This window comes from Stenotrophomonas sp. STEN021, assembly GCF_056760175.1.
On sequence record NZ_JBRREH010000030.1, the window covers coordinates 1 to 49,652 of the forward strand.

Below are 49,652 nucleotides of genomic sequence, written 5' to 3' on the forward strand. Positions count from 1 at the left end.
GCGGGCGCCCCGCCGGGCGGTTGCGTGTTTGGTGCGCGGGGGGGCGGGCGCCCGCCGCGCGCCCCGGCCCCGCACTAGCCTTCCGGTCTCGCCTGGTGTGCGGCCCCGCCCCCCCCGGCCCCCACAAAATGAAACAGGACTTCATAAAGCAAAAGGCCGACGCTTGCGTCGGCCTTTTCGTTACCCTCAGCGACCGCTGCGGGTCTTGCTTCCGGTGCCGCTCGGCGGCGGATCGGTCGGCTTGCTGGTGCCTGCCGGCGGCCGGGTGCCACCAAAACCAGCGCCCATGTTGCGCTGGAATTCCTGCCACAGCTCCAGGTTGCGTTCGGTGAGCTGGTTCATCATCGCCCACGGCGTCTGCCCGAGCAGGTTGCCCATCTGCTGGCGGAACTGCTGCTGCTGGTCCAGGAACACCTGCATGCTGCGCTCCAGGTAATTGCCCATGAAGCCCTGCAACGAGTCACCGTAGAACCGGATCAACTGGCTCAACAGCTGGGTGGACAGCATCGGCTCGCCGTCCTGCTCCTTGTCCGCAATGATCTGCAGCAGCACCGAACGGGTCAGGTCGTCGCCACTCTTGGCGTCGCGGACCTCGAAGTCCTCACCGTCCAGGATCAACTGGCGGACGTCTTCGATGGTGATGTAGCTGGAAATCTCGGTGTCGTAGAGCCGGCGATTCGGATACTTCTTGATGATGCGGGTCGCAGCCATTAAGCAGTCACTCGTCACGGTAGGTGCGCAGCATGGCGCAGTGCAGCAGGGCTTGCAACCGCCAAAAGTACAGGTTGCAAGCGTCGGGGAACTCCAGGTTTGTTGCGCAACATGAATCGCCATGTTGTGCAACATGGCGTGGGCGGTCAGCAACTGGCTGTCACCAGCCCATGTGGTGGCCACCGTTGATGTCCAGATTCGAGCCGGTGATCCAGCTGGCTTCCTCGGCAACCAGGAAGGCGACCGCGTAGGCGATCTCCTCCGGCTTGCCCAGGCGCCCGGTGGGGATGTCGGCAATGATCTTTGCCCGCACTTCCTCGGGTACGGCCATCACCATGTCGGTGGCCACATAGCCCGGCGAGATGGTGTTGACGGTAATGCCGAAGCCGGCGTTCTCGCGCGCCAGGGAGATGGTGAAGCCATGCATGCCGGCCTTGGCGGCAGCGTAGTTGGCCTGGCCGTACTGGCCCTTGAGGCCGTTGATCGAGCTGATCTGGATGACCCGGCCCCAGCCACGCTTGCGCATGCCTTCGATCACCGGGCGGGTCACGTTGAACACCGAGTTGAGGTTGGTGTTGATCACCTCATGCCACTGTTCCGGGCTCATCCGGTGGAACGTGGTGTCGCGGGTGATGCCGGCGTTGTTGACCAGGATTTCCACCGGCCCAAGTTCGGCTTCGGTGGCCTGGATCAGGGCACGGCCGCTGTCCGGGTTGGATACATCGCCCTCGAACAATGCGATGTCATAGCCCTTGCTGCGCATCGTCTGCTGCCACTGCTGCGCCTTTTCGGCGTTGCGGTAGTTGGTGGCGACGCGGTGCCCTTGATCGACCAGGCGTTGGCAGATGGCGGTACCAATGCCGCCGGTACCACCGGTGACCAGTGCGACGCGCGATGTCATGGGCTCAACTCCAGGGCAGATGTGCAGGGCAGTCCCCGATTCTAATGAAACTGCGCTCAGCCCGGGGGCTGCATCGGGGCGCGAAGTGAGGTTTTTTGCAGCCGGGCTGGGTCAAAGGCGGCTGCGGCATGCTGCAGTACCTCGGCTACGCTTGCTGCAGCATCCAATGCGCCGGGTTGCTGGCCCAGTGCCGCCCATAGCCAACGCAGTACCGGTACCGGCTGAGCGCTGTCCACTGGGATGGCAGCCTGCGACTTGGACAGCTTCTGCCCAGCGCTGTCCAGCAACAATGGCAGATGCAGGTAGTGCGGGGTGGGCAGGCACAGCGCCCGCTGCAGCAGGATCTGCCGGGCAGTGGAGTCGATCAGGTCAGCGCCACGTACCACGTGGGTGATGCCCTGCTCGGCATCGTCAACCACCACGGCCAGTTGATAAGCCCAATAGCCATCGGCGCGCAGCAGCACCACGTCGCCGACCTCCCGGTCCACATCCTGCTGCTGCCGGCCCTGCAGGGCGTCGTCGAAGCTGATATCGCTGCCGTCGGCCACGCGTAGACGGATGGCCGGTTGCGGACGCTGTTGGCTGGCGACGCAGTGGCGGTGGATGCCGCCTTGGCTGGCCAGGTCGGCGCGACTGCAGTGGCATGCAAACGCCTTGCCCTGGTCCAGCAACTGGTTGATGGCCGCCTTGTAGAGGGCGTTGCGCCGGCTCTGGTATTGCACCGGCAGGTCAGAGTGCAGGCCGAACGTGGCCAGCGTGGCCAGCTGTGAATCGACTGCGCCGGGGACTTCGCGAGGGGGGTCAACGTCTTCCACGCGCACCAGCCATTGGCCGCCGGCATGGCGGGCCAGCAACCAGCTGCCGAAGGCAGCCAGCATTGAGCCCAGGTGCAGGGAGCCGGTCGGGGAGGGCGCAAAGCGACCGCGGTAAGGAATGGCTGGCATCGAAACTGAATCGTCGGTCAGATTAATGCTTGAATTCAAGCTGTCTGCGCCGCAAATTGGCTCTATCTCCAATCCTTATGGATATGTTTCCCATGTTTACCCGTATCGGGCTGTTTCTTCTGACCAACGTTGCTGTGCTGATCCTGGCCAGCGTCGTCATGTCCATCCTGGGCGTGAACTCCTCGCAGATGAGCGGCTTGCTGGTCATGGCGGCCATCTTTGGCTTCGGTGGCTCGATCATCTCGCTGTTGCTGTCCAAGTTCATGGCCAAGCGCGGCACCGGCGCGGTGGTCATCACCGAGCCGCGCAACCAGACCGAGCGCTGGTTGCTGGACACCGTGGCCCGCCAGGCCAAGGCCGCCGGCATCGGCATGCCGGAAGTGGCGGTGTACGACGCCCCTGAGATCAATGCCTTTGCGACCGGCGCCAACCGCAACAACGCGCTGGTGGCGGTATCCACCGGTCTGCTGCACAACATGAGCGAGGATGAAGCCGAAGCCGTGCTGGGCCATGAAATCGCCCACGTTGCCAATGGCGACATGATCACCATGGCGCTGCTGCAGGGTGTGTTGAATACCTTCGTGATCGTGCTGGCGCGTGTGGTCGGCGGCATCATCGACAGTGCGCTGTCGGGCAACCGCGAAGGTGGCGGCCGTGGCTTTGCGTACTACATCATCGTGTTTGTGCTGGAGATGGTATTCGGCCTGTTTGCGACGATGATCGCGATGTGGTTCTCGCGCCATCGTGAGTTCCGCGCCGATCAGGGCGGTGCCTCGCTGGCCGGTCGACAGAAGATGATCGCCGCACTGGAGCGCTTGAAGCTCAACCACGGCCAGAGCACTTTGCCGACCCAGATCGCCGCTTTTGGTATTGCCGGCTCGGCTGCAAAGAAGCTGTTCCTGAGCCACCCGCCGCTGGAAGAGCGGATTGCCGCGCTGCGTTCCTCGACCGTCGCCTGAGGGCAGCTCCGGTGTGATCCGTACGATGCGGACGCTGGTGCAACCGGCAATTGATTGAAGACAGCGCCCCGCAAGGGGCGTTGTCTGTTTTTGTGTTGCTGCTGGTTCCAGGCGTGTTGTCTGCGGGAGCAGCGTCAGCCGCGAAGCTGGTGTTGCTGGAGCGCAGGCAATCTGCGTCATTGATGATTCTCTTGCTTCGCGGCTGACGCCGCTCCTGCAAAAGCACCCGCAAAAGCTGTGCCCGCAAAAAAACCGATGCCAAGGGTTTGGCATCGGTTTCGAGGTGGCTTGCAGCTTATGCCAGCTGGATCAGAACTTGGGATCGAACTCGGCGGCGTAGCCGGTGTTGACGATGACCTTCTGCAGGGCTTCGCACACCTTGATGTTGCCGGCCACGACCTGCTGGGTCTCCGGGCCGCGCGAATCCATGCGGTCCAGCGGGGCACCGCGGTAGTTGCAGACCTTGCCGCCTGCTTCGCGGACCAGCAGCACGCCGGCAGCGATGTCCCATGCCTTCACGCCTGCTTCGAAGTAGGCGTCGGCGCGGCCGCAGGCCACATAAGCCAGGTCCAGCGCGGCGGAGCCGGTGCGGCGCACGTCTTCCGCCTGCACCAGCAGGGTGTCGACGGTCTTGAGCTGGCTGCTGGCGCGGCTGCGTTCGCGCGGGGCGAAGCCGGTGTGGATCATCGTGCCTTCCAGGTCCTTGCGGTCAGACACGCGCAGGCGGCGGTCGTTGAGCACGGCACCATTGCCCTTGGAGGCGGTGAACAGTTCGTTGCGCAGCGGGTCGAAGATCACCGCGTCGGTCGGCTCGCCGTTTTCAACCAGGGCGATGGAGACGCAGTAGTGCGGGAAGCCGCGCAGGTAGTTGCTGGTGCCATCCAGCGGGTCGATCACCCACATCATGCGGTTGACGCCCTGCAGGCCGCCTTCTTCGGCATAGATGCCGTATTCCGGATAGGCGCGCTTGAGTTCCTTGACGATTACTTTCTCAGCGTCGGCATCGACTTCGCTGGCGTAATCCATCCGACCCTTCTGTACCACATTGAGGGCTTCAAGCTTGTTGATGTTGCGGAGCAGGACGTTGCCGGCGAGGCGAGCGGCCTTGACCATGACGGTTACGGCGGGTTTCTGCATGGCTAAAGGCTCCCGTGAGGGCAGAGATCGGATTGGCGGGGGAAAAGAGCAGGTCCGGCGCAAAGGCCGGCCGCGCAGTTTACCATCTACAGCTGTCTCGCTCCTGATTTTTTAACGCCATGTCTGTTTCCGCTCATATTCGATTCGTTCTTGTTGGCACACAGCACCCCGGCAACATCGGCGCGGCGGCCCGTGCGATGAAGACCATGGGGCTGGCGCGGCTGGTGCTGGTGGCCCCGGAAAAGCCCTTGGACGAGGACGCTTTCCGGCGCTCGGCCGGCGCCGAGGACGTGCTTGGCGATGCGCCGGTATATGCAACGCTGGCCGAGGCGGTGGCTGATTGCCGCCTGGTAATGGGCTGCACCGCGCGCGCGCGGCGGGTGCAGTTGGAAGAGCTGCTGCCGGAAGTTGCGGGTCAGCGCGCTGTGGCCAAAGCCGGCGAGCCTGCCGAGGTGGCCTTTGTGTTCGGTCGCGAGCGCACCGGTTTGACCAACGAGGAACTGCAGCTCTGCCACGCGGCGGTGCACATCCCCTCCGACCCCGAATTCAGCTCGCTGAATCTGGCAGCCGCGGTACAGGTCCTTGCTTACGAAGTGCGCATGGCGGCGTTGGAGTCGCAGCCCGGCAAGGCGGCGCCGGTACCGGTGGAGGCTGGTCAGGACGAGGCACCGGCCAGCCATGCCCAGTTGGAGGGGATGTTTGGCCAGTTGGGCGACACCTTGGAGCAGATTGATTTTCACAAGGGGCGCGCCCCGGAATCGGCCATGCGCAAGCTGCGTCGCCTGTTCATGAAGGCCGAGCTGTCCGAACAGGAAGTGCGCTTGATGCGCGGCATTCTGTCGGACGCCCAGCGCATGGCGCGATTGGCGGGCGAACACGGAAAGTGAGTTGTTCGTCACATTAATGTAAAAGCCGGTAATCTGTGGGGATGGATTAGGGGGGGTGTGTTTTGGGTGTCTTGCGCTGGCTTGGGGGAGCCGTACTGGCACTGGCTGCGTTGCAGCCTGTGTCAGTCTGGGCGGTTGATCGTTCAGTTCTGGTATTGGGGCGGATCAGTGATGATCCGAAGGCGCATTACGACCAGCTCAAACCGCTGCTGGACTACGTGGTGCCGCGAATGCGCGACGTCGGGATCGTCGAAGGGCGAATCCTGATGGCCAAGGATGCGCAGCAGATGGGCAGCTATCTGCGGCGCGGCCGGGTCGACTGGGTTACCGAAACAGCCGGGACGGCGATGGCGCTGGGCCAGCGCGCGGCTGCCAAGCCGCTGCTGCTGACCGAGCGCAACGGCGTCGGCAGCTATCACAGTGTGTTTTTTGTGCGTCGCGACAGCCCGGTGATCACATTGGAGGGCCTGCGCGGGCGCACCTTGGCGCTGCAGAGTGCGTTGTCCACCAGCGCCTACCTGGTGCCAGCAATGGAGCTGCTCGACCACGACCTGCAGCCGGAGATCCTGCTGGATCCACGCGACACGCCCGCCCAGGACTCGGTGGGTTATGTGTTCGCGCGTTCGGAATTGAATATCTCTACCTATGTGCACAAGCGGGTGGTGGATGCCGGGGTGATCAGCAGCATTGACTGGAGCGACAACCAGGCCATGCCGCCCGCGTTCCGTCAGGACATGCGGGTGCTGTATCGCAGCGAGCCGATCCCGCGCGCGGTGGAAATGGTGCGCGCTGATCTGGACCCAGTTGTGCGTGATCGCCTGCGGCAGGTGTTGCTGCAGGCCAGCAGCGACCCTGTGGCCGGTCCGGCGCTGGCCAAATTCTTCGGCACCACCGGTTTTCACCCGGTGGACGCGGCCAACCTGCGCGCGCTTGAGCGGTTGCGGCGTGGCCTGGTGCGCATCCGGATGGAGGTGGAATGAGCAGGCCTCGGTTTGGATTGCAGGCGCGCTTCGTACTGGCCAGCGGAATGGCGTTGCTGGTGGTGCTGGTGATCGTAGGCCTGATGATGGTGCGGCAGGCGGCAGCACAACGTGAGGCGCTGCGTAACAGCGGTGAAGTGCTGAGCCAGGTGTTTGATCAGGGCGTGCGTGAACGTGGGGCGGCGTTGGCGGATGCCCTGGCCGATACGCTGGTCAATCCCTTGTACTACTCGGATCTATCCGCCATCGGCAGCCTGGTGCGCAACACCGCCCGGCAGAAATCGGTCAGCTATGTATTGGTGTACGACCCGGAAGGCCGCCTGATCCATGATGGCTCCTTTGATGTTGCTGGCTATGGGCAGCCCATGCAGGACCCGTTGGCGGCGGCGGCGGTGGCCACCGGCAAGCCGCTGGTGCAGGAGTCGCCGTCGATCCTGGAAGTGGATGTGCCGTTGTCTATCGGCAAGCAGCGCTTGGGTGGTCTGCGTGTGGGCATGAACCTGGCCCCGGTGCGGGCACAGGAGGCTGAATCCATGCGGGCGCTGGAGCAGCGCATGCAGGAAGCCCAGCGACGTGAGCTGCTCTGGGCAATGGGCTTGATGGTGTTGTTGATAGGCTTTGCCAGCGTGATGGCGTTCTACGTGCAATACACGCTGGTGCGGCCCATCCGCTGGCTGGGTGCGGCGGCGCGACGCATCGAGCGCGGGGATTATCTCATCGAGGCGCAGTCGACCCGGCGCGGCGATGAAATCGGTGAGCTGCTGCGCACCTTTGACCGCATGAGCCAGAGCATTGCCCGGCATGACCGTGACGTACGGCAGATGGCCTATACCGATGCGCTGACCGGCCTGACCAATCGGCTGGCCTTCCGCGAGGCATTGGATCACCGCTTGTTGGAGGCACAGGCGGCCGGGCGTGGACTGGCGCTGTTGTTCATCGATATCGACGAGTTCAAGCGGGTCAACGATACGTTGGGGCATGAGGCCGGTGACGATGCTTTGCTGCAGTTCGCGCAGCACATCGCAACGGCGGTCGAGCAGATCGGTGGGGATGATGCCCTGCTGGCCCGTTTTGGTGGCGATGAGTTCGTCATCCTGATTGGCCAGGGTTCGCGCAGCGCCGCTGAAGTTGCCAAGCAGCTGGCGGATAGACTGGTGATCGACCTTGCCAAGCCGCTGCGGGTACAGCAGCGCGAGATCTTCCTGGGCAGCTCGATTGGCATCACCTTGTTCCCGGAAGACGCAATGGATGCCACGGCCTTGCTGAAGAATGGCGACATCGCGATGTACCAGGCCAAGCTGGCCGGGAAGAACTGTTTCCGCTACTACAGCCGGGCCATGGACCATGCGGTGGAGCGGCGTCTGCATCTGGAGCAGGAGTTGCGCGGCGCCTGGGAGCGCAATGAGCTGCGTCTGGTGTACCAGCCGATTTTCCGTACCCGTGACCGCATGCTGTGCGGCGCGGAGGTGTTGCTGCGCTGGGACCACCCGGTGCTGGGGGCGATTCCGCCTTCGTTGTTCATCGACGTGGCCGAGCAGAGTGGCCTGATCCAGGTGCTTGGGCCCAAGGTTCTGCGGACTGCCTGCGAACAGGCCAGGCAATGGCCGCGCAATTCAATTGGTGAGGAGCTGTTCATTTCGGTCAACGTCTCACCCAAGCAGCTGCGCAATGGCAATCTGCTGCAGGAGGTTGAGACCAGCCTGCTTGGGTCCGGTCTTGCCGCTTCGCGGCTGCACCTGGAGCTGACGGAGACCGCGGTGATCGGTGATGAAATGCTGGCGGTGTCACTGCTGGAGAAGTTGCATCGGGCCGGGGTAAAGGTCTGGCTGGACGACTTCGGCACTGGCTTCTCCGGGCTCAGCCATCTGCGCCAGGTGCCAGTGGACGGGGTCAAGATCGATCGCAGCTTCGTAGCCGACATGGAGCGTGATGCCGACGATCTGGCGCTGACCACCGCGATCATCGCGATGGCGCACGCTTTGGGAATAACGGTTGTAGCCGAAGGGGTGGAGCAGGAGGCGCAGTTCGAGTTGCTCAGCCAGCGCGGATGTGACCTGGTCCAGGGGTATTGGCTGGGCCGCCCCCTGGATGCGCCCGGATTGGTGGGCCTGCTGGAGCAGGGGGCGATGGCGGCGTTGCGTTGACCTGGTCGCCCAGGCGTCGCCGGGCAGATCAAGCCGCCGGCACCCGGGCCCTCTGTTCTAGAGCGGTCGCTTGCTGGTGTCGCCGGCAATCTCGCGCACGAGCTTGGGTACCAGGTAGCCAGACAGCCGGGCCATCAGCCCGGCATGCAGGGCCAGTGCCTGCTCGTCGCTGACCTCGAAATGGGCCGCACCCTGCACCTTGTCCAGCTGATATAGGTAATAAGGCATCACCCCGGCGGCAAAACTGCGTTCACTCAAGGCCGCCAGCGCATCGAGCTCGTCGTTGACGCCGCGTAGCAATACCGCCTGGTTGAGCAGTTGTGCGCCGGTGGCGCGAATGCGGGCCAGGGCGGCATCCACCTGGGCGTCGAATTCATTGGCATGGTTGGCATGCAGCACGAAGGCCACCGGCCAGGGCAGGCTGGCCAACCACTGCACCAGGCCGTCGTCCACGCGCTCGGGCAGGACCACCGGCAGGCGGCTGTGGATGCGCAGACGCTTGATATGGCCGATGGTGGCCAGGGCATCGGTGAGCTCGGCGAGTTTGGAGGTGTTCAGCGACAGCGGGTCGCCTCCGGACAGGATGACCTCGTCGATGTCCGGGTCAGCCGCGATCGCCGCCACCGCCTCCTGCCAGCCACCCTTGGCTGCGTTCTCGCCGGCATAGTCGAAGTGGCGGCGGAAGCAGTAGCGGCAGTTGATCGCGCAGCTGCCGGTGGCTACCAGCAGGGCGCGGCCGCGGTACTTCTGGATCACGCCGGTGGCCTTCTTGGCCGCGCCGTCGCCGACGGCGTCGAAACTGAACCCGGGCACGATCCGCATCTCGTCGGTGATCGGCAATACCTGCCGCAGCAGCGGGTCGGCCGGGTCGCCATGGCGCATGCGTGCAACGAAACCGCGCGGTACCCGCAGCGCGAACTGCGCCAGCGCTGCGGTGGAGACGCCCACCGCGTGGGCATCCAGACCCAGTACTGCCAGCAGCTCGGCCGGGTCGCGGATGGCTTGGCGCCAGTGCGCCTGCCAACGGTCGTCAGGCAGGGGCAGGATGGCTTTTTCTGGAGTGAGGGCGGGGGCTGCGGTTATCATTGGCGGTCAGAAAAACAGATGGCCCACCAGACGGCGGGCGTTCCATTCTAATCCGGCCGCCCGCACCACGCGGCGGTTTTGCCAATTCAGGAGTTTCAGCATGGCCAGTTACGGCATGAACGACGTAAAGAACGGGATGAAAATCCTGGTCAACAACCAACCGGCTGTCATCATCGACACCGAGTACGTCAAGCCGGGCAAGGGCCAGGCGTTCACCCGCGTGAAGTACCGCCTGATCAAGGACGGCCGCACCCAGGAAGTGACCATGAAGTCGACCGATTCGCTGGATGCAGCGGACGTGGTCGATACCGACATGAACTTCATGTACAGCGATGGCGAGTACTGGCACTTCATGGACCCGGAAACCTTCGAGCAGGTGCAGGCTGACAAGGCCGGCATGAACGGTGCCGAGAAGTGGCTCAAGGGCGAAGAGTCCTGCGTGGTTACCCTCTGGAACGGCACCCCGATCGACGTGACCCCGCCGAACTTCGTCGAACTGAAGATCGTCGAGACCGATCCGGGCGTGCGCGGTGACACCTCCGGCGGCGGCGGCAAGCCGGCCACCCTGGAGTCGGGCGCCGTGGTCCGCGTCCCGCTGTTCGTCAACCAGGATGAAATCATCCGCGTTGACACCCGTTCGGGCGAATACTCGGCGCGCGTCAAGTAAGCCATGCCAGAACCGGCCAGCGTCAAGCAGGCAGTCGAGGAGCCGGTCCGTGAGGACCGGTTTCCGCATGACCGGGTGGTTTTCTTCTGTGATGCGGTGTTTGCCATCGTCATCACCTTGCTGGCCATCGAGCTGCGGCTGCCCGGGCGAGAGCTGATCGAGCGGCTCGGTGCCGACGTCGCCTATGGCGAGTTCGTCACACTGTTTGTGTCGTATTTCGTCAGCTTCTTTGTCACCGGGCTGTTCTGGTCGGGTCATATGTTGACCTGGAAGTACGTGACCCGGGTCAATGGACGCTTGGTCTGGTTGGCCCTGCTGCAATTGTTCTTCGTCGCGCTGATGCCATTTGCGACACGCGAGTATTCGGTATCGGTGTCCGAGCAGCGGCCTGAACGCTTCGTGTTTTACGCGGTGGTGCTGACCGGCATGTCGTTGTTTTCATGGCTGGTGCGGCGACGGGTAGTTGTGCAGGAAGGCCTGGCGGCCAAGCTTGGCCGCGCGCAGACGCGCTGGTTGTTGGTGCGTGGCCTGATTCCGTTGATTGTTTTTGCCTGCACCATCCCGCTGGGCTTTTTTCTGCCGGCGGGGGTGGGGGCGTATGTGTTCGGGTTGATCCTCCCGTTCTCGTTCATCGCCAAGCGTTGGATCTTTGCCAAGGGTGACTGAGGCAGGTGCGCGCAAGGCCCCGTAGTGGCAGGAAGTAATGCAATGACGACAAGCCAGACCGCACCTGAAGCGTGTGATGTTTTGATCGAAGCCGGCTACGTGGTGCCGGTGGAACCGCATGCGGTGGTGCTTGAAGACCACGCGGTGGCGATCACTGAGGGTGTGATCGTGGCGCTGTTGCCACGTGCCGAGGCGCGCGCGCGCTTTGCCGCCAAGCAGGTTGTATCACGTCCGGAAGCGGCGCTGATCCCTGGCCTGGTCAATGCCCACACCCACAACCCGATGACGCTGCTACGCGGCATCGCCGATGACCTGCCGCTGATGACCTGGCTGCGCGAGCACATCTGGCCGGTGGAAGCGGCGGTGATCGGGCCGGAGTTCGTTGCTGACGGCACCACCCTGGCCATCGCCGAGATGCTGCGCGGCGGTACCACCTGCGCCAATGAAAACTATTTCTTCGCCGATGTGCAGGCTGCCGTCTACAAGAAGCATGGTTTCCGCGCGCTGGTGGGCTCGGTGATCATCGACTTTCCCAGCGCCTGGGCCAAGACCGATGACGAATACTTCGCCCGCGCCACCGAGCTGCACGATACCTGGCGCGATGATGCGCTGATCGGCACCGCCTTCGCGCCGCATGCGCCGTATACGGTGAGCGACGCCAATTTCGAGCGGGTGCGGATGCTGTCCGACCAGCTCGACAGCCGCGTACACCTGCACACGCATGAAACCGCACAGGAAATCACCGATTCCATCGCCCTGCACGGGCAGCGCCCGCTGGCACGCCTGGATCGTCTGGGCCTGGTCAACGAGCGCCTGATCGCGGTGCACATGACCCAGCTCACCGAGGCGGAAATCCACCTGTGCGGCGAGCGCGGCGTCAGCGTGGTGCATTGCCCGGAGTCGAACCTGAAACTGGCCTCGGGCTTCTGCCCGGCCTGCGCACTGGTCAAGGCCGGCGTGAATCTGGCGATCGGCACCGACGGCTGCGCCAGCAACAACGACCTGGACATGTTCAGCGAGAACCGCACAGCGGCCATCCTCGCCAAGGCCGTGGCCAATGACGCCACCGCACTGGACGCAGCCACCACGCTGCGCGCCTCCACGCTGGGCGGCGCCCGCGCGCTGGGCTTCGGCGACCGCATCGGCTCGATCGAAGTCGGCAAACAGGCTGATCTGGCCTGCGTGGACCTGTCCGCGCTGGAAACCCAGCCGCTGCATCATGTGCTGTCACAGCTGGTGTATGCCGCTGGCCGTCACCAGGTCAGTGACGTGTGGATCGCCGGCAAGCCCAAGCTGGTGCAGCGCCAGCTGGTCGACATGGACATTGCCGCGATCACCGCCAATGCGCGCCAGTGGCGCGACCGCATCCGTACCATCCGCGCCTGACCGCGCAACCGGCCGCCCCACGCGGCCGCACGAGGAAACCGATATGAGCGCAGCTTCCACTTCCACCAATTTCGATCAGGCCGAACTGGACAAGTTCGCCGCGTTGGCCACCCGCTGGTGGGACGCCGACGGCCCGCAGAAGCCGTTGCACGCCCTCAATCCGGTGCGCCTGAAGTACGTGGCCGACCGCGCCAGCCTGCGCGGTGCCAAGGTGCTCGACATCGGCTGCGGTGGCGGCCTGCTCAGTGAAGCGCTGGCCAAGGAAGGCGCGCAGGTTACCGCCATCGATCTGGCTCCTGAGCTGGTCAAGGTTGCCCGCCTGCACGGTCTGGAGTCCGGCGTCACGGTCGATTACCGGGTGCAGGCAGCCGAGGATCTGGCCGCCGAGCAGCCGGGCAGTTTTGATGTGGTGACCTGCATGGAAATGCTGGAGCACGTGCCGGACCCGGGCGCGATCATTGCCGCCTGCCATCGCCTGCTGCGCCCGGGTGGCAAGCTGTTCCTGTCCACCATCAACCGCACCCCGGCCGCGTTCGCGGTGGCCATTGTCGGCGCCGAGTACATCGCCCGGCTGCTGCCCAAGGGCACGCATCACTATCAGGAATTCATCAAGCCGGCCGAGCTGGGCGCATGGCTGCGCGCGGCTGACTTCTCGCTGCAGGACGTCAGTGGCATGGCGTACGAGCCGTGGCGCAATCGCGCCCGCCTGAGCAGCCGCACCGACATCAACTACCTGGCCTACGCGGTCAAGCCGGAACAGGCATGAGCCGGAACTCGTTCCCGGCAGCGGCGCTGTTCGACCTGGACGGCACCTTGCTGGACAGCGCACCGGACTTCGTCGTCACTGCCAACCGCATGCTGCAGGCACGCGGCATGGATGAAGTGACGCTGGAACAACTGCGGCCTGCGGTGTCCAAAGGCTCGCGGGCGATGCTATCGATAGCCTTCCCGCATATGGGCGAGGCCGAGCGGCATGGGTTGATTCCGGAGTTTCTGGATATCTACGAGTCGCTGATCGGCCAGTACGCGACGCTGTTCGATGGCATCGAAACCATGCTGCAGGCGCTGGAGCAGAACGGCACCACCTGGGGCATCGTCACCAACAAGCCGGAGTATCTGGCACGGCTGATCCTGCCGCAGCTGGGCTGGGAACAGCGCTGCGCGGTGCTGATCGGTGGCGACACCCTGGCCGAGCGCAAGCCCCATCCGCTGCCGCTGCAGGTGGCCGCACAGCAGATCAAGACTGCCGCCAGTGCCTGCGTGTATGTGGGCGATGACGAGCGCGACATCATTGCCGCGCGCGCTGCCGGCATGCCGTCGGTGGCGGTGTTGTGGGGCTACCGGCTGCATGGCGATGATCCGCAGGCCTGGCAGGCCGACAGCATTTGTGAGCAACCGCAACAACTTTGGCAGCCCGCCGCATGGCCAGCTACCCAACCGGCTTCGGCCTGATTGAACAACGAGGTTTGATGTGAGCAGTGCGCTGGACAGCTTCCTGGACAAGTGGCGTGAGCGTTGGCCGGAATGGGCCTTCGTGGAGCGCTTTGTCGACGAGGCCGATCGTGAGCGCAGCGTGGCCTGGTTCGCGCTGCTGCAGGAATTCGATGACATGCTCAATGCCAGCGGCGACACCACGCCGCAGGATGCCAAGCTGGCCTGGTGGGGCGAGGAGCTGCGCAGTTGGGACAGCCAGCGCTCCCGGCATCCGTTGGGTCGCCTGCTGGAGCCGGTGCGGGCGCCGTGGTCGCAGTTGGCTGACGCATTGCCGGACCTGATCCTGGCACGCGAACGCCCGGCCGACGCCGCGCAGGCGCACAGCATGTTGGCGCGCTACGCCGCAGCCGTGGCGGCGGTGGAAGCGGCCATGTTCAACAGCAAGGCCTCGCCTGGCGCGGCCGAGGCGTTTGCCACGCAGACGCTGGCGCTGCGCGTACAGGAGCAGGCAGCGGCGGTGCCGCAGGCCTTCTCCAACGAAATGGAATGGGACAAGGCCTTGCAGGCGTCCTGGCCATCGCGCGTTGCCGGCCCGCGCCCGCGGCGTATCTATGCGGTGCTGGCACGCGGCCGCCAGCAGGCGCGCATCCATGGTGGCGAATACCAGCCGAGCCCGGCCAGTTTGCTGTGGCGTAGCTGGTGGGCGGCGCGGGGCTGAGCCAAGCGGTGCCCTCTGATCGCTGGCACTGGCGAACCATCCCTTCTCCCGTTTACGGGAGAAGGTGCCCAACGGGCGGATGAGGGCGCTTTTGACATGTTGATCTACAAGCTTCGCGACTTACGCCGCTCCCACAAGCGCTGTTGGGATACGAGGAAGTCTTCCCGGTGCATATCGAGCAGGCCGTGACTATGAAGCCTGTTTTGTGGATGGTGCATCCGTGTCTGTGCCTGCGGATCCCTGTGGCGCCTGGGAAGTGGAACCTCTGACCAACGGCCAGCCAAGGCGGATCAGTACGATGACGGCGCCTATATAACTGACAAGAATCATCAGGCCAAAATTGTTCGGGTCACTGGGCCGGATCTTCGGGATCAGCGACACGGTGTCGAAGAAGAACACGAACAGTGCCAGTGCCAGAATCGGGGCGAACAGAAGCAGTGACGGCCATCGTGCTGGGAACCGTGGCCACCTGCGTCGAACCAAGTGCAGGAGCATCGCGACTGCAACGGATATCACCAACAGCGGAAGCATTATGAGCAGCGTTGCAACGCCGGTGTAATCCGAGGCCATTGCCGGGCCGGGAACGGCGGTCAGCACGGTGATGAACGGAACGTAGCAATGTCGCTTCATGCGCTCAGGCTCCGGTTGCAGGACGGGTCGCTAGTCATTTACCTGGGATTTGGGCATGGCCCGGGCAGCTCTTATTTGCCGCGCTCCAGCACCAGCAGCGGGTCGATGCGGGTGTCGAACCAGTTCATGCCCCAGTGCAGGTGCGGGCCGGTTGCGCGGCCGGTTGCGCCAACTGCGGCGATGTTCTGTCCCTGCTCGATCCTGTCACCGACCTTCACGTCGATCCGCGACAGGTGCAGGAAGTTGGAGCTGATGCCGAAGCCGTGGTCCAACACCAAGGTGCCGCCAGTCAGGTACAGATCCGGGCCCACAAATGTCACCACGCCAGCCGCTGGTGCCTTCACCGGTGTACCGGTCGGTACCGCGATATCCATACCGGAATGACCGCTGCCCGGCTGCCCGTTGTAGACGCGGGCATTGCCGAAGCGGCCGCTGATGCGGCCCTGCACCGGCCAGATGAAGGTCTGGGTGAAGTCGGTACGGTCGTCGTCGCGCTTGCGCGATTCGGTCACCAGTGCCTGTTCGCGGGCAATGCGCTCGGCGATGGCGGGCGGAGGATTGACGGTTTTTGGTGGCACCCCGTTGACCCGTTCCACCGGCCAGTCGCGCGCGGTCACCGCAATGGATACGGTCTCGCTGCCACCGTCCGGGCGCTGCACCTGCACCTGCAATGGGCCTTTCTCATCACGGCCAATGCCGAACACCACGCTACCATAGCTGCTGACCCGCAGCTGCCGGCCCGCATAGCGGACCGTGCTGCCGGCCGGCACCTTGCCGATCACCATCGCGCCCTGCGAGGCACTGGCCGGGAACACGACCCGGTTATCGAGCAGGTTGCCGATGCCATCCTGGGCCTGCGTGGGCAGGGCGGGAAACAGGGGCGCTGCCAGCAGCAGCGCGCCCATCATCAGGGCCGAACGCATCAACGGTCGTAGGTCATGCGCTGGCCGGCCGGCGCGCCCACCAGCTTGCTGCCGTCCCACACCTGCTGGCCATTGACCCAGGTGGAAGCGATCCGCGAGCGGAAGGTGGTGCCCTCGAACGGCGACCAACCGCACTTGGACAGCACGTCCTCGCGCTTGACCGTGAACGGCACGTCTTCCACCAGCACCAGGTCGGCGAAGTAACCCTCGCGCAGGAAGCCACGTTCTTCGACGTCGAACAACTGCGCCGGGGCATGGGCGAACTTCTGCACCACCTGTTCGCGGGTCAGTTTGCCTTCGTGCACGCGCTCCAGCGCGGCAACCAGCGCGTACTGCACCAGCGGCAGGCCGGACGGCGCCTGCGCGTAGGGCTTTTGCTTCTCTTCCCAGGTGTGCGGGGCATGGTCGGTGGCCAGTACGTCGAGCACGTCATCGGCCAGCGCGGCGGTGATCGCCTCGCGGTCGGACACTTCCTTGATCGCCGGGTTGCACTTGATCAGGTTGCCCTTGGTGGCATAGTCCGGGCGCGCGAAATGCAGGAAATGCACGCAGGTTTCGGCGGTGATCTGCTTGCGGCTGCCGTCGGCGCGGATCAGTGGACCCTTCTCGAACAGCGCCAGCTCATCGGCGGTGGAGATATGCAGCACGTGCAGGCGGGTGCCGTGCTTGCGTGCCAGCGACATCGCCAGCCGGGTGGACTTGATGCAGGCCTCGCGCGAGCGGATATCCGGGTGCATGTCAGGGGTCAATGCGTCGCCGTATTTCTCCTGGAACGCCTTCATGTTGGCGTCGATCATCGGCGTGTCTTCGCAGTGCGTGATGATCGGGGTCGGGCATTCGCGGAAGATCGCGTCCAGGGTTTCCGGGTTGTCGACCAGCATGTTGCCGGTGGACGCGCCCATGAACACCTTCACACCCGGCGCCTTCTTCGGGTCGAGCACGCGGATTGCTTCCAGGTTGTCGTTGCTGGCGCCGTGGTAGAAACCGTAGTTGGCCCAGGCGCGGCCCTTGGCCAGTTCATACTTGGCTTCCAGGATGGTGGAGTCCAGGGTTGGCGGGTTGGTGTTGGGCATGTCCATGAAGCTGGTCAGGCCACCGGCCACGGCAGCGGCTGATTCGCTGGCGATGTCACCCTTGTGGGTCAGGCCGGGTTCGCGGAAGTGCACCTGGTCATCGATCATCCCGGGCAGCAGCCAGCGCCCGCCTGCGTCCACCACCTGCTCGCCATCGCGCGGGGTCAGGCCGCTGCCGATCTGCGCGATACGGTCGTTCTCGATGCGCAGGTCGCCGTCGAAGGTACGGCCTTCGTTGACCATGCGGGCATTGCGGATAAGCGTGGAGGACATGTCAGTGTTTTCCTGTGCAGCGGCAAGAGGGGGAATCGGCGCGCTCCGGGACCGGATCCAGTCCGCCCGGGTGGAACGGATGGCAGCGCCCCAGCCGGCGCAGGGTAAGCCAACACCCCCGTAGCGGACCGTGTATACGGATCGCGTCCATGGAGTATTCCGAGCAACTGGGATAGAAACGGCAGCGCGGCCCAAGCAGGGGGCTGATGAAGCGCTTGTAGGAGCGCAGTACGGCAATGAGGAGTCGGCCGATCACGCTTGAATGATAAGCCACTTGGCAAGCGAGCAGGATTTGTCGCAGGATGCGGGATGGCGCCGGTAAACACTACGTGCTTTCCGCTGCCAGCCAGGGGCGATGGCGCGCCTGGTTACGTTCCGAACTGCGCGAAACGGTCCGGTGACGCCACCGGACCTGTACTGCACGGGTCGGGCATCCGTTCACATACGGTGCCCGGCGCGGTTGCTGCTGCTGGTCGGGTAGGCTATAAAGGCCCGCTTTCCCGGGCCCCGGGGGAAACAAGGAAGAGCGTTTCGTGGCTGCTAAAAAACCTGCAAAAAAGGCCGTCAAGGTCGCCAAGAAAACCGCCAAACCTGTAGTCAAGAAGGCGGTGTCCAAGCCGGTTGCAAGCAAGCCGGTGGCCAAGGCTGCCAAGCCGGCCGCGAAGAAAGCACCCGCCACCAAGGCAGTTGCCAAGAAAACGCCGGTCAAGCCAGCAGCTCCTGCCAGCAAGCCCGCCGCCAAGAAGGCTGCGGTTAAGACGGCAGTCGCTAAAAAGGCGGCCCCTGCGAAGAAGGCGGCGGTCAAGAAGGTGAGCAAGCCGGTTGCCGCGCCAGTTGCCAAGAAAGCAGCTGCGCCGGTTGCCAAGGCCACCAAGCCCGTCGCCAAACCCGTAGTCAAGAAGGTGGCCGAACCAGTGGCTGCCAAACCGCTCAAGACTCCTGTCAAACCCGTGGTCAAGTCCGTACCGAAGCCAGCTGCAAAGCCGGCGGCGGCCAAGTCTGTCCCGGTCGAAGTCGCCAAGACGGCCCCAGCTCCGGCACCTGTGCCGGTCGCTGCCAAGCCGGCTCCAGCGGCCAAGGCCCCGCAATCCAAGAATCCCGTGCCTGTTTCGAAATCCAACGTCAAAACTCCCGTCAAATCCACCGCTCCTGTTGCCGTCCGTCCGGTCGGCAAGGTTGCAGTCGCTGTCACCGCGCGTTCGACCGCTCCGGCACCGCGCAGCAAGTACAAGGTTGTCGAATACAACATCGACGAGGCCACTGGTCGTCCGATCCTGCCGGCTGGCTACAAGCCCAGCGCAGATGAGGAGTACATGAGCACGCTGCAGCAGGAGTATTTCCGTCAGCGCCTGCTCAACTGGCGTGCGGACCTGGTCGAGGAGTCGAAGCAGACCATCGAGAACCTGCGCGAGGAAGTACGTGACATCGGCGATGAAGCCGAGCGTGCTACCCGTGAAACGGAAAATTCGCTGGAACTGCGTACCCGCGACCGCTACCGCAAGCTGATCGGCAAGATCGACAGCACGCTGAAGCGTCTGGAAGCGGGTGACTATGGTTTCTGCGTCGATACCGGCGAAGACATTGGTCTGGATCGCCTGGAAGCCCGCCTCACCGCCGAGCGCACGATCGATGCGCAGGAGCGTTGGGAGCACCTGCAGAAGCAGCAGGGCGACTGATCCTGGCGTAGCCACTGCTACACGAAGACCCCGCCGCGGCGGGGTTTTCCTTTTCTGGAGCTCTGATATGTCCACACAAGAAAACTTCATGCGTCGTGCTGTTGCGCTGGCACGGGCCAATATTGCCGATGGTGGGCGTCCGTTCGGTGCCGTGCTGGTCAAGGATGGCCAGGTGCTGGCAGAGGCGGCCAACAGCATCCATGCAAGCCACGACCCTACCGATCACGCGGAGATGCGTGTCATCCGCCAGGCCAGCGCGCTGCTCGCCACGCCGCGCCTGCAGGGCTGTGTGGTCTATGCCAGCGGCCATCCCTGTCCGATGTGCCTGGCTGCGATGTATCTGTGTGGCATCGAGCAGGCATGGTTTGCCTATTCCAATGACGAAGGTGAGCCGGTTGGGTTGTCAACGGCGGCGATCTACGCACGTATGGCAATGGGACCGCAGTCAGCTGCTTCCGGTCTGCAGCCATTGCGACCGGAAGGCGAGCAGGGCCTGTATGCCGAGTGGGCTGCTGCGCGTTGAGGCCAGCGTGCGCAGCTTGGCAACTCAGCCGATCTGTAGGGCCTGTTGCAGGCGCTGCAGATAGGCTTCGAAGTAGCTGCCCAGCGCCACCTTGCCTGGGTGGCGCAGCCATAGCAGCTGCAGGCCATCCATCATTGCAATCAGTTCCGCGGCGACCTGGTCCGGGTCGATGGCGGCATTCAGTTCGCCGCTTGCCTGGCCATGGCGCAGGCTGTTGGCTATGTATTGCAGCATCCATTCCGAGCGGTGATGAAACCAGTTCTGGGCGGGATGGCCCTGGCTGAGGCTCTCGGCGTTGAGCAGCGAGAACGCCTTGATCACGCCGGGAATGTCGGCATTGGCTCGATTGACCAGACGCAGCTGATCAAGCAGCTGCGGCCACGGAAGCGGCGGTCCTGCTGCGGCCTCCTCAAGCGTGCAGTCCTGTGGGTAGTCCGGTAAACGTGGGCTGCGTTGATCACGGATTTCCAGTACCGCCAGCAACATGTGGGTCTTGCTGGGGAAGTGATGCAGCAGGCCGGGCAGGGTGAGGCCGACATCGGCCGCGACCTCGGCGATGGAGGCATTGCTGTAGCCATCGCGCGCGAATATCCGCATTGCTGCCTCAAGAATCTGCTGGCGTCGCTTCTCACCCTTGGCTGAGCGGCGGTGAGGGCGGGGCATGGGCGAGATAAGCGTCGAGGTGGGCAAAGCGTCGTCCGGCCATGGTGTGAGTGCGCAGTGTATCCGCGTCTTGCGCATGCGCCATTCGTATCGGAACTGTACCCATGTCACAGTTTTTGACAAACCTACCTGTAGGTAGGTTTACTGCCGCGGCGTCGGCGTAGCAGTCAATGCTGGTATCGCCGCAACAACATCCCGGAGGGGGATTGCACGCAGCTGGAGTACGCCGCTGCAGCGGTTGCTGTGGCGGCGGCATCGCCAACCCCGCCTTGATGAAGCGCGCGCCGAGAGGCCGACGTCGGAACGTTCCGCTTGGACCACAACACGTCCTCCCGGTGCAGGCCGAGCTGCTGTGTTTGCGCGAGCGGTCGAGGTTGTGGTGCGGGCTGCGCTTCATCAATCCGGGAGAGAGATGCAATGAACACGTACTGTTGTACCGGGAGGGCGATCATTTTCTTCAGGATGATGTTGGCCGCCTGCCTGTGTATGGCCACGTCGATGGCTTGTGCGTTGCCCAGCACCGAATCTGCTGCCGCAGCGGTGCCCGGCAAACCGTCGGAAAGCCAAGCGCAGATCGACGCGTCAGCAGCCCCGGCGACCACGAGCTGTCACGACTACGATGCCTTCGTCAGCCGCGGGTCGGAATCGCCGATCATCACCACCTGTGAAACCCTGTCGCCGGAATTGATGGGCCTGCGGCCAAAGCTGTATGACAGCGGCTGGATGTTCATGGGCTACTACAGCGCCAGCGAGACCTATGATCTGCGCGGCCAGGAGGCACGCCCGCAGACTTACAACGGGCAGCGGCCCAGCTTCAGCGGCACGCTGGCGACCATCACCACCTACGACCTTTCGCGATTGGGGTGGTGGGGCAAGAAGGCCCAGCTTACTTTTGAAGTCAATAGTTGGCGTACCGTATACCGCGACGCAGGACTGAATGACGATGCTGCGGTCAGCCAGCTGTCGGTTGAACAGGAGTTTGCCGGCGGCCGCGTCCGCGTCCAATACGGCTACTACGGGATGTTGGGGCAGTTTGTTGGCCTGTTTCTTGGGGCAAGCACCGCATCTTCGGCGTTGGGACCCACCAGCATCATTCCCAATCTTGCCGGCATGGCGGCCTTCAAGCCGGTGCCTGGCGCGGATATTCGCCTGTACTCCAAGAGTGGCCGTTTCTACGACCACTTTGGTGTAGCGCGTTCGCAGAGCCCTGATGGTTTTCTGGCTGACAGCGAAGCAAATCCCACCGGGCTGAAGTGGAGCGTGGCCGGCACCAAGCCGATCTACGTCAATGAAATCGGCTATCGAGTTGCATCCAGCGCCGATAGCCGCATGACCTGGATACGCCAAGGAACGGTCTACAACCGCACGCTCTATCTGGATTACCGCGATCCGCAGCGCAAGGGAAGCAATCGCGCCTTTTATCTGGTGGCGGACCATCAGTTTACCCAGCCAGATGTATCTGTTCCCTATCGCGGTTGGTATTTCAACCTGAAAGCCAACCACGCCCCGGCCGAGCACAATATTTTCAGCTCCGATTACGCGCTGACGCTCTACAGCCTGGCGCCTTTCGCCAAGCGGCCGGGAGACATGGTGTCGCTGGGCTATACCCGCACCGAGGTAAGTGACGATGCGCACCGCTCCTTTGCTGCATTGGGCATGGAGCCGGTGCGTTTCAGTTCCACTGCGTCGGCGTCGTATGCCTTGCGCGCTTTCCGGGGCATCTACTGGGTCAATACCTTGAGTTACACGCGTAACCCGGTGGTGGCAATGCTGCACCCGGATGCGATGAACCTGCAGAGCCAGCTCACGTTTTCGTTCTGAGCAGGCTCCGGTGACACGCCTTGGACAGGTTTTCGTGTCGCAGCAGCACAAGCGTCGCCAAGGATGCGGATGTGCGCACGGTGAAGTGCGGCCCATGGCTTTACCGAGATGACGATCACGCGCTGGCTGGACGCGAGCGCTTCCTTTCAAACATGCAGCGTCCAGCGCGGTTGTGCGGGCGCAGAGCGGAGCAAGCAAGATGGTAAAGATGCAGAAAGTGGTTGGGCCAACGCCCGTATTGATCAGTGCGCTGGCAATTGTGATGACGACGCATCCAGCCCGGGCTGAAGAGCTCCCGCAGTTGGGCAAGGCGCCACTGGCAGAGGTGGTGGCGGCACTGACCATGCAGGAAAAAGTCGAGCTGGTCACCGGCCAGGGCATGAACCTGCCCGGCCTGCCGGACGATATGCAGGCGCCAGTGGTGGGCGCCATTGAAGACAAGGTGGCCGGTGCGGCCGGGGCAACCGTGGCGGTTCCACGGCTGGGCATCCCATCATTGGTATTGGCCGATGGCCCGGCTGGTGTGCGTATCGCGCCGACCCGCGCTGACGCGCCCGGCAAAACCTTCTATGCGACGGCATTCCCGATTGGCAGCGCCCTGGCCAGCTCCTGGGACCTTGCTCTGGTACAAAAAGTGGGTGCAGCCATCGGCGATGAAGCTGCTGCCTATGGCATCGACGTGATGCTGACACCGGCACAGAACATCCATCGCTATCCCTTGGGGGGGCGCAATTTCGAGTACTACTCCGAAGATCCAGTGGTCAGTGGCGAAATGGCTGCAGCATTGGTAACTGGGTTGCAGGGTCGCGGTGTCGGCGCATCCGTCAAGCACTTCGCAGTCAACAACCACGAATGGAACCGCAACACCATCAATGTAAAAGTAGACGAGCGGGCGTTGCGGGAGATCTACCTGAAGGGTTTCGAGATCTCAATGCGCAAAGGCCAGCCGTGGACGGTGATGTCCAGCTACAACAAGCTCAACGGCAGCTATACCTCGGAGAGTAACTGGCTGCTGACGGATGTGCTGAGGGCCCAATGGGGTTACCAGGGGGCGGTGATGACAGATTGGTTCGGCGGGGCCGATGCGGTCGCGCAGATGAAGGCGGGCAACGAGATGCTGATGCCAGGTACCGGGAAACAGCGTGCCGCGATCCTTGCTGCGGTGAGTAGCGGCGCGCTGGACGAGGCGGTGCTGGATCGCAATGTGCAGCGCGTGCTGGAGCTGGTGTTGCGCAGTCGTGCCTTCAAACAACTGCTGCACTCGGAACAGCCGGATTTGCGGGGTAACGCAGGGATTTCCCGGAATGCGGCCACGCAAGGCATGGTGTTGCTGAAGAACAATGCGGCGGCGCTGCCGCTTTCCGCCAAAGCCCGGCTGGCCTTGCTGGGCCAGGGTAGCTATGAAGTGAACATCGGCGGGACCGGCAGCGGTGACGTCAACGAAGCCTATGCCATCACGCTTGCACGTGGATTGGAGAACGCAGGCTTCAGCAATGCTGGTGGGCTGGAGCAGGACTACACGCGTTACATCGATGAAGCGGTGTCGAAGCTTCCAAAGACCGAGTGGTACCTGAGCAAGCCGCGTATCGCAGAAAGGCAGGTGAGTGACGATGAGCTGCAGGCACTGGCGCGGCAGCAGGATGTGGCAGTGGTGACCATCGGCCGTGGCTCGGGCGAGTTCACTGATCGCAAGGCGGAGGGTGATTTCAATCTGACCGCTGTCGAGTACGCACTGCTGGAGCGCACTTCCAGGGCGTTCCATGCGCAAGGCAAGAAGCTGGTGGTAGTGCTGAACATCGGTGGTGTGATCGAAACAGCCAGCTGGAGCCACTTCGCAGATGCCATCCTGTTGGCGTGGCAGCCCGGCCAGGAGGCAGGCAATGCCATTGCCGATGTGCTGTCCGGTGCGGTGAACCCGTCGGGTAAGCTTGTCGACACATTTGCGATGAAGCTGGGTGACTATCCGGCCGGCAAAGGGTTTCCGGGCAAGGAATTGCTGGGCCCGGATCCGAACGCGGGTTCAATCTTCGGCCAGATCGCACGTGCGGCCGAAGTGGAATACAACGACGGCATCTGGGTGGGCTATCGCCACTTCGATACGCGCCAGGTGGAGGTGGCCTATCCGTTTGGCTTCGGGCTGTCGTACACGACGTTTGACTACAGCGACCTGAAAGTGGAAGCCAGTGATACCGGCCCGGTGCGGGCCAGCGTGAGAGTGACCAACACCGGCAAGGTGGCAGGCAGTGAAGTGGCGCAGGTTTATGTCGGTTCGCCGCAGACCGGCCTCGAGAAGCCCAGCCAGGAGCTTCGCGCATTCGGCAAGACGGGTCTATTGCAACCGGGTCAGTCGCAGGTGCTGCGGTTCGAGATCGATGGCAAGGATCTGGCCTCGTTCGATAGCAGCCGTGGGCGCTGGGTTGCAGAGAGGGGCAGCTACAGCCTGCGCGTGGGGGCGTCCTCGCGGGATATCCGCCTGCAGCAGGCGTTCGAGAAGGAGCAGGCGAGCGAATACGCGCCGTGACGTGTTTGCGGATGTGATGAAGTCGCGCCGGGGCATCGCCGCCCCGGCGCTTTGGTGTTTACAGGTCCTGCAGGTTGTCCAGCCTGCGCAGCTGCGGTGCCTTCCATGCAGTGATGGCGGCTACGCCGAGCACCGCGCAACCGCCGATCACTACAGCTGTCACCAGCCCCAGCAGGCGCGCCATGCTGCCGCCGTAGAACGCGCCCAGCTCGTTGGATGAGCTGATGAAAATGCCGTTGATCGACGACACCCGGCCGCGCATGTCATCGGGTGTGACCAGCTGCATGATGGTCGAGCGCACCACCACCGAGACGCCGTCGCAGGCGCCGTAGAACACCAGGATGGCCGCCGAGAGCCAGAAGCTGCGCGACAGCCCGAAGGCGATCACGCACAGACCGAAGCCGGCCACGGCGAACAACAGCACGCGCCCGGCGTTGCGGCGCAGCGGATGCCGGGCCAGCCACAGGCCGACCGCAATCGAGCCCAGGGCTGGAGCCGCGCGCAGGATGCCAAGCCCTTCCGGGCCGTAATGCAGGATGTCCTGGATGAAGGCTGGCAGCATCGCCACCACGCCGCCGAGCAGTACCGAGAACATGTCCAGCGCCATCGCGCCCAGCATGATCTGGTTGGACAGCACGAAGCGTGCACCCTCGGCGATGCTGGCAAAGATCGGCGCGCGGGTCTGCGGGGGTGCCGGTTCGCTGACCCTGAGCGAGGCCAGGGCGACCAGTGCAAGCACCGCCATTGCTGCGGCCACACCGTAGGACAGCCCTTTGCCGCCTATGGCCACCAGCACGCCGCCCAACGCGGGGCCGAGCACCATGCCGGCCTGGAACACCACCGTGCCAAAGCCGGCACCGCGCGCGAACTGCTCGCGACGCAGCACGCGTGCGAACAAGGCGTTGTAGACCGGCGACAGGAAGGCGCGGACCATGCCGGTCAGTGCCACCGCCAGGTAGATCGGCCATACGCCTTTGACTGGCAGCCAGCCGGTAGCGACGGCGACCAGCATCATGGCGGTGGCGATCAGGCCAAGACAGGCGGTCATGCCCAGCTTGCGGCGTGGCAGGTGATCGACCAGGTAGCCGGCGAACGGCGCCACGCAGAAGTAGGGCAGCACCTCGGCCAGGCCGATCAGGCCCAGCGAGAACGGATTACGGGTGACTTCATAGATATGCCAGCCGACCGTGACCGCGACGATCTGGTAGGACAGCATGCCAGCGATGCGGTACAGCAGCAGCTGGGGGTAGCCGGGCTGGCGCAGTAATTCGGAGATGGAGCCGGTATTGCTCACTGCTTGGCTAGTGCGGTGTCGCGGATGAAGGCCAGCATCGCGGCCAGGCCGTTGCTGCGGGTCGGCGAAAGGTGCTTGGCCAGGCCGATGGCGGACACGTAGTCCGGTTCGGTGGCGAGGATTTCAGCCGCTGAACGGCCCGAGTACACGCGCAGCGCCAGGTAGATCAGACCGGAGACGATGGCTGAATCGCTGATCGCATGGAAGACCAGCTTGTCGGCATCGCCTTCGGGCACGATCCAGACCATGGACTGGCAGCCGAGCAGGCGGTGCTCCTCGGTCTTCCATTCTTCCGGGAAGGTGGGCAGCTTACGGCCGAGGTCGATCAGGTACTGGTAGCGCTCGGACCAGTCACCGAAGAAGGAAAACTCCTCGGCAATGGCGGCCTGGGCTTCGGCGGGGGTGGGTTCGAGCGGGAAGGGGGAGTTGGTCATTGTGGGTCCTGTGCTTGGCCGCTCGCCTTGCGGGTGAGGGGCTTGGAATGGGTAGAGGCGCTGTTGCCGCCTCTCCCCAGCCCCTCTCCCGCGAGGGGAGAGGGGCTCAGTGCGCCGCGAGCCGACGCTATATGTGCAATTGCAGCTTTCGCCTTAGCCCCTCTCCCACCGGGAGAGGGGTTGGGGTGAGGGTGCGGTGAAAGGAAGTGTCAGCCCCGCTTCCAGCGCACACCCTGCGGCGTGTCTTCCAGCACGATGTTCTCCGCAGCCAACTGGTCACGGATGGCATCGGCCCGGCCGAAATCGCGTGCCTGCTTGGCGGCGATGCGTTCGTCGATCAGCGCTTGGATGCGTGCGTCGTCGCCGGCTTCAGCACCACGCCCGAACCAGTCGGACGGCGCCTGCTGCAACAGGCCCAGGGCCAGGCCTGCACCGAGCAGCTCGCGCTTCAGGCGCAGCTTGTCCTCGTCGGACTCGGCCTTGCGTGCTTCGCTGGCAATACGGGCCACTTCGGCCAACGCCAGTGGCGTGTTGAGGTCATCGTCCAGTGCCGCCTCGACGCCAGCCGGAATCGCGCCGTCAACACTGACCTCCGCCAGGTCACGCAGGGTGCCGTACAAACGGTCCAGGGTGCGCACCGACTGCTCGATCAGCGCATCGGACCATTCCAGCGGCTGCCGGTAGTGGGCCGACAGCAGCGCATAGCGCAGCGCTTCCGGTGGGTGCTGGCGTACCAGGTCATGCACCCGCTCGATATTGCCGATCGACTTGCTCATCTTGGTGCCGCCGAAGTTGAGCATGCCGTTGTGCAGCCAGAAACGGGCAAAGGTCTGCCCGCCATGGGCGCAGACGCTTTGTGCGATCTCGTTCTCGTGGTGCGGGAACTGCAGGTCAACACCGCCGGCATGGATGTCGATGGTCGGGCCCAGGTGCGCGGCAGCCATCGCCGAGCACTCGATATGCCAGCCCGGGCGGCCACGGCCCCAGGGCGAGTCCCAGCCCGGCAGGTCGTCGCTGGAGGGCTTCCACAGCACGAAGTCGCCGGCATCACGCTTGTACGGGGCGACCTCGACGCGGGCGCCGGCCAGCATTTCCTCCGGATCGCGGCGCGAGAGCTTGCCGTAATCGGCGAAGCTGCCGACCGAGAACAGCACATGACCCTCGGCGGCATAGGCATGATCGGTGCTGATCAGCTGCTCGATCATGGCGATGATCTGTGGGATGTGCGCGGTGGCCTCCGGCTCGATATCCGGCGGCACTACGCCAAGCGCGGCCATGTCCTCGCGGTAGGCGGCGGCGAAACGGTCGGTGATGGCCGAGATCGGCACGCCCTGATCCTTGGCCGCGGCGTTGATCTTGTCGTCAACGTCGGTGATGTTGCGCGCGTAGCGCAATTTGCCGTACCGGCGGCGCAGCAGGTCGGCCAGCACGCCGAACACCACCGGGCCGCGCGCATTGCCGATATGTACATAGTTGTAGACCGTGGGGCCGCACACATACAGGGTGGGGGCGGCGGGGTCGAGCGGAGCAAACGGCTCCAGCTGCCGCGTCAGGTTGTTGTGCAGGCGCAGGGTCATGGCAATCCGGGGGTAAACGAACCTGTCAATTCTAGCTGGCCGGGCCGGGTCGGGCATCCCCGGGCTGGGCAATACGTGTGCGGATGGGTAATGTTCAGGCCCGGGGCAGCTGTGCTGCCTACACTAGTACCCGTCACTCGCGCCCAGCTCCTGCCGATATCTTGATGAAACCTGCTCCATTGCTGTCGACGATATGCCTGTTGGCTGGTGCCGCCGTGCCCGCGCTTGCGCAGGAACCGGAGCAGCGCAATCGCGTGGTGATCATGGAAAACGTGCGCTACGACTACGCGCAGGTGCTCAATGCCGAGCCGGTGTTCCAGACACTGCGCGCCAGTCGCACCGAGGAACACTGCGAGCCGGTATCCACCCGTACGCTGGCGCCGGTGCAGGTCAAGGGCGAGGAAGACAAGGGCGGGTTCCGCCGCTTCTGGGACTCCGTGCGTGGCATGTTCAGCCATCAGGAAGGACAGGCGGCCCAGGAAGAAGAAATGGCGCTTGCCCCCCAGGGCGCTGGCGGCTCTTCCGCATTGCTGACGCCGGAGTGCAAGATTGTCGAGGTTGGGCGTGAATTCCGCCGGCCTATCGCCTATGACGTGGACTACGTCTACAAGGGCATCAAATTCCGCTCACGGCTGCCGGAAGACCCCGGTAACCGGCTCAAGCTGCGGGTGTCGATCACCCCGGACATCGGCCAGGCGCCGCCGGCCGCCAACAGCGGTCCTTGATGTTGCACCGCGACACTTGCGCCGGCCTGACCCGCGTGCGAGTATGCTCGACGATGAAAGCCACCAGCTTCCAGCACGAATCCAGCACCGCCCGGATGGCCTCCGGCATGACGTCCCGTGCCCGCCGACCGGAATCCCACATATTCGCTGGGTGACCGGAGCTTCGTGCTGTCTGTTCGGAAAACCCAGCCCAGGCTGGGTTTTTTCGTTTCTGGTTCGGCAAAAGTTACAAACGCAATGAGCCGCGCGTATGCGCATCCGCCCACCGGTGACGGTGGATCTCCGCAATAAAGGATGGATCGATGTCTCTGAAGCACTTTTTGAACACCCAGGACTGGAGCCGCGCCGAACTTGATGCGCTGCTCACCCAGGCAGCCTTGTTCAAGCAGAACAAGCTGGGTGACGACCTGAAGGGCAAGTCGATCGCCCTGGTGTTCTTCAACCCGTCCATGCGTACCCGCACCAGCTTCGAGCTGGGCGCGTTCCAGTTGGGCGGTCATGCGGTGGTACTGCAGCCGGGCAAGGACGCATGGCCGATTGAGTTCAACCTCGGCACGGTGATGGACGGCGATACCGAAGAGCACATTGCCGAAGTGGCCAAGGTGCTGGGCCGTTACGTTGATCTGATCGGCGTGCGTGCCTTCCCGAAGTTCGTGGACTGGAGCAAGGATCGCGAGGACCAGGTGCTCAAGAGTTTCGCCAAGTACTCGCCGGTGCCGGTCATCAACATGGAGACCATCACCCATCCCTGCCAGGAGCTGGCGCACATCCTGGCGCTGCAGGAGCACTTCGGCACCAGCGACCTGCGCGGCAAGAAGTACGTGCTGACCTGGACCTACCATCCCAAGCCGCTGAACACCGCCGTGGCCAACTCGGCGCTGACCATCGCCACCCGCATGGGCATGGACGTGACCCTGCTGTGCCCGACCCCGGACTACATCCTGGACGAGCGCTACATGGGCTGGGCCGAGCAGAACGTGGCCGAAAGCGGCGGCTCGCTGCAGGTCAGCCACGACATCCAGAGCGCCTATGCCGGCGCCGATGTCGTCTACGCCAAGAGCTGGGGCGCGCTGCCGTTCTTCGGCAACTGGGAACCGGAAAAGCCGATCCGCGACCAGTACAAGCACTTCATCGTCGACGAAGCCAAGATGGCGCTGACCAACAATGGCGTGTTCAGCCACTGCCTGCCGCTGCGCCGTAACGTCAAGGCGACTGACGGCGTGATGGATTCGCCGCAATGTATTGCAATCAACGAAGCCGAGAATCGCCTGCATGTGCAGAAAGCGATCATGGCGGCAGTGATCGGCAAGTAATGCTTTAGCTCCTCTCCCAATGGGAGAGGGATTGGGGTGAGGGTAAAGCTCCTCACTCCAGATGCATCCTCGTATACGCCTACCCCCTCCCCAACCCCTCCCCCGGCGGGGGAGGGGCTCAAGAACCACAGCAGAGATTCCTTCCCCATGAGCAAAGACATCGTCCTCGCCTTCTCCGGCGGCCTCGACACCAGCTTCTGCGTGCCTTACCTGCAGGAGCGCGGCTACAACGTGCACACCGTGTTTGCCGACACCGGCGGCGTGGATGCCGACGAGCGTGACTTCATCGAAAAGCGTGCGGCCGAGCTGGGCGTCACCAGCCACGTCACCGTCGATGGCGGCCCGGCCATCTGGAATGGCTTCGTCAAGCCGTTCGTGTGGGCAGGCGAGGGCTACCAGGGCCAGTACCCGCTGCTGGTCTCCGACCGTTACCTGATCGTCGATGCCGCGCTCAAGCGCGCCGCCGAACTGGGCACCAACATCATCGCCCACGGCTGCACCGGCATGGGCAACGACCAGGTGCGTTTCGACCTGGCGGTGAAGGCCCAGGGCGACTACCAGATCGTCGCGCCGATCCGTGAAATCCAGAAGGAACACACCCAGACCCGCGCCTACGAGCAGAAGTACCTGGAAGCGCGTGGCTTCGGCGTGCGCGCCAAGCAGCAGGCCTACACCATCAACGAGAACCTGCTGGGCTTGACCATGTCCGGCGGCGAGATCGACAAGTGGGAAGCTCCGGGCGAGGGCGCCCGTGGCTGGTGCGCACCGCGCAGCGCATGGCCGGTGGAGCCACTGACCGTGACCCTGAAGTTCGTCGAGGGCGAAGCAGTTGCACTGGACGGCAAGGAACTGCCGGGTGAGCAGATCCTGGCCAAGCTCAACAAGCTGTTCGCGCAGTACGGCGTGGGCCGTGGCGTCTACACCGGCGACACCGTGATCGGCCTGAAGGGTCGCATCGTGTTTGAAGCCCCGGGCCTTGTCTCGCTGCTGGCCGCGCACCGCGCGCTGGAAGACACCGTGCTGACCAAGCAGCAGAACCGCTTCAAGCCCGAAGTCGCGCGCAAGTGGGTGGAGCTGGTGTACGAAGGCTTCTACCACGACCCGCTGAAGGCCGACATCGAAGCCTTCCTGAAGTCCTCGCAGTCCAAGGTGACCGGCGAAGTGGTGCTGGAAACCCGCGGCGGCCGCGTTGATGCGGTGGCCGTGCGTTCGGAGCACATCCTCAACGCCAAGGGCGCGACTTATGCGCAGTCGGCGGACTGGGGCGTGGAAGAAGCCGAAGGCTTCATCAAGCTGTTTGGCATGAGCTCCACGCTGTACGCGCAGGTCAACCGCTAAGCGCTGTCAGCTCAAAGCCCCTCTCCCACCGGGAGAGGGGTTGGGGGTGAGGGTAGGGGCGCAGCCACACACCGCTTTGGTGCGGCCTTACCCTCATCCGCCCCTTCGGGGCACCTTCTCCCGCCGGGAGAAGGGAGCTTTCGTCCGCCTTCGCTACGAATTGAAACCATGACCAAGCTGCTCCAATCCACCCTCGATCACCTGGAAAAGCTGGTGTTCTACGACACCCGCAATCCGCCGCGTGCCATCACCACCGGTGGCATCTTTGATTACCTGCGCGACAACCTGCCGGGCTTCAATGTCGAAGTGATCGACCACGGCGCCGGTGCGGTCAGCTTCTACGCGGTGCGTGGCACCCCCAAGTACCTGTTCAACGTGCATCTGGATACCGTGCCGGATTCGCCGCACTGGTCGGCCGATCCGCACGTGATGCGTCGCCTGGACGACCGCGTGGTCGGCCTCGGCGTCTGCGACATCAAGGGCGCCGCTGCGGCGCTGGTGGCAGCCGCCAACCTGAGCGACGGCGACGCCGCGTTCCTGTTCTCCAGTGACGAAGAAGCCAACGATCCGCGTTGCATCGCTGCCTTCCTGGCGCGTGGCATTCCGTACGAAGCGGTGATCGTCGCCGAGCCGACCATGAGCGAGGCGGTACTCGCGCACCGTGGCATCAGTTCGGTACTGATGAAGTTCCAGGGCCGTGCCGGCCACGCCTCGGGCAAGCAGGACCCCTCCGCCAGTGCCTTGCACCAGGCGATGCGCTGGGGTGGCAAGGCACTGGAGCACGTCGAGTCGCTGGCGCATGCGCGCTTTGGTGGCCTGACCGGCCTGCGCTTCAACATCGGCCGCGTCGAAGGCGGCATCAAGGCCAACATGATTGCGCCCGAGGCCGAGCTGCGTTTTGGCTTCCGGCCGCTGCCGTCGATGGATATCGATGCACTGTTGGGGACTTTCGCGGGCTTTGCCGAGCCGCAGGCCGCGCATTTTGAAGAAACCTTCCGCGGCCCGAGCCTGCCCTCCGGTGATATCGCCCGCGCCGAGGAACGTCGTCTGGCCGCGCGTGATATCGCTGACGAGCTGGGCCTGCCAATCGGCAACGCCGTGGATTTCTGGACCGAGGCCTCGCTGTTCTCGGCTGGTGGTTACACAACCATGGTGTACGGTCCCGGCGATATCGCCCAGGCCCACACCGCCGATGAATTCGTGACGCTGGAGCAACTGCAGCGCTACGCCGAATCGGTGCTGCAGATCCTGCAACGCGGCGCCTGAGCCGCACGTGGCCCGGCGGCCTGCCGCCGGCTCCTTCCCGCGACCTTCAACGTCGCCATGTAGATACAAGTAATGTCCCCAGCCATGCAGCCGCACCGCCAGACCCGCCAGACCATCGTCCGCCTGCTTTCGAGCATGGCCAGTGCGAAGGAAATCAGCCAGTACCTCAAGCGCTTTTCGCAGCTTGATGCCAAGCGCTTTGCCGTGGTCAAGGTCGGCGGCGCAGTTCTGCGCGATGATCTGGAAGCGCTGACCTCGTCGCTGTCCTTCCTGCAGGAAGTGGGCCTGACCCCGATCGTGCTGCACGGCGCCGGCCCGCAGCTGGATGCCGAGCTGTCTGCCGCTGGCATCGAGAAGAAGACCATTGATGGCCTGCGCGTGACCTCGCCGGAAGCATTGGCGATCGTGCGCAAGGTGTTCCAGCAGTCCAACCTCAAGCTGGTCGAAGCGCTGCAGCAGAACGGTGCGCGTGCTACTTCGATCACCGGTGGTGTGTTCGAGGCCGAGTATCTGGACCTGGATACCTACGGTCTGGTCGGCGAGGTGAAAAAGGTCAATCTGGCACCGATCGAGGCCAGCCTGCGCGCCGGATCGATCCCGGTGATCACCAGCCTGGGCGAAACCCCGAGCGGGCAGATCCTCAACGTCAACGCCGACTTTGCCGCCAACGAGCTGGTGCAGGAACTGCAGCCGTACAAGATCATCTTCCTGACCGGTACCGGCGGCCTGCTTGACGAGGAAGGCAAGCTGATCGACTCGATCAACCTGTCCACCGAGTACGATCAACTGATGCAGCAGCCGTGGATCCATGGCGGCATGCGGGTCAAGATCGAGCAGATCAAGGACCTGCTGGATCGTTTGCCGGAAGAGTCCTCGGTATCGATCACGCGCCCGGCCGACCTGGCCAAGGAGCTGTTCACCCACAAGGGTTCCGGCACGCTGGTACGCCGTGGTGAAAAGGTGCTGAAGGCGACGTCGTGGGACCAGCTGGATACCGCGCGATTGAAGTCGCTGATCGAGTCGAGCTTCGGCCGCACCCTGGTGCCGGACTATTTCGAGAAAACCAAGCTGCTGCGCGCCTACGTCAGCGAGAACTATCGCACTGCGGTGGTGCTGACCGATGAAGCCGAGGGCGTGTACCTGGACAAGTTCGCCGTGCTCGATGACGCGCAGGGCGAAGGCCTGGGCCGCGCGGTGTGGAACGTGATGCTGGAAGAAACCCCGCAGCTGTTCTGGCGCTCGCGCAACGGCAACCCGGTCAACCATTTCTACTATTCCGAGTCGGATGGCTGCTACAAGCTCGATCACTGGAAGGTGTTCTGGTTCGGCGCCAATGACTTCGACAGCATCAAGGGCTACGTCGCGCACTGCGGCGAACGCAAGCCGAGCCTGCAGGGGTGAGCATGGACCTTGCCACCGCCGGGCATTGGAGCCAGGTGCCGACCCTGAAGGGCCGGCACGTGACGCTGGAACCACTGCAGCTTGAGCATATGGCTGCGCTGCAGCGTGCCTTGGGCGATGGCGAACTGTCGCGCTGCTGGTACACCAACGTACCCACGCCGGAACGCGCAGGTCATTACATCGTCGCCGCGCTGGAAGCACAGGCGCAGGGCAGGGTGCTGGCGTTCGTGGTCAAGGATGCCAGTGGCGAGGTGGTCGGCAGCACCCGCTACTACGCGCTTGAAGCCGACGTGCCGCGTTTGAACATCGGCTACACCTGGTACCACCCGCGCGTGCAACGCAGCGGGCTCAACACCGAGGCCAAGCTGCTGTTGCTGCGGCATGCGTTTGAAACCCTGGGTTGCATCAGCGTGGGCTTCGAGACCAGCTGGTTCAATCACGCCTCACGCACCGCCATTGCCCGCCTTGGCGCAAAGCAGGATGGCGTATTGCGCAGCCACAAGCGTCACGCCGACGGATCGCGCCGCGATACCGTGGTGTTCTCCATCATCGATACGGAATGGCCGGCGGTGAAAACCCACCTGCAATTCCTTCTGGATTCGCATTCATGACTGACAACAAATTCTCGGTAGGCATCGTTGGCGCGCGCGGTTACACCGGCGCCGAATTGATCCGCCTGCTGTCCGCACACCCGCGCATCGAGCTGGCCTTCGTGTCCTCGCGTGAGTTGGATGGACAGCGCGTGGCTGACCATAACGACGCCTACAACGGCGAGCTGCGTTATGAGAGCCTGGGCCCTGAGGCAGTCGCCGGCAAGGGTGTGGACGCGGTGGTGCTGGCATTGCCCAACGGCAAGGGCGAGCCTTTTGTGGCCGCGCTGGACGCAGTCGCCGCAGATACGGTGATCGTTGATCTGTCAGCGGACTATCGTTTTGACAACAGCTGGTACTACGGCCTGCCGGAATTGACCCGCGCCCGCTATGCCGGGCAGAAGCGGATCAGCAACCCGGGCTGCTACGCCACTGCCATGCAACTGGCGATCGCACCGCTGCTGAGCCAGCTGGCGGGGCCGCCGACCTGCTTTGGTGTCTCCGGCTGGTCCGGTGCCGGCACCACGCCGTCGGACAAGAACAACCCCGAGCTGCTGCGCGACAACCTGATGCCGTACGCGCTGACCAATCACGTGCACGAGCGCGAGGTGTCGACCCAGCTTGGTGTGCCGGTGGAGTTCATGCCGCATGTTGCGCCACATTTTCGTGGCATCACCATGACCGTTAACCTGTGGCTGCAGCAGCCACGCGGTCGCGAGGAAGTGATGGCGCTGTACCAGCAGCGTTACGCCAACGAGCCGCTGGTTGAAGTAGTGGATGAGGCGCCGTGGGTCAGCCGCATTGCCGGCAAGCACGGCGTGCAGATTGGTGGCTTCACCATGGCGCCTGGCAACAAGCGCGTGGTGGTGGTGGCGACCATCGACAACCTGCTCAAGGGTGCGGCCACGCAGGCGCTGCAGAACCTCAACCGGGCGTTGGGGCTGGATGAGTTGATGGCTGTTCCGTACTGATTTATTTGTGGGGAGCGCTGGGGGCCTGTTGGATCTTTGGCTTCGCGGCTTACGCTGCTCCTACAAATGCATTGTTTTCTGAGAGATCGACATGACTAATTTGCTTTGGCAGAAACCCGGCGTTGCGGTGGACGCGAAGATCCAGACCTTCCTGGCCGGTGATGATGTCATCCTCGACCGGGAGTTCTTCCTGCACGACATCCAGGCCAGCACCGCGCATGCCGAGGGCCTGCAGCACATCGGTATCCTCAGCGCAGATGAGCTGGCGGCGCTGAAGCGTGAGCTGGCGGTTCTGGCCGAGGATTTCCGCTCTGGCGCCTTCGTGCTGGATGAGCAGTACGAGGATTGCCACTCGGCCATCGAGGCGCGCCTGACCGAGCGCCTGGGCGATGCTGGCCGCAAGATCCACACTGGTCGTAGCCGCAACGACCAGATCCTGGTCGCTACCCGTTTGTGGCTGAAGGACAAGCTGGAGCGTGTTGCACAGATCAGCATCGAGGTTGCCAAGGTGGCCTTGGACCGCGCTGCCGCTGAACAGCTGCAGCCGTTGCCGGGTTACACGCATATCCAGCGCGCCGTGGTCTCCTCTGCTGGCATGTGGTGGGCCGGCTGGGCCGAGGCCTTCATCGACAATGCCATCCGTGCCCGCGACACCCGCGCGCTGATCGACACCAATCCGCTGGGTACGGCCGCCGGTTACGGCGTCAACCTGCCGCTTGACCGCGAGCACACCACGGCGGCGCTGGGTTTCTCGCGCATGCAGATCAGTCCGATCTACGCGCAGCTCTCGCGCGGCAAGTTCGAGCTCGCCGCATTGGAAGCCCTGGGCGGGGCGACGCTGGACCTGCGTCGTATCGCATGGGACCTGTCGCTGTTCACCACGGGCGAGTTCGCTTTCGTCGCGTTGCCGGCGCAGTACACCACCGGCAGCTCGATCATGCCGAACAAGCGCAACCCGGATGTGATCGAGTTGATGCGCGCCACCCATGCCAGCATCGCTGCGGCGCGCACCGAGATCGAGCAGCTGCTGTCGCTGCCATCCGGTTACCAGCGCGACCTGCAGAACTCCAAGGGTGCAATCGTGCACGGCTTTGGCCGTGGACTGGCCGCGCTGGAACTGTTGCCGGCCTTGCTGTCGAATCTGGATTGGCGCGATGACAACATCCGCGCAGCGATTGATTCGGGCATGTATGCGACCGATGTTGCGGTGGAAGCCGCGGTGGCGGGCGTGCCGTTCCGTGATGCTTACAAGGCCGCAGCAGAGGCGGCGGATACGGCGGGGCAGGGGCGTACGCCTGAAGGCAGCCTGGCGGCGCGCGTGTCGCCCGGTGCTGCAGCGGACCTTCGCCTGGAAGAGCTCAGTGCGCGCTGGAGCGCGTTGCAGGGCTGATGTTCTGATGCGGGCGCCGGAAGGCGCCCGTATTGGTTTGGCTCTTGCTCAGGCCCCGCTCCCGCTTGCGGGAGACGGGTTGGGGTGAGGGGAAGCTTCTTCTAGCTACGTACAGTCAAAAGCCCCCTCATCCGCCCTTCGGGCACCTTCTCCCGCAGGCGGGAGAAGGGACAGCGATTGCCACACCGAAAGACAAAGCCAAAGCAAGTTCCAAGCGAAAGCAATCGCACCAACTTCCGCTTCGGCGTGGTGTCATACGCAGCTAAAGGAGAATTCAATGAAGCTCTATTTGGTACTGGCAATGCGCAAGCCGTCATTCGACGACGCAGTGATTGCCCCACACATAGCTTTCCTCAACGCACTTGTTGCGAAAGACCAGCTGCACCTGACCGGTGGCTTCAGCGACGGTACCGGCGGCGCGTATGTGCTGAAGAATGTCGACACCCTCGAAGCCGCCAAGGCCATCGTCGCCAGCGACCCTCTGGCCATCCAGGGCAGCTCCGAGCTGACCATCCACGAGTGGAACACCCGCTGATCCCATGATCCAGACGACGTTTTCCCCGTTCACCGAACAAGCACTGCCGCAGTGGCGCCGCGCCGTCCTCAAGGTCGGCAGCAGCCTGCTGGCCGCCGATGGCGGTGGCTTGACCCCACGCTTCGCGCTCGGGTTGGCGCAGTTCGTCTCGGCCAATGTGCTGGCCGGGCGCGAAGTGGTGATCGTCTCTTCCGGTGCAGTGGCTGCTGGTCGCGCCATCGTGCCCAAGGCAGCCGAAGCCGGCGCGGCCATGGCCGCAAGACAGGCCTTGGCTGCCCTGGGCCAGGCGCAGCTGATCGGGCTGTGGCAGCGCTTCTTCGAGCGCCCGGTGGCGCAGGTGTTGCTGACACACGATGACCTGCGCAATCGCCGCCGCTACCTCAACGCGCGCGCAACGCTCAATGAGTTGTTGGCGCTGGGCGCGTTGCCGGTCATCAACGAGAACGACACCGTGTCGGTGGATGAGCTCAAGCTCGGCGACAACGACAATCTCGCCGCCATCGTCGCCGCGCTGGTCGACGCCGATGCCTTGTTCATCGCCACCGACATCGACGGCCTCTACACCGCTGATCCGCGCAGCAATCCCGATGCGCAACCGATCAACGAAGTCACCGAGCTGACGCCGGACATCCTGGCGATGGCCGGCGGCAGCGGCAGTACAGTCGGCACTGGCGGCATGCACACCAAGCTGCAAGCCGCGGCCAAGGCCGGTGCCGCGGGCATCGATACGTTCCTGTTCAATGGCCGCAGCGGCGATGTCGTGCGCGGCCTGGCGCAAGGGAGGTTGCATGGCACCCGCCTGCATGCAGGGCAGTCGCGCATTGCCGCTCGCAAATACTGGTTGAAGCACGCACCGCTTGAGCCGGGCGCGATCCTGATCGATGCCGGCGCGGCGCGCGCATTGCGCGACAAGGGTGCCTCGCTGCTGCCCGGTGGCGTGGTGGGTGCAGAAGGCGAGTTCCGTCGCGGCGATATGGTGGAAGTACGCTTGTTCGATCCGCACGGGCAGCAGCGCGTGGCACGTGGCGTCAGTCAGTATTCCGCCGTCGATATCCGCCGCATCAGCCAGCACCACACCAGCGAGATCGAATCCATCCTGGGCTACAACTACGGCGACAACGTGATCCATCGTGACGACCTGGTGTTGCTGTGAGTTTTCCTTTGATCATCGGCAGGACAGAACATGAGTGATATCCGCACCCTTGCATTGCAATGCCGCGATGCCGCGCAGCAACTGGGCCTGCTTTCCAGTCAAGCCCGCAGCACGCTGCTGAAGTCGATGGCGGCTGCGCTGGAAGCCGATGCAGGCAGCATCCTCGCCGCCAACGCGCGCGACCTGCAGGCGGCGCGCGACAAGGGGGTTGGCTCGGCGATGCTGGACCGTCTGGCCTTGAATCCGGAGCGCCTGCGCGGCGTGGCCGATGCGCTGCGTGAAGTGGCCGCCTTGCCGGATCCGGTGGGCGAGGTGACCCGCGACTACGACCGCCCCAATGGCATCCGTGTGCAGAAGGTGCGGGTGCCACTGGGGGTGATCGCGATGATCTACGAGGCGCGGCCGAATGTGACGGCTGACGCGGCAGCGCTGTGCATCAAGGCCGGAAATGGCGTGATCCTGCGCGGCGGCTCTGAAGCCATCCACTCCAATACGGCGATTGCCGCCAGCCTCAAACGTGCTCTGCGCGAGGCGGGTTTGCCGGATGCGGCACTCACACTGGTTGAAGACCTGCGCCGTGAGACCATGCTGGAGCTGCTGCAGCTCAACGACATCATCGATCTGGCGATTCCGCGCGGTGGTGAAGGTCTGATCCGCTTCGTTGCCGAGCATGCGCGGGTGCCAGTGATCAAGCACTACAAGGGCGTCTGCCACCTGTTCGTCGATGACAGCGCCGACCTGCAGCTTGCTGTGGATCTCTTGATCGACGGCAAGACCTCGCGACCGGCAGCCTGCAACTCGTTGGAGACCTTGCTGGTGCATGAGGGTATCGCCGCTGAGTTCCTGCCATTGGCAGCGGCGGCGCTGCGTGAGCGTGGTGTTGAGCTGCGGGGTGATGCGGCCACCCAGGCGCTGGTTGCCGATATCGTCCCGGCAAGCGAAGACGACTATGCGGCCGAATACCTCGATCTGATCCTGGCTATCCGCGTGGTGCCGGACCTGGCTGCAGCCATTGCGCACATCCAGGCCCATACCTCCGATCACACCGAAGTCATTGCCACTGCCAATCCAGCGCACGGCGAGGCGTTCATACGCGCGTTGCGTTCGGCGGTGGTGATGGTCAATGCCTCCTCGCGATTCTCCGATGGCGGCGAGCTCGGCCTTGGTGCGGAGATCGGCATTTCCACGACTCGCCTGCATTCCTACGGCCCGATGGGTCTGGAGGCGCTGACGGTTGAGCGTTTCGTGGTGCGTGGCGAAGGCCAGGTCCGGCATCCGCTGAAGTAGGTTGCCGTCGTAGCCCGGGTAAGCGCAGCGCACCCGGGAGGCACGTAGTATTCGTTGACCCATTGTTTCGATCGTTGCACTCCCCGGGTGCGCTGCGCTTACCCGGGCTACATCGGCCGGCATTGATCCTCGTTCTTCTGTAATAGCCGTTTGAGCCGCGAAGCACTCATAGTTTCAATGTGCACAAAGCTCCAAGACCCCAGCACTGTCAGCTTCGCGGCTTACGCCGCTCCCACAAGAGCCGGTAAGCCTCAGTGTCGGGCGACGTTGTTTGCACGAATACGAAAAAGCCGCCGAATCACTTCGGCGGCTTTCGTGTATCAGCAACAACTCATTTCCAGTGATCTTCCAGCTGCTGCGGTTTGCAGGCAAACCACGCACCGGTCAACAACACGCCGGAGCAGCAGGCGAGGAAGGCAAACGACCATGCCCAGCCATCGCTCATGCCATGCAGCCAGCCGAACAACAGCGGGCCCAGGCTGGCCAGGCTGTAGCCCACACCCTGCATGAAGCCGGACAGTGCTGCCGAGCCAGCCTGGCTGCGCGTGCGCAGGTTGATCAGGGTCAGGCCGAGTGGGAAGGTTGATGGGCCAAGGCCCGCGATGACAGCCCACAACAGCGGCGCGCTCATTGGTGCCCATAGCAGGCCGGCGAAGGCGACCAGGTTCAGTACGAACACCATCACCGCGATCGGGAAGGGGTTGCGCATGCGTACCGCCAATGCGGGCACCAGCAGCGAGGGCAGCAGGCCGATAGCCGAATACACCGCGACCATCACGCCGCCGAAGGATTCACTGGCGCCGGCTTCCACCATCACCTTCGGCAGCCAGGTGAACAGCGAATACGTGCCCAGCGAGGTCATGCCGAACATCAGCGCCATGCCCCAGCCCAGCTGCGTCTTCCAGACGCGACCGGCTGCATGTTCGGTGCTGGTGCTGCTTGTTTCCACGCGCGGGGCGCTGCGTGCCAGCAGGATCCAAGGCAGCAATGCGGCTACGGAAAGCATCGACCACATGCCCAGCGAAATGCGCCAGTCAAATTGATCGGCGACTGGCACCGCCAGCAGCGCCGGCACCATCGTGCCGGCCTGCAGCACGGTGATGTAGATGGTGCTCAAGGTGCCAACGCGATCGGCGAAGTAGCGCTTCACCAATGGCGGCACCACCACGTTGCCCATGCCCATGCCGGCCAGGGCGATGGCCGAGCCGAGCAGCAGCATGCCAACGTCGTTGGCAAAGGCGCGCAGCAGCAGGCCAATGGTCGCCAGCACCATGGTCAGTACGGCGGTGCGTTCCAGACCGATGGCGCGGGTGATACGTGGCGTGGCCAGGCCAAACACGGCGAAGGCGGCGGTCGGCATCATGCCGAGCACACCGGTCATGGTGCTGCCGAAATCGAAGACGTGACCGAGCCGGTCCAGCAATGGGGTCAGCGAGGTGACCGCGCTGCGCAGGTTGGCTGCGACCAGGACGATGGCGGCAAATGCCAGCAGGCGGCCCTTGAGCAGGGGATGCCGAATGGGGGAGGGTGCGGGCGTGGACATTGCTTACTCCGACGCGGTGGGTGGCGCCGTTTGAAACCCACCAAAAACAAAAGCCGACCAGAGGCCGGCTTTTGTCAAATTGGTCGGGGAGACAGGATTCGAACCTGCGACCTCTACGTCCCGAACGTAGCGCTCTACCAGACTGAGCTACACCCCGAAGGAGCCGCCTATGATAGCGGTGAACCTCGTGCCTTGCAAGTTCTTTTGTTCAGCCAACGCGGCCTGCAAGGCGTGGTGCGTTGGCTGCCAGCAACGGTGTGCTGGCGAATAAAAAACCTGGAAAACGTTGCCGTTATTCCAGGCTTTTTTACCGACCCTTTGGTCGGGGAGACAGGATTCGAACCTGCGACCTCTACGTCCCGAACGTAGCGCTCTACCAGACTGAGCTACACCCCGCGAAGGGAGCCGGAAAGATACGCTCAGTCCGGCGTTTTGGCAATACCTTCACGCAGTTTTTCAGCGCTTTGCATCGATCTTGTTTGCTTCCCGCGCTTCAAACCACATGCCGTTGAGGATGGCGACCGTCGCAGCGAGGCCAGCACCCAGAATCCAAGCGAAATACCACATGAGTTGTCTCCTTGATGTTGTCGTTGCGGATCAGTAGGCGTTCGGGTTTTCACCCATTTCTTCCAGCGTGGTCTTGCCCTTCAGTACGCGGTACACCCAGGTGGTGTAGGCGATGATGATCGGCAGGAAGATGACGGTGGCCAGCAGCATCACCCACAGGGTCAGGTGGCTGGAGGAACCGTCCCACACCGTCAGGCTGGAGCCTGGCTGGGTGGAGGAGGGCAACAGGAACGGGAAGATCGCAAAGCCAACGGTGAAGATGATGCCGGCAATGGAGGCACCGGAGGCGATGAAGGCCAGGCCGCCACGACGCTTGCGCAACAACACCGCACTGGCCAGTGCACCCAGCAGGCCCACCACCGGCGCCAGGATCGTGGCCGGCATGGTGCTGTAGTTGTGCAGCCAGCCACCGGCCTGGGAGAACTCAGCCGTCTTCAACAGCGGGTTGCTGGCACCGTCGGTCACCACCTGCGAGGTGATCTGGTAACCCGGCAGGCCGAAGGCAACCCAGGCACCGGCAAGGGCGAACAGTACGAACGAGGCGATGGCGGCGATGCTGCCGATCTTTGCCGAACGCTCAGCGACCGGGCCGCTGGTCTTGAGCACCAGCATGGCCGCACCGTGCGACACCAGCATCGCCACGCTGACCAGGCCAGCCAGCAGGGCGAACGGGGTCAACAGGCCGAGCAGGTTGCCGGTATAGAACACGCGCTGGGTGTCATCGAAGTGGTACGGCACGCCAAGCAGCACGTTGCCAACCGCCACGCCCATGATCAGCGCCGGGATGAAGCCGCCGATGAACAGCGCCTTGTCCCAGTTGTTGCGCCAGCGCTGGCTGGGCATCTTGCCGCGGTACTTGAAGCCGACCGGGCGCAGGATCAGGGCGAACAGGATCAGGAACATCGCCAGGTAGAAGCCGGAGAAGCTCACCGCATACAGCGGCGGCCAGGCGGCGAAGATCGCGCCGCCACCGAGCACCAGCCACACCTGGTTGCCTTCCCAAACCGGGCCGATGGTGTTGATCACCAGGCGGCGCTCTTCATCGGTCTTGGCCACGAACGGCAGCAAGGTGCCAACGCCCAGGTCGAAACCGTCCATCACCGCGAAGCCGATCAGCAGCACGCCAAGCAGCAGCCACCAGATCACGCGTAGCGTCGTGTAGTCCAGAAGAATGAATTCCATGTGTGTTCTCCTGCCTTATGCCTGGCCGTTGCTGGCGGCATTGGCGTGGTTGTTTGCGACGGCCGACTGCTGCAGCGAAGGCAGGATGTCGTCCGGGCCCTTGCGGATGGCCTTGAGCATCAGCTTGACTTCGATGACCAGCAGCACCGTGTACAGCGCGGTGAAGCCGACCAGCGTTGCCAGGATTTCGTAGACGGCCAGGCCCGAAGCGGCATAGAACGTCGGCAGCACACCATCAACAGCCCACGGTTGGCGGCCGTACTCGGCGATGAACCAGCCGCATTCGATGGCGATCCACGGTGCCGGCAGCGACCACAGGGCAACCCGCAGGAAGGTGCGCTTGTCCTCGAAGTTGTTGCGGCAGGAGTAGTAGAAGGCCAGGGCAAAGAAACCAATCATGTAGATGCCGAGGCCGACCATGACGCGGAAGGTCCAGAACAGCGGGCCAACCGTTGGCACCGTATCCAGCGCAGCCTGTGCAATCTGTTCGGGGGTGGCGTTCTCGATGTCGTCGCGGTAACGCTTCAGCAACAGGCCGTGGCCCAGATCCTGCCAATGACGGTCAAAGACCTCGCGGGCTTCAACGTCATTCTTGTCGGCGCGGATGCGTTCCAGTGCGGCGTAGGCGATCTGGCCACCCTTGACGCGACCTTCGGCCTGCTTGACCAGGTCCAGGATGCCCGGGATCTCCTCATCCAGCGAACGGGTGGCGATCAGGCCCATCACGTACGGGATCTGCACTTCGAAGTCATTGCGCTGTTCCTGCTGGTTCGGGATGCCGAATGCAGTGAACGGTGCCGGAGCCGGATGGGTATGCCACATGCCTTCGATGGCAGCCAGCTTCATCTTCTGGTTTTCGGCCGTGGCGTAACCGGACTCATCACCCAGCACGGCAACCGAGATGGACGCCAGCAGGCCGAACGCCGAAGCCACTGCGAACGAGCGGCGGGCGATGTCACGGTGCTTGCCGCGCAGCATGAAGAAGGCCGAGATCGACATCACGAACATCGCGCCAGCCACATAACCGGCCGAGACGGTGTGCACGAACTTGGCCTGGGCTACCGGGTTCAGCAGCACGGCGGCGAAGTCCACCACCTCCATGCGCATCGTTTCCGGGTTGAACACCGCACCCACCGGGTACTGCATCCAGCCGTTGGCGATCAGGATCCACAGTGCCGACAGGTTGGTGCCCAGTGCCATCAACCAGGTCACGGTCAGATGCTGCACCTTGGACAGGCGGCCCCAGCCGAAGAAGAACAGACCGATGAAGGTCGCTTCCAGGAAGAACGCCATCAGGCCTTCGATGGCCAGCGGTGCGCCGAAGATGTCACCCACATAGTGGCTGTAGTAGGACCAGTTCATGCCGAACTGGAACTCCATCACGATGCCGGTACCCACACCCATGGCGAAGTTGATGCCGAACAGAACGCCCCAGAACAGGGTCATCCGGCGCCAGACATCCTTGCCGGTCATCACATAGACGCTCTCCATGATCGCGATCATGAAAGAGAGCCCCAGCGTGAGCGGGACGAAAATGAAGTGGTACATCGCGGTCAGCGCGAACTGTAGACGTGACAGTTCTACGACTGTTGAGTCGATCATGGCCTGGCTACCTCGTGGGAATTGGGCGTCATGGAGTGGCTGGGAGGGGTTCTATGGCAGCGATACTCCCCGTTCAGGCCTGCCAATGCCTTGATCTGGATCAATGTGGGCTGGCTGTCCAACGCCGATGGTGCAGGGCCGGCAGGCTGGGTACGGCTTGCTTACAATCACGTAGATATCCTTCACCTGAGTTGTCAGTCTTGAGCGAAGTTCCACATTCCAACGCGGTGCAACAGCAACGCCGCGTACAGCAGCAGTGGCTGGCGGCTCTGGCGTCCGGGGCCCGGTCACAGCAGCGTTTGGCGGCCTTGGCCGTCTGTACTTCAGGTGCGCTGCTGATCGTGCAGGCTGGCGCCATTGCCTGGTTGATCCAGAGCATAGTCGTGGAACGACTGAATTGGGTACAGGTAATTCACGGTTTCTGGATATTGGCGGCGGTGCTGGTACTGCGCAGCCTGCTCGGCGGGGTCGCCCAGACCGCTGCCGGCAAGGTCGCCGACAGCGCCAAACTGGCGCTGCGCGAGCAGGTTTACCGGCGTTTGCTGGCACGCGGGCCGCTGTGGCTGCGCCGCCAGCGCACGGGTGAGCTGGGCGAGCTGCTGCTGTCGCATGGCGATGCCATCGAGGGCTATTACGCCGGATTCCAGCCGGTGCGGGTGGAAGTGGTGGTGGTGCCGCTGCTGATTGCCGCCGCCGTGGCCTATGTGGACTGGGTGGTGGCGCTGATTTTCGTCTTCACCGCGCCGTTGGTGCCGTTCTTCATGATGTTGGTGGGCTGGGGCGCCGAGGCCGCCGGTCGGGCACAGCTGGGCGAGCTGGCACGCATGAGCGGCCACTTTGCCGATCGCATCAAGGGCCTGGGCCTGTTGCGCCTGTACGGGCGCGGTGAAGGCGAGCTGGAAGGGGTTGCCGCCGCCGCTGATGGCGTGCGCGAGCGCACCATGAAGGTGCTGCGCATCGCCTTCCTGTCCTCCACGGTGCTGGAATTCTTCGCCTCGGTCAGCGTGGCGATGGTGGCCCTGTACCTGGGGTTGAGCTATCTGGGCCTGATGTCCTTGCACTCGGTGGTGCCGACCCTCGGCACCGGCATGTTCTGCCTGCTGCTTGCGCCGGAGTTCTACGCGCCATTGCGGCGCCTGGCTGCCCACTACCATGACCGTGCCAATGCGCTGGCGGCAGCGGCCGAGGTCGAGCGCCTGCTGGCTGATGATAGTGCCCCACCGTCGGATGGGACTGCTGCTGCACCCTTGGTGGCACCGGAACCGGCACAGCTGCATGCGCCACTCGTTTCGGTGCGCAAAGTGGTATTGCGTCCGCAAGGCGCTGCCCATGATGTGCTGAAGGACTTTTCGCTGGAGATTGCTGAGGGCCAGCGTCTGGCCCTGGTCGGCCCCAGCGGCAGTGGCAAGAGCACCCTGCTGGAAGCCTTGGCTGGATGGTTGCCGCCGCGCGAAGGCCGCATCGAGGTCCGTGACGGCGTGCGCGTCGCTTACGCCGGGCAGCGCCCCTACCTGTTCCATGGCTCCATTGCCGACAACCTGCGGTTGGCCGACCCGGCGGTAAGCGCTGCGCGGCTGCAGGCGGTGGCTGAAGTCGCGCAGGTGATGCGTTTCGCCAAGGATCTGCCGATGGGTTTGAACACGGTGATCGGTGAACGTGGTTTTGGTCTGTCCGGCGGTGAGGCGCGGCGGATTGGCTTGGCGCGGCTGTTGCTGCTGGAGCCGGATCTGTTTCTGCTCGACGAACCTACCGCCTTCCTCGATCCGCAGACCGAGGCGGACCTGCTGCAGGCCCTGGCCGCGCATACGCGTGGTCGCACCGTGCTGATGGCCACCCATAGCGAGGCGGCGATGCGCTGGGCCGACAAGATCATCGATCTGCAGGACGGCGTGCAGGTTGCAGTGCAGGGAGCGCGCGCATGAGCCCACAGACGATGCGCGATGTCTTCAAGCGCCACCGCTGGCGGCTGGCGTTGGCGACCCTGCTGCTGTTCACCACCATGCTGGCCGGGGTTGGCCTGCTGGGTTTGTCTGGTGGTTTCCTCACCGCCGCAGCGTTGGCTGGCGCCTTGGGCATGGGCGGCACCTTCAATTTCTTTTCACCGTCGGCCGGCATTCGCGCGTTGACGATGGCGCGCATCGTGTCGCGTTATTTCGAAAAGCTGGTTGGCCACGATGCGACCTTGCGGATTGCGCGTGACCTACGCGTGTGGTTCTTCCAGCGTGCACTGCCGTTGGCGCCTGCCCGACTGGGCAGCAGTCGTACCGGTGAGTTGCTGGCGCGGTTGATCACTGATATCGGTGAAGTCGATGGTTTGATGGTGCGGGCGATCAGTCCTTTGCTGGCCTTGGCGGGCGCCGCCGTGGCGAGCGTGGTCGCGGCCGGAGTCATTTACTGGCCGGCGGCACTGTTGTTGCTGGTGCTCGCGGTGTTGGTGGGAATCGGCGTTCCGGTGTTCGCGGTGCGCCGTGGCGACGCGGTCGAGGCCGAGCGCGCGCAGCAGCGCGCCAGCCTGCGTACTTTGGCGTTTGAAGGTTTGGAAGGCGTGGCTGATCTCACCGCCCTGGATGCCCGCGATGATTGGGCGTTGCGTGTGGATGCAGCTGCGCAGCAGCTGGCGCGCAGCGATCAACGACGTCGTGGCCGTCTGATCGGTGGCAACGTGCTGCATTCGGCGCTGGCTGGTCTTGGCCTGTTGGCGATGCTGTGGTTGGCCTTGACGGCGTTCCAGGCTGGCAAGGTGGAGGCGCCATTCGCCGCAACGCTGGTATTCCTGACCGTTGCCTTGTTGGAAGTTGCCGCAGGCAGTGGCATTGCCTGGCAGGCCCTGCAGTCGGCGCGGGTCGCCGGCAAGCGTCTGCGGCAGATTGTTGATCAGGCGCCAGCCGTGCAGGACCCGGTCCGGCCTCGTGCCGTGGTTGCGGATGCCGCCGCGGTTGTGTTCGAGCAGGTGGTGTTTTCCTGGCCGGGCGAGACGCGGCGTCTGCTGGATGGCGTGGATCTGCAGCTGGCGCCGGGGGAGCGCATCGCCATCCGTGGCGACAGCGGCTGCGGCAAGACGACGTTGTCCGCCCTGCTGCTGCGGCTATGGGACCCGCAGCAGGGGGCAGTGCGCTTCGGTGGTGTCGATCTGCGTGAGTTCGCCCAGGACGATTGGTATCGACAGATTGCCTGGTTGCCACAAGGGGCGCCGGTATTTGCAGGCAGCATTGCGGACAATCTGCGGGTGGGTGATCCGCAGGCCAGCGACGACGCGCTGTGGGCGGTACTGGCGCAGGTGCGCTTGAACGATTGGGCGCAGCAACAAGGCGGGCTCGCCGCTTGGGTGGGTGAGAACGGTGCCACCATGTCGGCGGGGCAGGCGCGCCGGCTGGCCTTGGCGCGTGCGTTGTTGCGCAACGCGCCGATCATGGTGCTGGATGAACCTACCGAAGGCTTGGACGTGGATACCGCACATGCCTTGTTGATCGATCTGGCCGCGGCGCTGGGTCAGCGCAGCCTGTTGATGATTACCCATGACCGGCTACCGGAAGGTGTTGTGCAGCGTGAGTACCGGTTGCAGCAGGGACGCTTGAGTTTGCAGTAGGCAAGGCTGAAGCCGGTCCGGCGTCGGAGTTATCCAGATGGTTGCGTTGCAGGGCGAGCCATCAGCCTGCTTTGCGTTGGCGCCAGCATTTGAAACCGTAGGCAACCAAACTAGTGATCGGCACAGTGACCATCGGTCCGAATAGAAAAGCCAGACCATCCTGTGCGTCGCGGTGGCCGGTGACGTCCCATACAAAGCGCAAGCCAAGATAGGGGGCAAGCAAGCCGCCGAGCAGGACGCCAAGCAGAACCGCAAGCCAGGTGCGGTGACACATGGCACCAGCGGCCAGGCCAAGGCCAATACTGACTGCAATTGCGATCAACCAGAAGGTCATGCTGGGTTCCCGTTCAATGGATCGGCTACTGGTCTGGCGTTGGTCCGCGCGCCGTTGACACCGCGGCCGCCGGCCTTATTGAAGCAGGCTCAACTTGTCCGTGGCGAGGAACCAGATCGCGGCGAGGTTGAGTGCAACCGTCAGCCAGAACACCGCTTGGAAACTGGTTTTACTGGTCTTGTGGCGGAACAGCCCCTGGCCGATCAGCGCGCCCGGCCAGCCCCCGAGCAGGGAGATCAGGTGTAAGGTGTTTTCAGGCGTGCGCTGCTCGCCGCGGGCCGCTGCGCCCTTGTCGTAGAGATAGAAGCCCAGCGCTACGACGCTCATGCCGCCGACCACCGGCAAGGTCCAGTCCGGCACCAGTTTGGCAATCCACAATCCCAGCACGCAGAGCAGGGCGCATACGCCCAGCAGGACATGCGGCAGGCGCGCGGTGAACGGGGGGCGCTTTGGTTTGGACGTGACGGTTTTGGTGGCACTTGCCGAGCGCACCGCGATGGCATTGAAACGGCCGCGTTCGTCCTTGCGCAGCGCATAGCTGATCAGCATGCCGTCAGTCGGGCGTTGCGTGCGCTGCTCGAAGGCCTTGATGTGGACGAAGGCGCGGTCACCACCGCCGTTCGGAACCACGAATCCGAAGCCTTTGTCATCGTTCCAATCCTGCAGCCGACCTTGATAGCGCATTGAGCTTGCCCTTGTTTGTCGCCGCTATTGCAGCGCAAACGTGGGTGGCTGTGAAGCCATTTTTCTGCATATGGGCTATTTTTGTGGGAGCGGCGTAAGCCGCGAAGCAGAGGCTTCATCAGATTGCAAAGGTGCCAAGACCTTCAACATTGTCAGC

Annotated in this window: 48 protein-coding genes and 2 tRNA genes; 28 read left to right on the plus strand and 22 right to left on the minus strand. The window is 63.8% G+C overall.

Going from position 1 to position 49,652, the window contains the following annotated elements; genetic code table 11:
- Positions 1-186: 186 nt before the first annotated feature.
- The 3 genes from phaR to gluQRS form a co-directional block, all read right to left on the minus strand.
- A complete protein-coding gene (gene phaR, locus ACVOL0_RS08460) occupies positions 187-711 on the minus strand; it encodes a polyhydroxyalkanoate synthesis repressor PhaR (protein ID WP_481548710.1) in 525 nt (174 codons plus the stop codon).
- 160 nt (positions 712-871) lie between these two features.
- Positions 872-1,612, minus strand: a complete 741-nt coding sequence (gene phbB, locus ACVOL0_RS08465; RefSeq protein ID WP_481548711.1) for an acetoacetyl-CoA reductase — start codon at positions 1,610-1,612, stop codon at positions 872-874.
- A 56-nt stretch (positions 1,613-1,668) separates the two neighbouring features.
- Positions 1,669-2,556, minus strand: coding sequence for a tRNA glutamyl-Q(34) synthetase GluQRS (gene gluQRS / locus ACVOL0_RS08470; protein WP_481548750.1), 888 nt, complete (start codon positions 2,554-2,556; stop codon positions 1,669-1,671).
- Between the two features lie 92 nt (positions 2,557-2,648).
- Between gluQRS and htpX the strand changes: the two genes are divergently transcribed.
- Entirely contained in the window at positions 2,649-3,515 is an 867-nt protein-coding gene (htpX, locus tag ACVOL0_RS08475; protein WP_481515558.1) for a protease HtpX, read from the plus strand.
- A gap of 50 nt (positions 3,516-3,565) precedes the next feature.
- Entirely contained in the window at positions 3,566-3,721 is a 156-nt protein-coding gene (locus ACVOL0_RS08480) for a hypothetical protein (protein WP_481548712.1), read from the plus strand.
- 103 nt (positions 3,722-3,824) lie between these two features.
- On the opposite strand, the gene ACVOL0_RS08485 is transcribed toward ACVOL0_RS08480, so the two are convergent.
- Positions 3,825-4,652, minus strand: a complete 828-nt coding sequence (locus tag ACVOL0_RS08485) for an inositol monophosphatase family protein (protein WP_481548713.1) — start codon at positions 4,650-4,652, stop codon at positions 3,825-3,827.
- A 119-nt stretch (positions 4,653-4,771) separates the two neighbouring features.
- On the opposite strand from ACVOL0_RS08485, the gene ACVOL0_RS08490 reads away from it, so the two are divergent.
- The 3 genes from ACVOL0_RS08490 to ACVOL0_RS08500 all read left to right on the plus strand — a co-directional run bounded on the left by ACVOL0_RS08490 (position 4,772) and on the right by ACVOL0_RS08500 (position 8,663).
- Positions 4,772-5,539 (plus strand): RNA methyltransferase, encoded by a 768-nt coding sequence (locus ACVOL0_RS08490; RefSeq protein WP_481548714.1) that lies wholly within the window; start codon positions 4,772-4,774, stop codon positions 5,537-5,539.
- Positions 5,540-5,601: 62 nt separating this feature from the next.
- Positions 5,602-6,519, plus strand: a complete 918-nt coding sequence (locus tag ACVOL0_RS08495; protein ID WP_481548715.1) for a phosphate/phosphite/phosphonate ABC transporter substrate-binding protein — start codon at positions 5,602-5,604, stop codon at positions 6,517-6,519.
- Entirely contained in the window at positions 6,516-8,663 is a 2,148-nt protein-coding gene (locus ACVOL0_RS08500; protein ID WP_481548716.1) for a putative bifunctional diguanylate cyclase/phosphodiesterase, read from the plus strand. Before ACVOL0_RS08495 ends, ACVOL0_RS08500 begins: the two co-directional genes overlap by 4 nt.
- Positions 8,664-8,720: 57 nt before the next feature.
- On the opposite strand, the gene epmB is transcribed toward ACVOL0_RS08500, so the two are convergent.
- Positions 8,721-9,749, minus strand: coding sequence for an EF-P beta-lysylation protein EpmB (gene epmB, locus ACVOL0_RS08505; protein ID WP_481548717.1), 1,029 nt, complete (start codon positions 9,747-9,749; stop codon positions 8,721-8,723).
- 100 nt (positions 9,750-9,849) lie between these two features.
- On the opposite strand from epmB, the gene efp reads away from it, so the two are divergent.
- Genes efp through ACVOL0_RS08535 form a run of 6 tightly spaced genes read left to right on the plus strand, consistent with a single transcriptional unit; the run spans position 9,850 to position 14,620 of the window.
- On the plus strand, positions 9,850-10,416 hold the full coding sequence (gene efp, locus ACVOL0_RS08510; RefSeq protein ID WP_313169621.1) for an elongation factor P: 567 nt from the start codon (positions 9,850-9,852) through the stop codon (positions 10,414-10,416).
- Between the two features lie 3 nt (positions 10,417-10,419).
- On the plus strand, positions 10,420-11,082 hold the full coding sequence (locus ACVOL0_RS08515; RefSeq protein ID WP_481548718.1) for a TMEM175 family protein: 663 nt from the start codon (positions 10,420-10,422) through the stop codon (positions 11,080-11,082).
- Positions 11,083-11,124: 42 nt separating this feature from the next.
- On the plus strand, positions 11,125-12,468 hold the full coding sequence (locus ACVOL0_RS08520) for a TRZ/ATZ family hydrolase (protein ID WP_481548719.1): 1,344 nt from the start codon (positions 11,125-11,127) through the stop codon (positions 12,466-12,468).
- 43 nt (positions 12,469-12,511) lie between these two features.
- Positions 12,512-13,234: a bifunctional 2-polyprenyl-6-hydroxyphenol methylase/3-demethylubiquinol 3-O-methyltransferase UbiG gene (gene ubiG, locus ACVOL0_RS08525; RefSeq protein ID WP_481548720.1), complete on the plus strand. Its 723-nt coding sequence runs from the start codon at positions 12,512-12,514 to the stop codon at positions 13,232-13,234.
- The gene (locus ACVOL0_RS08530; RefSeq protein WP_481548721.1) at positions 13,231-13,920 is read left to right on the plus strand and encodes a phosphoglycolate phosphatase; all 690 of its coding nucleotides are present in this window, start codon (positions 13,231-13,233) and stop codon (positions 13,918-13,920) included. The genes ubiG and ACVOL0_RS08530 overlap by 4 nt, the downstream gene beginning before the upstream one ends.
- A gap of 19 nt (positions 13,921-13,939) precedes the next feature.
- Positions 13,940-14,620: a phytoene/squalene synthase family protein gene (locus ACVOL0_RS08535; RefSeq protein ID WP_481548722.1), complete on the plus strand. Its 681-nt coding sequence runs from the start codon at positions 13,940-13,942 to the stop codon at positions 14,618-14,620.
- A 189-nt stretch (positions 14,621-14,809) separates the two neighbouring features.
- On the opposite strand, the gene ACVOL0_RS08540 is transcribed toward ACVOL0_RS08535, so the two are convergent.
- From ACVOL0_RS08540 to yidD, 4 genes are all read right to left on the minus strand, one after another.
- On the minus strand, positions 14,810-15,250 hold the full coding sequence (locus tag ACVOL0_RS08540) for a hypothetical protein (RefSeq protein ID WP_481548723.1): 441 nt from the start codon (positions 15,248-15,250) through the stop codon (positions 14,810-14,812).
- 71 nt (positions 15,251-15,321) lie between these two features.
- Positions 15,322-16,173 (minus strand): M23 family metallopeptidase, encoded by an 852-nt coding sequence (locus ACVOL0_RS08545; RefSeq protein ID WP_481548724.1) that lies wholly within the window; start codon positions 16,171-16,173, stop codon positions 15,322-15,324.
- Positions 16,173-17,519, minus strand: a complete 1,347-nt coding sequence (locus ACVOL0_RS08550) for a dihydroorotase (RefSeq protein ID WP_481527904.1) — start codon at positions 17,517-17,519, stop codon at positions 16,173-16,175. Before ACVOL0_RS08550 ends, ACVOL0_RS08545 begins: the two co-directional genes overlap by 1 nt.
- A gap of 1 nt (position 17,520) precedes the next feature.
- Positions 17,521-17,793 (minus strand): membrane protein insertion efficiency factor YidD, encoded by a 273-nt coding sequence (gene yidD / locus ACVOL0_RS08555; RefSeq protein ID WP_481548725.1) that lies wholly within the window; start codon positions 17,791-17,793, stop codon positions 17,521-17,523.
- Positions 17,794-18,052: 259 nt separating this feature from the next.
- On the opposite strand from yidD, the gene dksA reads away from it, so the two are divergent.
- Both dksA and ACVOL0_RS08565 read left to right on the plus strand, forming a co-directional pair.
- Positions 18,053-19,195: an RNA polymerase-binding protein DksA gene (gene dksA / locus ACVOL0_RS08560; protein ID WP_481548726.1), complete on the plus strand. Its 1,143-nt coding sequence runs from the start codon at positions 18,053-18,055 to the stop codon at positions 19,193-19,195.
- 67 nt (positions 19,196-19,262) lie between these two features.
- Entirely contained in the window at positions 19,263-19,718 is a 456-nt protein-coding gene (locus ACVOL0_RS08565; protein ID WP_481548727.1) for a nucleoside deaminase, read from the plus strand.
- A gap of 24 nt (positions 19,719-19,742) precedes the next feature.
- On the opposite strand, the gene ACVOL0_RS08570 is transcribed toward ACVOL0_RS08565, so the two are convergent.
- Together ACVOL0_RS08570 and ACVOL0_RS08575 are read right to left on the minus strand one after the other, a co-directional pair.
- Positions 19,743-20,459: a TetR family transcriptional regulator gene (locus tag ACVOL0_RS08570; protein WP_481548728.1), complete on the minus strand. Its 717-nt coding sequence runs from the start codon at positions 20,457-20,459 to the stop codon at positions 19,743-19,745.
- Positions 20,460-20,548: 89 nt separating this feature from the next.
- Positions 20,549-20,902, minus strand: a complete 354-nt coding sequence (locus ACVOL0_RS08575) for a hypothetical protein (RefSeq protein WP_481548729.1) — start codon at positions 20,900-20,902, stop codon at positions 20,549-20,551.
- Between ACVOL0_RS08575 and ACVOL0_RS08580 the strand changes: the two genes are divergently transcribed.
- Together ACVOL0_RS08580 and ACVOL0_RS08585 are read left to right on the plus strand one after the other, a co-directional pair.
- Positions 20,892-22,202: a carbohydrate porin gene (locus ACVOL0_RS08580; protein WP_481548730.1), complete on the plus strand. Its 1,311-nt coding sequence runs from the start codon at positions 20,892-20,894 to the stop codon at positions 22,200-22,202. The genes ACVOL0_RS08575 and ACVOL0_RS08580 overlap by 11 nt on opposite strands.
- Before the next feature lie 262 nt (positions 22,203-22,464).
- Positions 22,465-24,723 (plus strand): beta-glucosidase family protein, encoded by a 2,259-nt coding sequence (locus tag ACVOL0_RS08585; protein ID WP_481548731.1) that lies wholly within the window; start codon positions 22,465-22,467, stop codon positions 24,721-24,723.
- Positions 24,724-24,781: 58 nt separating this feature from the next.
- Here the strand turns inward: ACVOL0_RS08585 and ACVOL0_RS08590 are convergent, their stop codons facing one another.
- From ACVOL0_RS08590 to cysS, 3 genes are all read right to left on the minus strand, one after another.
- On the minus strand, positions 24,782-26,017 hold the full coding sequence (locus tag ACVOL0_RS08590) for an MFS transporter (RefSeq protein ID WP_481548732.1): 1,236 nt from the start codon (positions 26,015-26,017) through the stop codon (positions 24,782-24,784).
- On the minus strand, positions 26,014-26,451 hold the full coding sequence (locus tag ACVOL0_RS08595; RefSeq protein WP_481548733.1) for a SufE family protein: 438 nt from the start codon (positions 26,449-26,451) through the stop codon (positions 26,014-26,016). Before ACVOL0_RS08595 ends, ACVOL0_RS08590 begins: the two co-directional genes overlap by 4 nt.
- 209 nt (positions 26,452-26,660) lie before the next feature.
- A complete protein-coding gene (gene cysS, locus ACVOL0_RS08600; RefSeq protein WP_481548734.1) occupies positions 26,661-28,028 on the minus strand; it encodes a cysteine--tRNA ligase in 1,368 nt (455 codons plus the stop codon).
- Between the two features lie 164 nt (positions 28,029-28,192).
- On the opposite strand from cysS, the gene ACVOL0_RS08605 reads away from it, so the two are divergent.
- From ACVOL0_RS08605 to ACVOL0_RS08655, 11 genes are all read left to right on the plus strand, one after another.
- The gene (locus tag ACVOL0_RS08605) at positions 28,193-28,753 is read left to right on the plus strand and encodes a hypothetical protein (RefSeq protein WP_481548735.1); all 561 of its coding nucleotides are present in this window, start codon (positions 28,193-28,195) and stop codon (positions 28,751-28,753) included.
- Between the two features lie 302 nt (positions 28,754-29,055).
- Positions 29,056-30,066: an N-acetylornithine carbamoyltransferase gene (locus tag ACVOL0_RS08610; protein WP_293713989.1), complete on the plus strand. Its 1,011-nt coding sequence runs from the start codon at positions 29,056-29,058 to the stop codon at positions 30,064-30,066.
- Between the two features lie 147 nt (positions 30,067-30,213).
- Entirely contained in the window at positions 30,214-31,404 is a 1,191-nt protein-coding gene (locus ACVOL0_RS08615; protein WP_481548736.1) for an argininosuccinate synthase, read from the plus strand.
- A 168-nt stretch (positions 31,405-31,572) separates the two neighbouring features.
- The gene (locus ACVOL0_RS08620; RefSeq protein WP_481548737.1) at positions 31,573-32,670 is read left to right on the plus strand and encodes an acetylornithine deacetylase; all 1,098 of its coding nucleotides are present in this window, start codon (positions 31,573-31,575) and stop codon (positions 32,668-32,670) included.
- 72 nt (positions 32,671-32,742) lie between these two features.
- A complete protein-coding gene (locus tag ACVOL0_RS08625) occupies positions 32,743-34,071 on the plus strand; it encodes an acetylglutamate kinase (RefSeq protein WP_481548738.1) in 1,329 nt (442 codons plus the stop codon).
- 2 nt (positions 34,072-34,073) lie between these two features.
- On the plus strand, positions 34,074-34,682 hold the full coding sequence (locus tag ACVOL0_RS08630) for a GNAT family N-acetyltransferase (RefSeq protein ID WP_481548739.1): 609 nt from the start codon (positions 34,074-34,076) through the stop codon (positions 34,680-34,682).
- Positions 34,679-35,632 carry an N-acetyl-gamma-glutamyl-phosphate reductase gene (gene argC / locus ACVOL0_RS08635; RefSeq protein WP_481548740.1) on the plus strand — a complete coding sequence of 318 codons (954 nt, stop codon included), beginning with the start codon at positions 34,679-34,681 and terminating at the stop codon, positions 35,630-35,632. Before ACVOL0_RS08630 ends, argC begins: the two co-directional genes overlap by 4 nt.
- A 91-nt stretch (positions 35,633-35,723) precedes the next feature.
- On the plus strand, positions 35,724-37,022 hold the full coding sequence (argH, locus tag ACVOL0_RS08640) for an argininosuccinate lyase (RefSeq protein WP_481548741.1): 1,299 nt from the start codon (positions 35,724-35,726) through the stop codon (positions 37,020-37,022).
- Positions 37,023-37,299: 277 nt separating this feature from the next.
- A complete protein-coding gene (locus tag ACVOL0_RS08645; protein ID WP_481508068.1) occupies positions 37,300-37,557 on the plus strand; it encodes a YciI family protein in 258 nt (85 codons plus the stop codon).
- 4 nt (positions 37,558-37,561) lie between these two features.
- Complete coding sequence (gene proB / locus ACVOL0_RS08650; protein WP_481548742.1) at positions 37,562-38,710, plus strand: glutamate 5-kinase; 1,149 nt, start codon at positions 37,562-37,564, stop codon at positions 38,708-38,710.
- A gap of 30 nt (positions 38,711-38,740) precedes the next feature.
- Entirely contained in the window at positions 38,741-39,997 is a 1,257-nt protein-coding gene (locus tag ACVOL0_RS08655) for a glutamate-5-semialdehyde dehydrogenase (protein WP_481548743.1), read from the plus strand.
- A gap of 331 nt (positions 39,998-40,328) precedes the next feature.
- Here the strand turns inward: ACVOL0_RS08655 and ACVOL0_RS08660 are convergent, their stop codons facing one another.
- From ACVOL0_RS08660 to ACVOL0_RS08685, 6 genes are all read right to left on the minus strand, one after another.
- Positions 40,329-41,540, minus strand: coding sequence for a CynX/NimT family MFS transporter (locus ACVOL0_RS08660; RefSeq protein WP_481548744.1), 1,212 nt, complete (start codon positions 41,538-41,540; stop codon positions 40,329-40,331).
- A gap of 80 nt (positions 41,541-41,620) precedes the next feature.
- Positions 41,621-41,697: transfer RNA gene (locus tag ACVOL0_RS08665), tRNA-Pro, on the minus strand.
- A gap of 162 nt (positions 41,698-41,859) precedes the next feature.
- A tRNA-Pro gene (locus tag ACVOL0_RS08670) sits at positions 41,860-41,936 on the minus strand.
- 60 nt (positions 41,937-41,996) lie between these two features.
- Positions 41,997-42,107, minus strand: coding sequence for a cytochrome bd-I oxidase subunit CydX (cydX, locus tag ACVOL0_RS08675; protein ID WP_282269734.1), 111 nt, complete (start codon positions 42,105-42,107; stop codon positions 41,997-41,999).
- Between the two features lie 30 nt (positions 42,108-42,137).
- Positions 42,138-43,289 carry a cytochrome d ubiquinol oxidase subunit II gene (gene cydB / locus ACVOL0_RS08680; protein ID WP_313169661.1) on the minus strand — a complete coding sequence of 384 codons (1,152 nt, stop codon included), beginning with the start codon at positions 43,287-43,289 and terminating at the stop codon, positions 42,138-42,140.
- A 15-nt stretch (positions 43,290-43,304) separates the two neighbouring features.
- Positions 43,305-44,891: a cytochrome ubiquinol oxidase subunit I gene (locus ACVOL0_RS08685; RefSeq protein ID WP_481548745.1), complete on the minus strand. Its 1,587-nt coding sequence runs from the start codon at positions 44,889-44,891 to the stop codon at positions 43,305-43,307.
- Between the two features lie 53 nt (positions 44,892-44,944).
- Here ACVOL0_RS08685 and cydD point away from each other — a divergent pair, with 53 nt between their 5' ends.
- Both cydD and cydC read left to right on the plus strand, forming a co-directional pair.
- Entirely contained in the window at positions 44,945-46,813 is a 1,869-nt protein-coding gene (gene cydD, locus ACVOL0_RS08690) for a thiol reductant ABC exporter subunit CydD (RefSeq protein WP_481548746.1), read from the plus strand.
- Positions 46,810-48,477: a thiol reductant ABC exporter subunit CydC gene (gene cydC / locus ACVOL0_RS08695; RefSeq protein ID WP_481548747.1), complete on the plus strand. Its 1,668-nt coding sequence runs from the start codon at positions 46,810-46,812 to the stop codon at positions 48,475-48,477. Before cydD ends, cydC begins: the two co-directional genes overlap by 4 nt.
- 61 nt (positions 48,478-48,538) lie before the next feature.
- Here the strand turns inward: cydC and ACVOL0_RS08700 are convergent, their stop codons facing one another.
- Positions 48,539-48,811, minus strand: a complete 273-nt coding sequence (locus ACVOL0_RS08700) for a hypothetical protein (protein ID WP_481548748.1) — start codon at positions 48,809-48,811, stop codon at positions 48,539-48,541.
- 75 nt (positions 48,812-48,886) lie between these two features.
- On the minus strand, positions 48,887-49,495 hold the full coding sequence (locus ACVOL0_RS08705; protein ID WP_481548749.1) for a DUF1294 domain-containing protein: 609 nt from the start codon (positions 49,493-49,495) through the stop codon (positions 48,887-48,889).
- Positions 49,496-49,652: the final 157 nt, after the last annotated feature.

Bases quoted from the DNA above. Each gene is read 5' to 3' on its own strand.
- ACVOL0_RS08585 (WP_481548731.1), top strand. From the start codon at position 22,465: ATGACGACGCATCCAGCCCGGGCTGAAGAGCTCCCGCAGTTGGGCAAG.
- ACVOL0_RS08700 (WP_481548748.1), bottom strand. From the start codon at position 48,811: ATGACCTTCTGGTTGATCGCAATTGCAGTCAGTATTGGCCTTGGCCTG.
- ACVOL0_RS08705 (WP_481548749.1), bottom strand. From the start codon at position 49,495: ATGCGCTATCAAGGTCGGCTGCAGGATTGGAACGATGACAAAGGCTTC.
- epmB (WP_481548717.1), bottom strand. From the start codon at position 9,749: ATGATAACCGCAGCCCCCGCCCTCACTCCAGAAAAAGCCATCCTGCCC.
- ACVOL0_RS08685 (WP_481548745.1), bottom strand. From the start codon at position 44,891: ATGATCGACTCAACAGTCGTAGAACTGTCACGTCTACAGTTCGCGCTG.
- phaR (WP_481548710.1), bottom strand. From the start codon at position 711: ATGGCTGCGACCCGCATCATCAAGAAGTATCCGAATCGCCGGCTCTAC.
- ACVOL0_RS08645 (WP_481508068.1), top strand. From the start codon at position 37,300: ATGAAGCTCTATTTGGTACTGGCAATGCGCAAGCCGTCATTCGACGAC.
- ACVOL0_RS08500 (WP_481548716.1), top strand. From the start codon at position 6,516: ATGAGCAGGCCTCGGTTTGGATTGCAGGCGCGCTTCGTACTGGCCAGC.
- cydX (WP_282269734.1), bottom strand. From the start codon at position 42,107: ATGTGGTATTTCGCTTGGATTCTGGGTGCTGGCCTCGCTGCGACGGTC.
- proB (WP_481548742.1), top strand. From the start codon at position 37,562: ATGATCCAGACGACGTTTTCCCCGTTCACCGAACAAGCACTGCCGCAG.
- ACVOL0_RS08620 (WP_481548737.1), top strand. From the start codon at position 31,573: ATGACCAAGCTGCTCCAATCCACCCTCGATCACCTGGAAAAGCTGGTG.
- ACVOL0_RS08625 (WP_481548738.1), top strand. From the start codon at position 32,743: ATGTCCCCAGCCATGCAGCCGCACCGCCAGACCCGCCAGACCATCGTC.
- ACVOL0_RS08530 (WP_481548721.1), top strand. From the start codon at position 13,231: ATGAGCCGGAACTCGTTCCCGGCAGCGGCGCTGTTCGACCTGGACGGC.
- ACVOL0_RS08605 (WP_481548735.1), top strand. From the start codon at position 28,193: ATGAAACCTGCTCCATTGCTGTCGACGATATGCCTGTTGGCTGGTGCC.
- ACVOL0_RS08660 (WP_481548744.1), bottom strand. From the start codon at position 41,540: ATGTCCACGCCCGCACCCTCCCCCATTCGGCATCCCCTGCTCAAGGGC.
- ACVOL0_RS08570 (WP_481548728.1), bottom strand. From the start codon at position 20,459: ATGCGCAAGACGCGGATACACTGCGCACTCACACCATGGCCGGACGAC.
- ubiG (WP_481548720.1), top strand. From the start codon at position 12,512: ATGAGCGCAGCTTCCACTTCCACCAATTTCGATCAGGCCGAACTGGAC.
- ACVOL0_RS08545 (WP_481548724.1), bottom strand. From the start codon at position 16,173: ATGCGTTCGGCCCTGATGATGGGCGCGCTGCTGCTGGCAGCGCCCCTG.
- gluQRS (WP_481548750.1), bottom strand. From the start codon at position 2,556: ATGCCAGCCATTCCTTACCGCGGTCGCTTTGCGCCCTCCCCGACCGGC.
- efp (WP_313169621.1), top strand. From the start codon at position 9,850: ATGGCCAGTTACGGCATGAACGACGTAAAGAACGGGATGAAAATCCTG.
- cydC (WP_481548747.1), top strand. From the start codon at position 46,810: ATGAGCCCACAGACGATGCGCGATGTCTTCAAGCGCCACCGCTGGCGG.
- ACVOL0_RS08515 (WP_481548718.1), top strand. From the start codon at position 10,420: ATGCCAGAACCGGCCAGCGTCAAGCAGGCAGTCGAGGAGCCGGTCCGT.
- phbB (WP_481548711.1), bottom strand. From the start codon at position 1,612: ATGACATCGCGCGTCGCACTGGTCACCGGTGGTACCGGCGGCATTGGT.
- cydD (WP_481548746.1), top strand. From the start codon at position 44,945: ATGGCAGCGATACTCCCCGTTCAGGCCTGCCAATGCCTTGATCTGGAT.
- ACVOL0_RS08655 (WP_481548743.1), top strand. From the start codon at position 38,741: ATGAGTGATATCCGCACCCTTGCATTGCAATGCCGCGATGCCGCGCAG.
- htpX (WP_481515558.1), top strand. From the start codon at position 2,649: ATGTTTACCCGTATCGGGCTGTTTCTTCTGACCAACGTTGCTGTGCTG.
- ACVOL0_RS08615 (WP_481548736.1), top strand. From the start codon at position 30,214: ATGAGCAAAGACATCGTCCTCGCCTTCTCCGGCGGCCTCGACACCAGC.
- cysS (WP_481548734.1), bottom strand. From the start codon at position 28,028: ATGACCCTGCGCCTGCACAACAACCTGACGCGGCAGCTGGAGCCGTTT.
- ACVOL0_RS08485 (WP_481548713.1), bottom strand. From the start codon at position 4,652: ATGCAGAAACCCGCCGTAACCGTCATGGTCAAGGCCGCTCGCCTCGCC.
- ACVOL0_RS08550 (WP_481527904.1), bottom strand. From the start codon at position 17,519: ATGTCCTCCACGCTTATCCGCAATGCCCGCATGGTCAACGAAGGCCGT.
- cydB (WP_313169661.1), bottom strand. From the start codon at position 43,289: ATGGAATTCATTCTTCTGGACTACACGACGCTACGCGTGATCTGGTGG.
- ACVOL0_RS08630 (WP_481548739.1), top strand. From the start codon at position 34,074: ATGGACCTTGCCACCGCCGGGCATTGGAGCCAGGTGCCGACCCTGAAG.
- ACVOL0_RS08565 (WP_481548727.1), top strand. From the start codon at position 19,263: ATGTCCACACAAGAAAACTTCATGCGTCGTGCTGTTGCGCTGGCACGG.
- ACVOL0_RS08610 (WP_293713989.1), top strand. From the start codon at position 29,056: ATGTCTCTGAAGCACTTTTTGAACACCCAGGACTGGAGCCGCGCCGAA.
- ACVOL0_RS08595 (WP_481548733.1), bottom strand. From the start codon at position 26,451: ATGACCAACTCCCCCTTCCCGCTCGAACCCACCCCCGCCGAAGCCCAG.
- ACVOL0_RS08490 (WP_481548714.1), top strand. From the start codon at position 4,772: ATGTCTGTTTCCGCTCATATTCGATTCGTTCTTGTTGGCACACAGCAC.
- ACVOL0_RS08520 (WP_481548719.1), top strand. From the start codon at position 11,125: ATGACGACAAGCCAGACCGCACCTGAAGCGTGTGATGTTTTGATCGAA.
- ACVOL0_RS08540 (WP_481548723.1), bottom strand. From the start codon at position 15,250: ATGAAGCGACATTGCTACGTTCCGTTCATCACCGTGCTGACCGCCGTT.
- argC (WP_481548740.1), top strand. From the start codon at position 34,679: ATGACTGACAACAAATTCTCGGTAGGCATCGTTGGCGCGCGCGGTTAC.
- argH (WP_481548741.1), top strand. From the start codon at position 35,724: ATGACTAATTTGCTTTGGCAGAAACCCGGCGTTGCGGTGGACGCGAAG.